The organism is Proteiniclasticum sp., from assembly GCF_003514505.1.
Lineage (GTDB): Bacteria > Bacillota > Clostridia > Clostridiales > Clostridiaceae > Proteiniclasticum.
Genome location: NZ_DOPX01000008.1, coordinates 57672 through 100022, shown reverse-complemented (window position 1 = coordinate 100022; position 42351 = coordinate 57672). Strand labels below are relative to the sequence as shown.

Below are 42351 nucleotides of genomic sequence, written 5' to 3'. Positions count from 1 at the left end.
CCAGCCACTATTTCTTCGTTTTTTCTACTGGCTCACCCGTAAACGGGTCAATATATTCTTTAATACTTATCTGATCAGCTACCATATCTTCTTGTAGCTGATTTTTTATATACTGCTCAATTTTCTTTGCATTTTTCCCAACTGTATCTACAAAGTACCCTCTGCACCAAAAGTGCCTGGATCCGTATTTATATTTCAAATTTGCATGCCTATCAAAGATAATCAGTGAACTTTTACCTTTCAAATACCCCATCACTTATGATACGCTATATTTAGGCGGGATACTTATCAGCATGTGGATGTGATCCGGACACGCTTCTGCCTCATGTATGATAATTCCTTTTCTGTTGCACAAATCTCTCAAAATTTGTCCTATTTCAACCTTGAGATTTCCATAAATTACTCTTCTTCGATACTTAGGTGCAAACACTACATGATACTTACAATTCCACGTAGTATGTGCTAAACTGTTTTTGTCCACTTGGACACCTCCTATGTTATTTTTTAGTTCGGTTTGCGGCCTTACTAAATTCTATCATAGGAGTTTTTGTTCTTAAAGCTTAAGCTTTCTTTGTCCACCTGCATAGCAGGTGGTTTATTTGTTTCAAATGTTCCATTTGAAACGCACTAAAGTGACACAAGTAAAAAGCTCAGGCACCCTGAGCTTTTTCTTATTTCTTTTTGCTTTTTCTTTTCGGCTTCCAGCCGCCAGAGAGCTGAAGCCACAGAACCATAATCAGCATGATAGCAAATATCAGGAACGTTTCATTTGTAAAAACAAAATAATAGAAAAGAACAACGGCAAGGAACAACAGTATTATCCCTAAAGTTCTCTGTTTCATTTTATACTCCATCCTTTCCTATTCTCCTTTTTCCAAGGTTTTCAGGTCCTCCTGAAACGCTTCGAAGTATGAGGCGCTGTATTCAACACTCCAAAAATCCATTGGCGTCCTCATAAATATTAGATGTTCTTCAAAAGCATAAAAGGAATAAACCAGCTCATGTGTCTTCAGAAAAAGTACCCTCATCCCATCTATATCTTCTGAGGATAAAGAACCCTTCTCAGTTTTTTGGATACCCTCAACCAGCTCTCTCTGAAAACTTTCTCGTATATCTTCTGTTACTCCACGATAATACTCCACTGAGAATTCGTTATATCTATAATACTCATAAGACAAATAGGATGAATACAACTGTTTATTCAAAAGCAAACTGCTTCTTGTCCAGACATAAGGACTTCTTCCATCATTTTCCTCAGAATGCTGCGCATGATAATAATCCTCTGTGAGCTGCAGCACCTGCATTGGATAACCCCGCTGCTGCTCTACTGTATATGCACCATCCTTGCTCAAATCTCCCCAAAGTGCCTCATAAGCAAAAATAAGCAGAAAGAGCATGATCAGAGCATCCCCAGCATACCCAAGGATTTTTATCACAGAAGAAGCTCCCCCATTCTCCTTCCTTTCTCCAGAGGGCTTTACGAACTCTTTCAGTCTTAGATACGCTAAAATCTTAAATGAACCAGATAATATGAATATCAATATAATCACTATATGATACCAGTTAAAATTTATATAAAACCATAATAAAGGTTGTTGGGAACTGAAGGCATTGATCATATCACTTAAAACGACTAGAAGAGATAACGGTATTTGAAGAAGCAGGGATTTCTTATCGCTTCTCAGCTTCTCTCTGAGTTTATGGGTGATATCCTCAGGCTGATGATTAAACTCACTTGTTCCCTTTTCTGCATAATAGACATGAAAAAAATCCGGTAGTGTCCCTGCATACTGCCACCCCCGCTGTTTTCGAGTCTCTATGATTTCTTCAGGAGGTTTGCTGCGATCCTTTACCGTCGGCTCCAGATGATACTTGATGGAGGATCCACGTTCTGCTTCCCGAAACACCGGGAAATTTGATTTCATCTTTTTTAGGATGTATCCGTCCTCCGCTTTCTCCTCCAGCCAGTTTTTAATATTTGCCATGTCATAGGATGCATAGGGCAGCCAGAATCTTTTAGTACTACTCATATCCCCTCTCCTCTATATATCTTATTTTCTAAATATATTTCTATATTTCTATCATAATTCAAAAACAATAGCAGGGTCAACAGGGGCATAAAAAAGAGATGCGTTTTCACACATCTCCCTTCATTACTCTTCTACTTCATAAATGGTGCCGCCACCTAGAACAAGATTGTCTTCATAGAACACAACCGCCTGTCCTTTGGTCATGGCTCTCTGCTTCTCCTGAAAAACTACTTTTACTCTGTTGCCTTCTAATGGATAGATGGTGCAAACAGCTGGTTTCGCAGAATATCGGATCTTCGCGGTAGCTGTATAAGGTTCTCTGATCTGTTCTATAGAAACCCAATTCACCTGGTCTGCCACAAGGGTGCTCTTAAAGAGTGCCGACTCATCCGTCAGAACGATTTCATGCGTATCCTTATTGATAGAAGAGATGAACACCGGTCTCCCGATAGAGAGGCCCAAGCCTTTTCTCTGACCGATGGTATAATAAGCGATTCCTTTATGCTGCCCAAGAACATTTCCTTCCGGATCCACAAAATTTCCTGGAACCCTAAGTTCAGGTTTCTTTTCATAAATATATCGCCCATGATTATTGTCATCAATGAAGCAGATTTCCTGAGAGTCTTTTTTATTATGAACGCCAAGATCCATTTCTTTTGCGATCTCACGGATTCTGGTCTTGCGGTATTCTCCGCATGGCATCAGTGTTTTCCTCAGCTGCTCCTGGGTCAGATTATAGAGGGCATAGGTTTGATCCTTTGTATCATCTTCTGCCTTTTCAATGACCATACGACCATCCTTTTCATAGATCTTCGCATAATGTCCCGTTGCCACATAATCTGCACCTAAGGTTTCAGCTCTATGGAGAAGCTCATCAAACTTGATATATTTGTTGCAGGCGATACACGGATTAGGTGTACGGCCATCAATATATTCTTCCATAAAGTAGTCAATAACTTTCTCACGGAACACTTCTTTGAAGTTCATCACATAGAAAGGAATTTCCAGCGTATCCGCTACCATTCTTGCATCGTCCACAGCAGAAAGGGAGCAGCAGCCTCCTTCCCTTTCCTTAAATCCGTTGTCATCCTGCCAAACCTGCATGGTGACACCAATGACCTCATAACCCTGTTCTCTTAAAAGATATGCCGCAACAGCAGAATCTACTCCGCCAGACATACCAAGTACTACTCTTTTTTTCATTTCTTCACCTTTTTTCTTACTTTAACACACACGAACAAGGATCATCTCCGACTTAGCTTTCGGAGTCTCATCACCGTTTCACGGATTTTCTCCACCGCGTCCTGAATTTCATCTTCTGTATTGTATTTTGATACCGAAAGTCTCAGACTTCCATGAATATATTCCTCTGGCACATTGATTGCCTGAAGTACATGAGATGCATCAATGGCTCCTGATGTGCAGGCACTGCCTGAGGATGCAAGAATTCCAGCTAAATCCAGATTAAGAAGCAAGCTCTCCCCATCCACACCTTTAAATGAAACATTCACATTATTGGGGAGTCTGCCGGATTTGTCCGGACCATTGAGTTTTGTATCCTCAATGAGAAGAAGCTCATTCAGAAGCAGATCCCGCAAGCTCTTCAGTTTCTCATTTTTCTCATCCATTTCGGCCATGAGAATTTCTAAGGCCTTCCCCATTCCAACAATCCCTGCCACGTTTTCCGTGCCTGAACGTCTTCCCCGTTCCTGATTGCCCCCATGAATCAGATTTTCAAAAACAATGCCGCTTCTGGCATAGAGAAACCCTATCCCTTTTGGCCCATGAAATTTATGAGCAGAAGCGGATAAAAAATCAATATGCATCTCTTCCACATCAATGTTCATAGCCCCAATGGCCTGTACCGCATCAGTATGAAAAATGATTCCCTTCTCTTTGCAAAGACAACCGATTTCTTTTAAGGGCATCATCGTTCCGATCTCATTGTTCGCCGCCATGATGCTTACAAGGATTGTTTCGCTCCCCATGGCTTCCTTGAGGCTCACTAGATCTATAGCACCTTCCTCATTGACATCGAGATAGGTAACACGTGCACCCATCTTTTCCAGAAAATCAAGGGCATGGAGGGTTGCATGATGTTCTGTTTTCACCGAAATAATATGATTTCCTTTATCTCTTTGTGAAAAATAGACACCTTTTAGAGCCCAGTTGATGGCTTCTGTACCACCGGATGTGAAATAGATGTCCTTCGCCTTTGCATGAATGATCTTTGCAGCAATATCCCTGGTCCTTTTCATGGCGGACTTGTTCTCTCTTGCGAAAGAGTACACCGAAGATGGATTCCCATAATGCTCTGAAAAGTATGGCGTCATGGCACGAAAGACATCCGTATCCATTTTTGTTGTTGCTGCATTGTCCAGATAGATTTGTCTACTGCTCATGAATGAAAATCCTTTCGTTGATTGGGGTTGCCTGCATGGACTTATAGTCGTTCAGCATATCCTGAAGTGTGATGCCTGCCATGACAGAATTGATGGAGTCTCTGATTTTTCTCCACAGTACTCTTGTTGCACAAATATCAAGATAATCACACTCATCATTGGTGAGACACTCAGAAATCTCCACCGGCCCTTCCAGCACATCCATGATTTCAAGAATCGTGATGTCTTTAGGCAGTTTATTCAAGATATATCCTCCTTGAGCACCTCGTACACTCTTCACAAGTTTTGCTCTTCTTAAAGGCGCGAAAAGCTGCTCCAGATAATACTCAGAAATTCCCTGACGTTCTGAGATGCTTTTAATTGAGATTGGTAGCTCACCATAATGAACCGCCAGATCCATCATCGCTTTTACTCCGTATCTTCCTTTTGTTGAAAGTTTCAATGTTACACCTCCAAGGCTTATCATCCATAAATTGTATCAATTCCGACTAAAAGTGTCAACTTTTTAAAAGATCACTTTTCTTCCTTGATCTGCTTCCAGTATGCCCTTGTAGCTTCTTCGTATTTATTGGCTCCAGGCTCATAAAACTGCTTATGACGCAATTCTTTTGGCAAATACTCCTGTTTCACATAATTATTCTTAAATGCATGAGGATACTTATATTTCTGCATTCTTCCCATGGCTTTGGCGCCTTCATAATGTCCATCCCTCAAATGAGCTGGAATCTCCAGGGAAGTTGCAGACTCCAGTGCTCCATTGGCAGCATCCACAGCAGTCACAACGGAATTGGACTTTGGTGAAGTGGCAAGGAGCAAGACTGCTTGCGCCAGCGGAATCCGCGCTTCAGGAAGCCCCAATACAAGAGCTGCGTCTGTACAGGCCTTCACTATGGCAATTGCCTGAGGATTCGCAAGACCAATATCTTCGGCTGCAATGACAAGAAGTCTCCGGTTTACAGAAATCAGATCTCCTCCTTTCAGAAGCATTGCAAGGTAAAGCAGCGCTGCATTTTCATCACTGCCCCTAATGGATTTCTGGAATGCACTGAGAAGATCATAATGCTCGTCTCCATCCAAATCAAAGTTGATCATCTTCCGCTGAAGAATTCTCTCGGCATCTTCTTCTGTTATCTGAAGCACTTTCTGGTTCAATCGCTCTTTGGCCAGGAAAAGAAGTTCAAGATTATTCAGCCCTTTCCTCATGTCTCCACCTGAAAGGCTTGCTAGAGCTCTTAAAACACCTTCAGAGACCTCTATCGATTCCACCTTATGGTTTTCCTTGTAAAACAAAATCCCCCTCTCAAGGCCTTCTATGATCTCCTGAAAGGACAGAGGTTTGAACTCCACAATAATTGACCTGCTCACAAGCGCTTTAAAAACAGCAAAATGGGGATTTTCTGTTGTCGAACCAATTAGAATCACTCTACCGCTTTCCATATAATCCAGAAGAATCTGCTGATTTCTTCTGTTGAAAAGATGAATCTCATCAATATACAGTAACAGGCCTTTTTGGCCCATAAACATATTCAGCTCTTCAAGAGCGTTCTTCACATCTTTCAGAGAATCCGTTGAAGCATTCAGCGCAATGAACTTCCTGTCTGTCAGATCCGCAAGGAGTCTTGCAACGGTCGTTTTTCCTATTCCAGGAGGACCATAAAAAATCATATTCATCAACGTATTGCTCTTCACCATACTGGTCAGAAGTTTTCCTTCTCCAATCAGGTGACTCTGGCCCAATACTTCCCCTAATGTTTTAGGTCTCAAAAGACTGGCTAAAGGTTCCATAAAAATACTCACCACCTTATCAGATTATACCATGTTTCTTCAATAATGGACTTCATCACCAGTGGAAAACAGTGCTATAATAAATCAAGAAAACTTTGCTGCAACGTAACATTCCTGCCATGAGGCAAGAACATGAAAGAAAGGATGAATGATCATGTTTTCACTATACGATCATTCTGAAAGGTGATCCCCATGGAGACGAAATTTTATATCGCACTGTTGGTAGGCCTACTAATCTACATAGGTGCTGTTTCTGGGTTGTATCTGGTCTACAAACCAAATTTTGATTATCAGAAGAAAAAGAGAAAAGAACTGAAGGAAAAACGCAAAAAAGCTCTTGAACTTGCGAAAGAAGCAAAGAAGTTTGAAGAAGAGCATTCAGAGCCAGGAAGTGATAGCAGTATACCTTCAGATCAGCCCAAAGAGTAAAAAACAGTCATCGTCCATGATCTGGCGATGACTGTTTTTTTTATGGATGATCGATTGTAGACTTTCTTTTTAAAGCCGACTGGAGCCCTTTTAGAAAGCGCCCATTGGCGACATGAACCAAAGTTTCTCCCAGATGCTTCGGCATTTTATCCGGTGCCACAAGAGATAACCTTTTGATTGGAGTCTGCATAAACATCGCATGCATTACACGGTACGCATCATCATTGTCACTGGTGGCCCCTGAAGCCTTCCGTAGCACTCCTTCCAGTTTTCTTATGAGATATTTCATCTGAGGGACATCTTTCATCTCTTCCAGTGTATGGTTGACGGTAAATGGCTTGCTAGGTCCCATCACAGGGAGTTTTCTCCCAATTAGCGTCTCAAACTGTTCAGGTTCTGGCGCACCTTTCACATCCATATAGAAAGCAGGTGCTTCAAAGGTGTCTAAAACAGAACTTTTAATTTCTAGAGAAGCACTTAATGGAAGTTCCTGAGAAGAGCTGCCGACATAAAGGATATACTCACCGCCATAAAGGACCTCTTTCTTCTGATTCAGGTCATATTCCTTGAACTCATCTTCATGGAGCACCATCAATATTTCTTTCTCTTCCCCAGGTTCCAGTTTGATCTTGCAGAAAGCTTTCAAGGCTTTATCGACCCTGTAGGATGGACTTCCTTTCCTCGCAAGATACAGCTGACAGACCTCTTTGCCAGCTCTTTCCCCTATGTTCTTCACATAAAAACGCACTTCAACTGCCTTGTCTTCGTTAAAATCAATGGTAGACCGGTTTATGGATAATCTGGAAAAACTGAATGTAGTATAAGATAAACCATGTCCAAATGGAAACTGAACTCTCCTATTGGCTTTATCAAAGTAACGGTACCCTACGTAAATACCTTCAAGATAAGGAGCAAGGTAAGGATCCTTCCCATAGTATGGTGAGGTGATGTGATCTTCATACTGGAGAGGATATGTTTCAGGAAGTTTCCCTGAAGGGTTATGGCGTCCCAATAAAAGATCAGTCACGGCTTCTCCCCCAGCTTGACCTGGTAGATAGGCATGCAGTAAAGAAGAAATATTATCCAGCCAAGGCAATTCCACAGGTGAACCTCCAAAAAGAACTACAACCACATGGTCTGACTTCGCTCCAATGGATCGGATCAGTGCGTTCTGGTTTTCAGGCAGCCTCATATGCTTTCGGTCAAATCCTTCTGATTCATAAGAGTCTGGCAGTCCTGCTGCAATAATCACCACATCATCTTTCTTGAGTGTCTGGATCAGTTCTTCCGTTTCATCAAGAATTTCATCTGAGCCAAGGGAGTACCCTTCAAAATACTGCATCTTGAGTGCTTCTTTCTCAAGACTTTCCAGAAGAGATGTGACCTTGTAGGGATTGATGTGGGAGCTACCAGCCCCTTGATACCTTGGATATTTAGCAAGTGCACCCACCAGATAGATCGCTCTGTCCGTATTTTCAGAAACCGGAAGGGTTTTTCTATCATTTTTAAGAAGAATCATAGACTCCATGGCGATTTTTTTTGCAAGACCATGATGTTTCTCTATATCAACAGATGATTTCACCAGTGGACCTACAGACGCCAGAGCTTTTTGTCGTTCTTCCGTTACTGTCGTAATGAGCTGAAGAATTCTGATGACCGCTTGATCAAGATACGCCTCTTTAAGCCTTCCGTCTTTGATGGCTTCTTCCAGTTCCTCATCAAAATATCCTGAACTACCAGGCATCTCCAGATCAAGTCCTGCCATCAATGAAGAGATCTTATCATTCATTGCTCCCCAGTCCGTCATAAGGAGACCTTGAAATCCAAATTTATTTCTCAGCACTTCTTCTATAAGCCACTTGTTCTCACTAGCATAGATGCCATCCACCAGGTTATAGGATCCCATTACAGTCATAGGACCCGCTGTTTTCAGCGGAATCTCAAAGGCTTTCAGATAGATGTCAAACTTCGCTTTCTCATCGGTGATACTGTCAGACTTCATCCGGTTCAGTTCTTGACTGTTCAAAGCGAAGTGTTTAAGACTTGTCCCTACACCCATAGACTGCACACCTTTGATCCACCCTGCTGCCATTTTCCCAGCCAGCACAGGGTCCTCAGAAAAATACTCAAAATTCCTTCCGCAAAGCGGATTCCTTTTTATATTCACGCCAGGACCAAGCACCACCTGCACATTCTGACTGAGCGCTTCAAATCCGATGGCCTGTCCCATTTCAAACAGAAGATCTTCATCGAAGGAAGCCGCAGATAGACAGGCAGGCGGAAAACAGGTGGAAGGGTTGCTTTCATTGATGCCCAGGTGGTCCTGTCCCTCCTCCTGGTGCCTCAGCCCATGAGGACCATCACACACTGTAATCTTCGGAATACCAAGCGATTCAAACCCCTTCAGTCTCCACGTGTCAAATCCGCTGGTGATACTGATTTTTTCCTTTAAAGTCATTTTCTGCAGAAGATCATGGATTGTACTCATTTTATTCTCCTTTGTTTATCTCTAAAAGATGTTTCAGATCTGTTATTGAAATCTGCCCTGGTGAAGATTTTTCTCCCACATAGGCATAGGTGAGCACACTGGAAAAATCTTTCTTGTTATATCGGGTTTCCACCCCCAACTCTCCCATGCCAATAAGAATATGTGGTACCCCAGGTTCTTCTCTAAGTCTTGCTGATACTTCTTTTAAGAGGTTCATATCCTCTTCTCCCATAACCATCACAGCAATCTTTGTAATGTCTGCATCTTCTTCCGTCATCTTTTGAACCATTTGGATCAGCGCATCCTGATCTGGTACTCCGGTAAAATCATGATACGAAAGAATGAGAAGCATTCTCCTTGACTTCAAGGACCGGATCAAAGACTCGTAGGAGAATACCTTCTCAGAATCTGTTAGCAGTGAAGACATCTCAATATCCATGAGATCCAAAAGCCCCGTCTCAGCGGCACAGAGGCGTAGCCGATAAAGTTCTTCTTCTGTAAGACCCCAAACGCCCCCTTCACTCTCTTTTCTTAAGGTGAAAATCAGTGGGGTTCTGGAGTGGGTTTTTCGGATCAGCATCAGCCCCTCAACAATATTCTCTTCTGTGAGGTTTTCCATTAAATAATCCGCTCGCCACTCTATAACAGCAGGCTCATTTATTGTAAGATCCTGAAGATCCTTCTTGAGACTATGAATCGTTCCAGAAGTCAACGTTGCACATATGTGAAAGCTTCCGTCTTCAAGCACGATGTTCCCGCATGATTTTCTCTTCATGGGTTTTCCACACCTCTTTGGACAAAGTCATCCACATTGTAAAGGGCATCAAAGATTAAGCCTTTTTCCCCTTTCCTGAATCTCATCAGTGAGCAGTTGTAGACTTCCAGCGTAAAGAAATGCTCTTCTTCATACTGAAAAATTTCCGAAAAAATTGTCTTCATGGTGCCACCATGACACACCGCCAGTATCTTCTCTCCGTCTTCATGGGAATCCAGAAGCTCCGTAAGAAATGAGCGTACTCTAGTCTGGAACTCCAGATGGCTTTCTCCACCTCCGGGCTTATAATGAAGCCAGTCTTCATTCCACTCTTTGAATAGATTCGGATACTCTTTATGGATGTGTCTGAACTCAAGTCCCTCCAAGTCTCCCAAATGTCTTTCGTCCAGACGGCTGTCCCTGAATGCTTCTCCTACAGAAAAGCCCATACTCTCTAGTGTTTCATGGGTTCTTTTCAGTGAAGAAACAATGATGCGATCCGGATGATATCCCATGGAGTTCAAAATCTCTCCCGCTTTTTTCGCCTGAGTTCTCCCTCTATCAGTGAGTCCATAATCACTGGAGCCATACATCAGTTCCAACAGATTTGCTTCGGACTCCCCATGCCTTACAAAAATAATTTCCAAAAAATAACCTCCCTATAACAATAGGGAAAAGCACGCTTTTCCCTACTACTCCTAAAAATAAATATTCTTATCAGTGATATTTTTCCTGAAAAAACTGTATCAGTTTCTTCAATGCTTCGGTGAGTATACTCTCTTCATCACCATCCAAGCTGTCGATGACACTGCGTATCATATCCTGGTGAAACTCATCGTGCATTTTCTTTGCTTCGATTCCTTTTTCCGTCAGCTCTACAAGTACCACTCTTTTATCTTCCTCAGTCCTCTTTCGGATCACATAACCTTTCTTGATCAGCTTATCGATCCCCGTTGTTAGTGTACCCATGGTAATATTGAGATCCTTTGCAACCTCTGACATGGTTCTAGGGCGGTCATCTCCCACCGCATGGATGGTATGCATTTCGGTCATGGTCAAATCACTCCCATTATCTCGGAGTGATTTTTCCTCAATCTCAAGAATATCATGAAAAAGATCCACTAATAACTCATTTAAGACAATTTTGCTTTGTTTGATGAGAATCACCTTCTTTTTCCGGTATTTGCAAATTCTAGTCTGTTATCCGCTTTCTTCTCTTATAATAACAAATCTTTAATCCAATATCATCTACGAGTTGCTGAGCTTCTTCAAAGTTTCTCCCGATATCTTCTGCTGAATGTGCATCAGAAGCCAAGGTGACAAAACGCCCGCCGCAATCATAATACCCTTTAAAAACACTTCTGAAGGAGTCAAGGACATCTCCTGTCAATGGACGCTTCAGATTCATCTCCAAAGTAACGTCCTGTTGGACCATGGTTTGGAAGAGTGCTTTAAACTCCTCTGGATAGTCCTCATACTTCAGCTCTTTATAAGGTGAATACCTTGTCGGATAATCAAAATGCGCAAAGGAGTTGATAAAGAAATTCTCCTTGATCATGTCTTTTGCATAAAGCAGGTATTCTTTGTAGAACACACGCTCCTCCACTGTTCTCAGATACTTTCGGGAAGAGAGATTGAACCCCTTCATGGTATGAAGGGACCCAATGATCATATCAAACTCGTAAGAGTCTGCAATCTTTTTGAGCTCACCCGTATAGCGTTGGTCCAAGCCCATTTCAATCCCCATAAGGTAGCGGTCGCTTCTATGTTTTTCATATGCTTCGAAATACTCATCCACATTGAAGTCAATGGGAAATCCGCCGACTTCCTCATAGTTCAGGTCCTTATGCTCAGTAGTAATAATGCCCAGATTTTTCTTTTCTGAAGCTTCCAGAAGTCTTTCGATTTTCTCATTGGAATCAAAAGAAAACTCAGTGTGCATATGTGTATCAAAAATCATTTATACTCATCCTTTGATTTATAGATCATCTTTTGTGTAGGAAGAAACAATTTCTCCATAAAATATCTCATGATAGTCCCCATCCATGTAGCTTGTGGTATCAACATCCCCACGAAGAAGCTTTGGATCCACCTTATGATTGTAAATAATTTTACACTCATAGAAGATATTCGCTTCCTTTACTACAGGGGTCTCCATTGTTTTTGCTTTGTACTGTGTAATGTTTGCGATGGACCATTTATCCGTATCTCTACCTGAAACTGTCCCAACTGCATTCAGTGCTTTCTTCATTGTGGAAGTGGTAGGTATCGATACTGTAAACTCAGTGTTGTCCTGGAGCAGTGTATGATTATGTCTTGAGCTTCTAACAAGAATCGTGAAAACAGGACGACCCCATTCAAAACCGATGTTGCCCCAGCTGATAGTGCTCACATTGATTTCATCTCCCTTTTTTACTGTCAGGAACGCGCCTTGTCTGTGCAGATACTTGATGCTTTTATCCAAATAACGGATGAATTCAACTGCCATAACTAAAAAACCTCCAAATATTTCAATTCTTCTTTCATTATACCTTATCCCCAAATCAATTGGGTAAAATATATAATTATTAATAAAAAATCTACAATTCTGGCTATTATCAGCCATTCTTCTGTCGCAGATACAAAAATGAACCAGCCAAAACCTCGACTGGTCCACAGATCAATTTTTCTGATCTATTGCTTCTTTCAGTGTATGCCATGCTAGAACTGCACATTTCACACGGGCAGGAAGATTAGATATCCCTTGCAGTATGGATGCCTCATCCAGCACATCTTCCAGGTAATCAATATCCTGAATTTCTCTTTTGATCATGGCAAGGAAAATTCGGATAAGCTCCATGGCCTCTTCCACCGTTTTGCCGGTGAGAAGATCTGTCATCATAGAAGCAGAAGCCTGACTGATGGAGCAGCCATGCCCATTATAGGCAAGGTCAACAATAATGCCATTTTCAATCTTTGCCTCTACAGTAATGTCATCACCACAGCTGGGATTGTGCCCCCGCTCTTTGTGCGTATATCCTTGGATTTCCCGTCTGTTTTTGGTTTCCTTATTGTGTTCTAGAATTACTTCTGTGTAGAGATTACTTAGGTCCATATCCCATCACCCTCCTTACTTCATCCAGTTTATCCACGAAAACATCTATTTCCTCTTTCGTATTATAAAAAGCAAAGCTGGCTCTGGAACAGGTAAACACCTTGAGATACCTTAGTAGTGGCTGAGCACAGTGATGTCCCGCTCGGACACCTACTCCATAATGGTCAAGAATCATGGATACATCATGAGGATGAACCCCATCTACCACAAAACTGACGACAGCACCTCGATCTTTCATATCTTTTGGCCCCACTATTTTGATGTAGTCGAGTTTCAAGAGTTTTTCTAAGGCATACTCTGTAAGTTCCATTTCTTTTTCATGAATCACTGAATACGTAACATCATTCAAATAGTCTATCGCAGCTCCTAATGAGACAATGCTTTCTACACCTTGGGTTCCTGCTTCAAACTTGAAAGGAAGTTCATTAAATGAAGTCTCTTCTTCATAGACATACTCAATCATGTCTCCTCCAAAAAGGAACGGTTCCATGTTTTCAAGAATCTCTTCTTTTCCATAAAGAACACCTACACCCATGAGGCTGTACATTTTATGACCGGAGAAGACATAAAAATCACAATCCAGGTCCTGTACATCCACAGCCATGTGCGGTACGGCTTGAGCACCATCTATCAGTATTTTTGCATTCACTTCATGTGCCTTCGCAATGACTTCTTTTACAGGGAATATGCTGCCTAGAACATTAGACATATGGGTGCATGCGACTAGTTTTGTATTCTGATCAATTTTATGAAGTTCTTCCAAGGGAAGTCTCCCCTGCTCATCCACGTACATAAAACGCAGCTCAGCACCATTTTTTTTTGCAATCTGCTGCCAGGTCACAAAATTTGCATGGTGCTCTGCAATGGAGATCACCATATTGTCTCCTTGGCTGATTTTATTTAGAGCATAGCTATAAGCCACCAAATTGATGGCTTCGGTAGCATTTTTCGTGAAGATGATTTCCTTGGTGGAGCGTGCATTTAAAAACATCTGAACCTTTTCACGTACGGACTCAAATGCTTCTGTCGCTCTCATACTCAAGGTATGGGAACCCCTGTGGGGATTCCCATTCTCCTCTTTGTCGTATTTCATGACTGCCTCTAAAACTTTAAGAGGTCTTTGAGATGTGGCAGCACTGTCTAAATAAATCAGCTTCTGACCACGGACTTCCTCATTAAGAATCGGAAAATCTTCTCTAAAATTTCTCAATTTACTCACCTGTTAATTCATGTTCCACAGCATTCAGAACGATATCTTTGATGGATTCTACAGGAATAAGATCAATGATCGGTCTGATATGGGACTCGATGATAATCTTCTTCGCTTCCGCTTCGCTCATACCTCTGGACATAATATAGAATAACTTTTCTTCATCAATTTGTCCATTGGATGCTGCGTGATTTCCGATGACATCATCTTCACGGCAGAGAAGCAGTGGAATTGCATAGGATTTTACCTTCGGGCTGAGAAGAATTGTAAACTCTTCCTCATTTCCTTCAGAATGGGTAGATCCATTCTTGAAATCCAATGTTCCTCTGAAGGCCTTCTTTGCACGGTCTTTTAAGGCACCTTTAAAAATCATGTCTGAGTTTGTTCTCTTGCCGAAATGATTCATATGATGGGAAAGATCTAATACTCTCTCACCAAAACCAAGGTAGACGCTCTTCACATGTCCTTCTGCCTCATCACCTTTAAGATCTGTCATATAGTTCACAACAGCTTCTTTTCCGCCAATCTCAACAGAAATATAATTGACTTTTCCAGATTCCGCAACTGTGGAGAATCTCGACTCCAGATGTCTTGAATGGGAATTCAGCCTCTGGATCTTGATGATGTTCAGTTCTGCACCCTCGGCAACGCTGACCTTATTCAGGATATTAGAGTACGTCACACTATCATCGGAAGAATAATCCATGACTAGATTCATTTTTGCACCCTTGTCCAGAATAATCACATTCTTTTCAATGAGTGTATTGTTTGTTTCTGTGAGGACATGCGAAATATGCATCTCTTTCTCTTCACCTGCAGGTATATGAATGAATACCCCTGCATTGTGACTGTTTTCAGCCATGGCCACCATATCAGGATTTACACCCTTGAAGTCCGGTGAAAGCGGCAGATCTTCATTAGTCAATGGAGAATAGGAATCCCCCAGTATGGACTTGTATTCGTACGCTTTTTCCCGTTCCACTTCTACTGGATTCAGAAGCAGCTCATTTGCTTTTACCCATCTGAAAGACAGTCTGGGCAGTACATTATATGTTTCTTTCATTACGCTCATCAATCCACCTCTATCCTATCGTTCCTTCTAGTTCCAGTGTAATCAGATTGTTCATTTCTACTGCATATTCCAAAGGAAGTTCCTTGGAAATAGGCTCCACAAATCCTCTTACAATCATGGCCTTTGCTTCTTCTTCAGAGATTCCTCTCGTCATCAGATAGAAAATGGCTTCTTCGGAAATTCTTCCGATCTTAGCTTCATGTCCCAGATCCACGTCATCATTCTGGATATCAATGACAGGAATGGTATCAGATCTTGAGATATTATCCAGCATCAGCGATTCACAAGTAACCGTAGACTTTGATCCATAAGCGTTAGGCGCAACTCTCAGAAGGCCTCTGTAGATCGCCTGTCCGCCTGATTTTGATATGGACTTGGAGTTTACTGTAGAAGTAGTATAAGGCGCCGCATGAACAACCTTGGAGCCTGTATCAAGAAGCTGGCCCTTTCCTGCGAAAGTAACTCCTGTGAACTCAGCTCTAGCACGTTCTCCTCTAAGGATACTCATAGGATAAAGCATGGATACTTTGGATCCGAAAGATCCAGACACCCACTCGATGGTTCCGTCCTTATCCACAACAGATCGCTTGGTATTGAGATTGTACATATTTTTAGACCAGTTCTCAATGGTGGAGTAACGAAGTGTCGCTCCTTCTTTAACATACAGTTCCACAGCACCAGCGTGCAGATTATTTACAGAATACTTTGGCGCTGAACATCCTTCAATAAAATGACAGTACGCATTCTTTTCTACAATGATCAGTGTGTGTTCAAACTGTCCTGCTCCTGGAGCGTTCAGTCTGAAATAGGATTGAAGAGGAATATCCAGCTTTACGCCTTCTGGAACATACACAAAAGAACCACCTGACCATACAGCACCATGCAGAGCTGCAAACTTGTGGTCTGTGTTTGGGATGAGCTTCATGAAGTACTCTTTTACAATGTCCTCATATTCTCTTAGAGCTGTTTCGATATCGGTATATACAACCCCCTGTTTCACCAGCTCTTCCTTGATGGAATGATATACCACTTCAGAGTCGTACTGAGCCCCTACACCTGCAAGTGATTTTCTTTCGGCTTCCGGGATGCCCAGACGCTCGAAGGTATCCTTGATTTCCTGTGGCACATCTTCCCAGGAACTGTTCAGGTTCGTTTTTGGCTTCACATAAGTGACGATATTTTCAATATCAAGATCCGATATATCTGGTGCCCAAGTCGGTACATCCAGCTTATGATAGATCTTCAAAGATTCCAGTCTATAGTTCAGCATCCATTCCGGCTCATTCTTTTTTGCGGAAATTTCACGGATGATGTCCTCTGTCAGACCTGACTGGGATTTATAATCATAATTGAACTCATTTTTTATGTCATAAACGCCTCTGTCCAGATCTTCTATATAAGTTTTATTTCTTTTTTCCATTCTGTCTCACCTTTCGCATCCCTGTACTTGACATACCCATTCTTTTCAATCTCTTTTGCAAGGGACATGTCACCAGTCTCGACGATTCTTCCATCCACCATGACATGGACTACATCTGGATTCAGATGTTCCAAAATACTGTTGTGGTGAGTAATGATAAGGATTGCGTTATTCTCACTCTTAAAGTCTATGACACCCTTGGATACAATTCGAACAGCATCCACATCGAGACCTGAATCTGTTTCATCGAGAATTGCCAGCTTAGGGTTTAGAATTCTCATCTGAAGAATTTCATTCTTTTTCTTTTCTCCACCAGAATATCCCATATTGAGATATCTTTGAGCATAGGAACGGTCAATATCCAGTTCAGACATTTTCTCCTTCAGTTCCTTCTTAAACTGAATTGCCTTGACATTTTCACCGGTAATCTGAGATTTTGCAGCTCTCAAGAAGTTTTCAACGGTAATTCCAGGTATTTCCTGAGGTGCCTGGAAAGACAAAAAGATTCCTTTCTTAGCTCTCTCATCTACAGCATCTTCGGTGATGTCTTCATTCTCAAATACGATACTGCCTTCGGTCACTTCATACTTAGGGCTGCCCATGATCACATTTGCCAATGTTGATTTTCCGGCACCATTGGGTCCCATTATGACATGAACTTCTCCTTTGTTGACTACAAGGTCAAGACCTTTTAAGATTTCTTTTTCATTCACTTGGCTTTTAAGACCAGTAATTCTTAACATTTCTGACATTCTAACTCTCCTTCAATTCTGAGCATTTTTATCTGATATTACCTGTTTTCCATTTTAACCTCTTCATTAAGGTTCGTCAACCATAGAAACCCATTTCTTCATAAAAATATCATTGACAAAAAAATGAAAAAGCCCAAAACACAAGGATTTCAGGCTTTTTGCGATTACACAATTAAATTTTACAATTAATTAGTACAGAGGATGCTTTTTGCACAAATCTGCTACTTTTTCCTTTATTGAACTCAGGTCCTCTTCTCGATGCATGATGGCATAATCCATATATTCCACCATCTGTCTGATTTCCGCTTCCTTGAATCCTCGAGTCGTCACCGCAGCGCAACCCATTCTTAATCCGGAGGTCACAAAGGGACTTCTTGTCTCAAAGGGAATGGTGTTTTTGTTTGTTGTGATGCCAATGGAGTCCAGAAGCTTCTCTGCATCCTTACCCGTGATGTCTTTATTGTTAAGATCCACTAGTACCAGATGGTTGTCTGTCCCCCCGGATACAAGTCTGTATCCTTTTGCAGTAAGACTTTCAGCAAGTGTTTGTGTATTTTTGAGAACCTGAGACATATAGGCTTTAAAACCTTCTCCCATGGCTTCTTTAAAACATACTGCTTTCGCTGCAATCACATGCTCCAGCGGTCCACCCTGCATTCCTGGAAAAACAGACTTATCTACAGCTTTTGCATATTTTTCTTTACATAATATTGCCCCACCTCTTGGGCCTCGCAGTGTTTTGTGTGTTGTAGTAGTCACAAAATCCGCGTATGGTACAGGACTCATATGATGGCCTGTTGCAATGAGACCTGCGATGTGTGCCATATCCACCATAAAATATGCTTCAACTTCTCTTGCAATCTTTTCGATTCTCTCAAAGTCAATTGCTCTTGGGTAAGCAGAAGCTCCCGCAACAATCATCTTTGGCTTTTCTCTCAAAGCAAGCTCTCTTAATGCATCATAGTCAATTCTCTCATCATTCTGATCCACACCATAGGAAACAAACTCATACAGTTTCCCTGAAAAATTCACAGGACTTCCATGGGTCAAATGCCCTCCGTGGGAAAGGTCCATTCCCAGTATTTTGTCTCCTGGTTCTAGAACCGCCATATATACTGCCATATTCGCCTGGCTTCCTGAATGAGGCTGCACATTCGCATGCTCTGCCTGAAACAGCTCTTTCATTCTCTCAATGGCCAAGGTTTCAATCTTATCCACCACATGGCATCCGCCGTAGTATCTCTTATTTGGATATCCCTCTGCATACTTGTTGGTCAGTGCTGTTCCCATAGCTTCCATCACAGCTTTTGATGTGAAATTCTCTGAAGCAATGAGTTCAATGTTGTACTCCTGTCTCTGTTCTTCCTCTTCGATGAGTTCGAAGATTTCTGCATCCTGTTCTTTTAAATACCTGCTGTTCATTTCTACCCCCTGGAATGATATTTATTTAAATTGAATGACTCATACGGTTTAATCATATCAATCCATGCTCTTTTTGTATATTGAAAATCCACTGAAAAACACGAATTACGAAGATGACAGCATTCGCCCCCTATATGTAATGGTTTTCTTACCAATTATTTCAAAAACAGATCATATTTTCACTTGAACTTGGCTTGTGTTCTGATTCCTGTAGAGAATTACCATCTTTTGTTTGAATTCGCAGGACGTTCCATTATAATAGAAGAAGACTAAAGAGGTGGATATGAATGGACAATCAACGATTAATCAAACTTGCCACAATGGCGGGGCAGATCATTTTGGAATCCGGCGGTGAAATCTACAGAGTAGAAGAAACAATCCGCATGATTCTAAAGTCTTATAACAAAGCAGATGCGGAGAGCTTTGTGACTCCTACAGGCATCATGGTATCACTTACAGAAGAAGATGGAACCATTGTATCTCTCATACGCCGCGTACAAAAAAGTAATATTGATTTAGAAAAAGTTGCGCTGGTGAACTCTCTGTCAAGAGAACTGATGGAGACACAGCTCCCTCTGGATTCCCTTGAAAAAAGACTCCAGGAAATCTCTGACAAGAAACCTTACAGCATTTTCTTCCAGCTGGTCATGGCCGCCATGTGCGGGTTCTCTTTTACCGTCCTATTTGGTGGAACATTCATCGATGCTCTTATAGCACTCGTCATCGGCATCTGTGTCAGGCTTCTGCAGCTGGGGACAAGAGAAATAAAACTGAACGGAATTTTCATCAATATCATCGGTGGAGCACTTGTGGCACTTCTTGTTCATTTGTTCACGAGAACCATACCTCTTTCTCCCAATGAAGACATCATTACCATCGGATCCATCATGCTTCTGGTCCCTGGAATTGCTTTCACAAATGCAATCCGAGATATCCTCATGGGAGATTATCTTTCTGGTGTCTCTAAAGGAATGGAAGCATTCCTCATCGCAGTAGGTATTGCCATAGGAGCCGGAACCGTCCTGGCCCTTCTGGGAGGTGTGTAGAATGATGATTGAAATCGTCATGGCTTATGTGGCGTCTCTCAGCTTCGCCTACATCTTCAATCTCAACAGAAAAACTGCTTTTCTTTCGGCTTTTGGAGGTTCACTCGGCTGGCTCTTTTACAGCATGTCGCTCAGCTACTTCAGTGATCCGAATGTAGCTTTCTTCTTCGGAGCGGTGGCCTTTACCTATTATGGTGAGCTCATGGCCCGAAAAATGAGAACACCTGTAACAAGTTATATCACACCAGGACTTATTCCCCTGGTTCCAGGAAGCGGACTTTACCATACGATGCTCAAATCCCTGGAAGGAGACTATAATGGTGCTCTCAGAGAGGGAATTACGACGCTCATGGCTTCCGGCGCGCTAGCGATTGGAATTCTAATGGTTTTCACACTGATGAAAATTTACTATCTGTTCAAGCGGAGGATCATAGATGAAAAGAACTAAACTGGTTTATGTCAACAAGAATGAAGACATAGAAAAAAAGGTTCAGGAAACCTTAAATAAGTATCACATCAAAAAAGAGCAGGTGATTGAAATCTGCTATTCAGAAAAAGACAGCAATAAAAATGCCCTGATTGTCTATAATGCTTAGGAGGATCCATATTGAAAAAAATAAACACAATATTATTTGATTTGGACGGTACACTGCTGTCCATAGATATGAAGGAATTTGAAGAAATCTATTATACCAGCCTATCTAACGCTTTCAAGTCCATCATCGCACCTGATAACTTCATGGCCATCCTTTACAGTTCAGTGAAAGCCATGGTGAAAAACAAGGAAAAGCGCACCAATGAAGAAGTATTTATGAGTGCCATGAAAGAACATGTCGGAGAGGAACTGCCGGCTTTCCAAAAGCACTTCATCCGTTATTACGAAAATGATTTTTCTGTGCTGAGAAATGCAGTAAACAAAAACACTGATATGCTGGAGGCGCTGGATATTCTGAAAGAAAAAGGATATGAGCTTGTCATTGCCACCAATCCTCTCTTTCCAAAGTTTGCGATAGATCAGAGAATCCAATGGGCGGACCTCGTTCATGAAGATTTTTCACATATCACTTACTTTGAAGATTGCCATTACTGCAAACCCAACGTCGAATACTACAGTGAGATTCTGGAAACCATTGGAAAGAATCCACAGGAATGTTTGATGGTTGGAAACGATGCTGAAGAAGACCTTGCGGCAAGCACTCTGGGCATAACGACATATCTTATCACAAACCATCTTCTCAACAGGAAAAACCTTAACTACACTGCTGACCATGAGGGCACTTATAAGGATTTTCTCCTGTTTGCAGAATCAATGCCTGTTGTTTCATAAACTTTTGAGCACATGAGAAAGGAGCGGAAATCCCGCTCCTTTTTTTTGTATAACTTTATCTTTTACTCACTATGCCAATGATCCAAAGCAGAATCAGTGCCCCCGCTATAGATACGATGAAGCTCCAGATATTAAGTCCCGTTGCAGGTCCAAGGCCTAGAAGACCTGCGACCCATCCGCCGATAAATGCACCGATGACACCCACAATGATGTTAGCGAAGATTCCCATCTTAGCGTCTTTTCCGGCAATCATGCTGGCAATCCATCCCGATACTCCACCTAATATAATCCATACGATGATATTTGATACTTCTGGCATAAATTTTACCTCCTTAATCTATCTCTTGTTCACTAGACCGATGATCCATAGTAGAATCAGAGCTCCAATGACAGATACAATAAAGCTCCAGATATTGAGTCCTGTTGCTGGTCCAAGACCTAAAAGCCCAGCGACCCATCCACCAATAAACGCTCCGATGATACCTACAATAATATTAGCGAGAATACCCATCTTGGCATCCTTCCCAGCAATCATGCTGGCAATCCAACCCGATACTCCACCAAGTATCAGCCATACTATAATATTTGTTACTTCTGGCATGTTATAATACCTCCTTAGATAAATGGTTTTGATCACTTCTTGTAATCTTGAGGTTATTATAGCTTTACCGAAAGTGCGGCGTCAACGATTCTAAACTAGTGTTTTCAACTGTTTTCACAATGTTCCATGTTCCAGTAATTCTATGCGGATCCATTCATAATTTTCAAAAAAACGACATGAAAACATTACATCTTTTTTACCGTATGGCTATAAGGTGTACATAAGTATTACTTCCTTTATTGAGTCCAAACTTGAAGCAACAAAAAAACGGCCACACTTCTGTGACCGTAAATCCACCTGTTACTTATTGGTGTCAATGTATGCCCATCCATTTTTAAAGTAATCCAACCCTGACATGATTGTGAAGAACACCGCTACATACATTGCCACTGGCGGGAAAATACTGAAGAATGACCCCAAGAAAGGTACCGACTTGAAAAGTTCAATCAGATACTCCTCGTGAGTAGAAATCAGCTGTATCAGCATGGATACAATCGCAATAATCTGAGTGGTAGTTTTGATCTTCCCCCAAATACTCGCTGCAATGACAACACCTTCATTCGCTGCGATGGTTCTTAATCCGGATACTGCAAACTCTCGTGAAATAACAACAACTGCGACCCAAGCACCGATCAGATTATACTCAACAAGCGCAATCAGTGCAGATGTGACAAGAAGTTTGTCCGCCAAAGGGTCCATGAATTTTCCAAAATTTGTGATGAGATTATCTCGTCTTGCAATCTTACCATCCAAATGGTCAGTGTAGGCAGCCACAACAAAAATTACAGTGGCTAAGGTAAAATTAAATGGAATTGCTTTCACGGATACTAAAACTAAAAAAACAGGTACTAAAATCATTCTAAATAATGTCAGCTTATTTGGTAAATTCATATTATCCACTCCAACTTTCGTATTGTCTCTATTCTTCTTTGTATTACTGATAAGTTTATACCAAAAACTTTAATTCTAGCTATATCATCTCATATTCTCATACATTTCACAAGAACTACTCATCCCGTAACTGATACTCTGACATGAGTACCTGTCTTGGTTTTGACCCGTCCCGCTGTGAGATCACACCTCGTTCCTCCAGCTGATCCATAATTCTTGCAGCTCTGTTATATCCAATTCTCATTTTTCGCTGTAAAAAGGATGTTGAAGCTTGCTGGTTCTCCACCACAACCTTAACCGCTTCCTGATAAAGCTCGTCTCCTTCTTCACTGTCCTCTTGGTCGCTTCTGCCTTTTTCTATATGTTCCATAATTTCCTGGTCATAGAGAAGCTGGTCTTTCTGAACCTTGATCCTGGATACGATTGCTTCAACTTCTTCTTCCGAGATGAATGCCCCTTGAATTCTCTTGGGTTTTTGTTCACCCACCGGATAATAGAGCATATCTCCTTTTCCTAAAAGCTTTTCCGCTCCTCCAGAGTCCAGGATCGTTCTGGAGTCAATGGCACTGGATACAGCAAAAGAAATCCTAGAGGGAATGTTCGCTTTGATCACACCTGTAATAACATCCACGGATGGCCTTTGTGTGGCAATCACCAGATGCATACCAGCAGCTCTAGCCATTTGAGCCAGTCTTGCAATATAGTCTTCCACTTCGTTGGCGGAAACCATCATAAGATCTGCGAGCTCATCTACGATCACGACAATGTAAGGGAGACTTTGAAGTTCTTTGTTCTTTTTTGCAAGCTCATTGAATCCCTCGATATTACGGACTCCATATTCAGCAAAGGACTGATATCTCCTCGTCATTTCATTTACTGCCCAGTTTAGAGCTCCAGCGGCTTTCTTCGGATCTGTTACAACAGGAATTAGAAGATGAGGAATGCCATTATAAACATTAAGCTCTACCACTTTTGGATCCACCATAAGGAGTCTTACATGTTCAGGATCATACTTGTATAGGATCGAGATGATAAGGGAATTGATGCAAACACTTTTACCTGATCCTGTGGCTCCCGCAATCAGCACATGGGGCATTTTAGATAAGTCACCGATAATGGCCTCCCCGGATATATCTTTCCCCAAAGCCACTGATATTTTACTTGTGCTTCGCTGAAACTTCGAGTCTTCAATAACTTCTCTCAGATAAACTGCCGTGGTCTCCTTATTCGGAATCTCAATGCCAACCGCAGCCTTTCCCGGAATGGGCGCTTCGATACGCACACCTCTTGCAGCAAGCGCTAAAGCAATATCGTCAGATAAGTTCACAATCCGAGAAACCTTTACCCCTGCTTTGGGTTGAAGTTCATATCTTGTAACGGATGGACCTTTTGAAACATGAATCACTCTTGCTTCTACACCAAAAGACATCAGGGTGTCTTCGAGTTTTTTCGCATTCTCCAGAATTTCATCCCGGTCTTCATTCGCCAGCATGCCTTTAATGTTCTGTTTCAAGAGCGCAATTTCAGGAAATTCATAAGCGGGCTTCTCAAATTCCTCAAGCCCCATCTGTTCCCCTTCTATTTCTTCAAGAGCAGGCGCACGCTTCCTTTTCTCCGTGGTGATCTTAGGCTCTTCCGGCTGCTCCTTCTGCTCCTCTCCTCCATTCAGGTGCTCCTGTGATTTCTCAGATGACATTTCAACAGTGATTTCTGATGAGGTGTCAGGCGTGTCAGATTTCTCTACCAGGAGTTCCTTTGACAGATCATCTTCCTTTAGAACCGTCTTGACCATGCCTTCAGAATCTTCCACATCCAGATGGACAAAGGGCGACTTGGTCTCCTGATCTACTGTGCTCATCCTGTATTCTTCATTGCCGTTCATCATTTCCAGTATCTTCAGCTTCTCTTCAACGATTTTCTCTTCATTTTTTAATTCCTGTTTCTGTTCTAGCTTTTGAGCTCTGTACCTCTTTTTTTCTTCTCTTCTGATTTCCATTTTTCCTTTGGCAGTCATTCTCTGCTCATTGGTTTTCCTTAGAAAATCATAAATGGTCGTATTGAAAACCAGCACCAGTGCAACAACATAAAAACACCCCGCTACAATATAGGTGCCGAAAGGTCCAATTAACCTATAAAGAGGAACTGCAAGAATCAGACCAAAAATTCCACCATGATTCACATCATCAATATTCATAAGATTCTTAAGGGTCACCAGGAACCCTTCCCGATGCACAGACTCCATTCTATTCAGTGAAAGGAGCATTGCAGTGACTACCGCGAAAAGGAGCACTCCGTATGTTTTCTTATTGGAGAACAATTGAGGCTTTCTAAGAATCAGTGATGATCCCATGAGCAGCACTAAAAGAGGAAACACGTAAGCCGTGGCCCCTAAAGTGGATACCAGCATATCCCTTATTGTTTCCCCCAATATCCCAACGCTAGTTGACAGCATAGAGATCAACGAAAAAATCCCCACTCCAAGGAGTGCAAGCCCTATGAGCTCATGGTAAAAATCTTTTCGCTTATCATCAGCCGTTTTACGGCTTCCTTTTCTCTGACTTGTTTTCTTCGTCTTGGATGCTGTAGGTTTTCTGACAGTTCCAGTTCTTTTAACAGTTCCATTTGTACTTTTCTTTCTGACAGAAGCAGTCTTCTGTTCTGTGGTTGTTTCTTTCAAAAAAACTACCTCCGTAATCCCTGTAAATTCGATATCATCTATATTCTATCACAATCGTCTCTTTATTTGAAATCAGGAAACGGTGAAAATCAAACAATTGTTTTTTTCTTCTGCAGCACTGTGATATACTTTCTAAAAAAGGACAGAATAAGGAGGAATATAGTGTGAAAGTAGGCGATCGGTTCATCAAGACCTTCAGCCAAGGTAAACTGAACGTGATGGAAATCTGGGTAGATAAGGAAACAGGTGTCAACTATCTTTATCATGCCGCAGGGTACGGTGCGGGTTTAACCGTTCTCCTGGACCAGAATGGAAAACCTGTGATCACTCCTGCCCATACTCTCCCGTACTAAAAGGGACAGGCTTCTCAGCCTGTCCCTTTTGCTTATGTTATTCTTCTTCTTTTGCTGCTTTTTCTTTCTTTTCCATTTCAATAAGAGCATCTCTTCTTGAAAGATTGATTCTACCTTGCTGGTCAATCTCTGTAACTTTAACCAGAATTTCGTCCCCAATCTCTACAACATCTTCCACTTTCTCCACTCTCTTCATATCAAGTTTTGAAATATGGCAAAGCCCTTCTTTGTTTGGAAGAATCTCGATAAATGCTCCGAATGGCATAATCTTGATTACTTTACCTAAGTATATCTCGCCAGGAACTACTTCCTTCACGATACCTTCAATGATTGCAACGGCCTTTTTCACCATTTCAATGTCTGGTCCGCCAACAAATACCTTTCCAGTATCATCGATATCAATTTTTACGCCAGTTTCAGCAATAATCTTATTGATCACCTTACCACCGCTTCCGATGACATCTCTGATCTTGTCCGGATTAATCTGAAGAGTTGTAATCTTTGGTGCATATTTTGAAACTTCTGGTCTTGGTTCAACAATGGCACTCTCCATCACTTCAAGAATCTCAAATCTTGCGGTTTTTGCATCCCTGATGGACTTTTCAATACATGCAGGAGAGAGACCAGCAATCTTTGTGTCAACTTGGATGGCAGTGATGCCCTTTGATGTTCCAGCAACCTTGAAATCCATATCTCCGAAGAAATCTTCTACACCTTGAATATCTGTCACGATTTCTTCCATGGAAAGATCATCTGTTGTAAACAAGCCCATAGCGATACCAGCAGCAGGTCTCTTTAGTGGAACACCAGCGTCAAGAAGCGCCAAGGTGGACGCACATACAGAAGCCTGTGATGTGGAACCATTGGATGAGAGAACTTCAGAAACAACGCGGATGGTGTATGGGAACTCTTCCTCACTTGGTATCAATGGCTCCAGTGCCTTTTCAGCAAGGGCACCATGTCCAATTTCTCTTCTTCCGGGACCTCTCATTGGTCTTGTTTCACCAACAGAGTAAGATGGGAAGTTATAGTGATGGATGTATCTCTTGCTTTCTTCTTCACTGACCCCATCAAGAATCTGAATATCGCCGATGGCACCTAAGGTGGTCACAGCCATAACCTGTGTTGAACCTCTTGAGAAAATTCCTGAACCATGAGTTCTTGGAAGGACTGCAACTTCTGCTGCCAGTGGACGGATCTCGTCAAATGCTCTTCCATCGATTCTCTTGTGTTCCAGTATTGCCATATCACGCACAGTTTCCTTCTGAAGAAGATACAGTGTTTCAGCAATATCGCTCTTTCCTTCTGGATATTTCTCATTGAATGCTTCCGCAACCTTTGTTTTGACTTCGTCAATTTTCTTGCTTCTTTCATCCTTATCTACCATGTGCATTGCTTCAGAGATCAGATCTTTCGCAAAAGCTCTCACTTCCTGTTCAATATCCTGGTTCAGTGTGTAAAGCACAGGAACTTTCTTTTCTTTTCCATATGCCGCAGTGATTTCCTTCTGCATTGCAATGATTGGCTGACATGCTTTGAATCCAAAGTCGATGGCTGCAATCATTGTATCTTCATCAATTTCCTTCGCTCCCGCTTCAATCATCATGACACGGTCTTCTGTGGCACAGACGGTTAAGTTCAGTAAGCTTTCTTCTCTTTCTTTGGATGTTGGATTCAAGATAAACTCTCCATCCACAAGTCCTACCATCACAGCTGCCAAAGGTGTTGTATAGGGAACTGAAGAAATCAGAAGGGCAAAAGCTGCACCATTAATTGCAAGGATTTCAGGCAGGTTGTCATTTTCGACGGATAGAACTGTACATACAACCTGTACGTCATTTCTGTATCCCTTTGGGAATAATGGACGAAGTGGTCTGTCAATGGCTCGGCCTGAAAGAATGGCTTTCTCCGTAGGTCTGCCTTCTCTCTTGATAAACCCGCCAGGAATTTTTCCAACGGCATACATTTTCTCTTCATAATCCACTGCCAGCGGGAAAAAATCGATACCGTCTCTTGGCTTCTCAGAAGCATTGGCGTTGACCATAACCACTGTTTCACCGTAGTTCATGAAGATTGCTGCATCAGACAGCATCCCTCTGTCTCCAAATTCAATACCGAAATTTCTTCCAGCAACTTGGATTTCTTTTTTAATTTGCATGAATTCATCTCCTTTTCTTTGCCCAAAGAGCTGAAGAAAAGCACTAAAGATTTCAATCCGATAGATTTTTTAAAAATCAAAAAATCAACCCTGTTGTATTCTTTGATTTTTAAAAAACATCAGATGTTCTTCTCTAATAAGCTTCTCCGGCTCATTGTAGCGTGTTCACTTAATGTAAAGCTTTAAGACCAGTATATACTAAAAGCCTGCTTTAGAAAAGCAGGCTCAGAGTACATTTTTTAATTATCTTCTGATTCCAAGCTTAGCAATGATATCTCTGTATCTTTCAATATCTTCAGCCATCAGATAGTTCAGAAGACCTCTTCTTTGACCTACCATCATCAGAAGACCTCTTCTGGAATGGTGATCCTTCTTGTGGAACTTCAGATGCTCTGTCAAAGAGTTGATTCTCTCTGTAAGCAGTGCGATCTGCACTTCTGGTGAACCAGTGTCCCCTTCATGTCTTGCGTGTGTCTGGATGATTTCAAGCTTTCTTGCCTTATCCATTTTGCTGTACCTCCTAAATATTATCCCCGATGACCACGTAAAAAGATAGCAACCCTAATCACGTAGTTCATGGTTCGTTAGGTATTATACCATATCAGAACCTATACTTCAATTACAATAATGTAGAAAGCTCCTGATTTCTTGCATAATCCTTATCTTTCTTAAGCTGTTCCACCAGTTCATCTAAACTTGCATACTTTTCTTCGTCCCGCATATATTCTACAAAATAGAGCTTCACTTCTTCTCCGTAAATCTCACGGTCAAAGTCGAGAATATAAGTTTCGATACTTAAGGTTTTTCCATCCACAGTAGGATTATATCCTACTGAGGTGATACTTTTATGCAAAGTCCCTTCCAGCATGAGGTTTGTATAATACACCCCTGTCTTGGGAATCACATATTTGGTGTCATAACTCATATTTGCTGTTGGGAAACCAATTTTCCGCCCCAGTTTTTTCCCGCCAATCACAGTACCTCTTAGCATAAACGGTTCAAAGAGAAGCTCATTTGCCTCTTTGATCTGTCCTTTCAAAATGAGGTTCCTGATTCTTGTGCTGCTGATGATGTCATCATTACTCAGAGCTGCATCCATGACAAAGAGCTTAAATCCGTATCTTTCAGACATTTCTCTTAATGTATCAACATTTCCTTTGTTCTGGTATCCATACTTATAGTTGAATCCTACAACGAATCCCTTTGCATTAAAATCATGAATGAGACTCAGAATAAACTCTTCTGCTTCTGTCTGCATATATTCCATGGTGAAGGATACAAAAATTGTCGCATCCACCCCCTTAGCCTTCAACAAGTGGATCTTCTGCTGGTTATCCATAAGAAGCTTTGGTGCAAGCTCCGGTTTTGCTACAGTCAAAGGATGGTTCTTGAAAGTATAGACTGCACTCTTAAGTCCATCTGCCATAGCCTCATCCACCACTTTATGGATCAGTGTCATATGACCTTTATGCAGTCCATCGAAACTGCCCAAAGCAATATACGTTCCTTCTTTGAACTCACCTTTGATATTTTCGTCTATCACAATCATTTTTAACCTCACATCAGATTCAGTTTCAAATAGAGGATATCTTCCATCCGTTCAAGGATACCAAGTAGCTTTCCTTGACCATCCAATCCCTTATAGAGTCCTGCCTTTACATCAGAAACCAATCTTTGATCTTTTACTTTTACACCATTGGCTATAAGATTCAAGAAGGCATCTGGAACGACAAATGCAGGAAAGTTCTTCAGAACCTCCTCCATCTCGATCAGATATTTCTCAACACCCTCCTGCTCAAGCTGGCTCAGGGTAACTGATGCTTCTTTCTGAAATCCTCCAGTAGCCTCACGGACAAGCCCCGTCATAATCGCGCCGGAACCGAGCATCCGCCCCAGATCATCAATGATGCTTCTTACGTACGTTCCTTTAGAGCAGACGAGCAGAAATGATCCTTCGCCAGAATGCTCCCTATACTCAATCAGGTGTATTTTTGATACATGGATCTCCCGTGCTTCTCGAGGAATCTCTTTTCCATCCCTTGCAAGTTCATATAATCTTTTGCCTTGAACTTTAAGCGCTGAGTACATGGGTGGAATCTGTTTTGTAGTGCCAAGAAAACTCTGCAGCATCTCAACAACATTTTCCCGCTTCGGAAGAGGTTCTCCTGTTTCCTGAACTTCTCCAAAAGCATCCAGTGTATCTGATATTTTGCCAAACTGAAACGAAGCGCGGTATATTTTTTCTCCGTCCATAATATAATCCACAAGCTTTGTCGCTCTCCCAATACAAACTGGAAGAACTCCTTCAGCCTCCGGATCAAGTGTTCCAGTATGGCCAACCTTTTTGATTCCCGTGATGCGCTTCACTGAAGCCACCACCTGGAAAGAGGTCATCCCTCTTTCTTTATATATATTGAGCACACCATTCAAGAGGTCATCATCCTTTCAATCTCATCAAGTATGCGGATTTTAGCATGCATGAGATCTTCTGCTTCTATGTTGCACCCCGCTGCACGGACGTGCCCACCGCCACCAAATACAGCACATAACGCGCTGGCATCCAGATACTCTTTTGTTCTCACACTGACTCGGAAAAACCCTTCGGCTTCTTTGAAAAGAATCGAAACTTCAGCTTCTTTTGGTTCCAGTCCATAATTGACAATGTCCCCAGTATCCCGGTCCGATATGGATAATACATTAAAGTCATTGGCTTCCAGATTCATCATGGATACTTTACCTTCAAAATGACTCTCAAGGGTCATCAGCGCACGCCCCAAAAGCTTTACCTGCTTAAAAGGTGAAGTGGCAAAGAGCATCCGTTGAATCTTCGAGAAATTGACACCGGTCTCCAATAACTTTGATGTGATGCGCAGTGTTTTGGATGTTGTGCTTGGAAACCTGAAGCTTCCTGTATCCATGACAATCCCAGTATACAGGCATTCCGCCATGGCTTCAGTCACAGGAACATTAAGTTCCTCCAGAAGCTCATATACTATTTCCGCTGTAGAGGCTGATTTGCTGTCCACATAATTGAGATCCCCATACATTTCATTGGAAACGTGGTGGTCCAGATTTATTTTGAATATGTCTGAAAACCCATCTCTTTCCATGGAAAGACGGTCTTTGTTGCCACAATCAAGACATATCAGCAATGTTCGGTCGTCTCTCAATGCATTCAGCTCTCCATACTCCTCATAAAGAGGAAGATAGGACAGGACTTCTGGTCCTGGTTCTTTTGAGAGCACATCCACTTCCTTGCCGATGCTTCTCAGCCCTAAGGTCAACCCCAAGGTACTGCCCACAGCATCTCCATCAGGAGATGCATGGGCAACCACAGCGATTTTATTGAATTCGAGAATTTTATTCGCAATATCCCGCAATATCATACTCAGTTTCCTTTTTGCTCATTGGCTTTCCGAATCAGCTCATCTATATGCATACCTTTATCAATGGTGTCATCCATCACAAAAATCAGTTCAGGCACATAGCGCAGCTGAATTCTCTTTCCAACTTCTCTTCGGATAAAACCTGCTGAGTTCTTAAGCCCCAGAAATGATTCTTCTTTTTGCTGCTCTGTCCCAAAAACACTTGCATATACTTTTGCATATCTCAGATCTGATGTGACTTCCACATCTGTAATGGTAATCATGGCGGTAATCCGGGGATCTTTCAGTCCATTCATGATGATGGCAGAAATCTCTTTCTTCATCTCTTCGTTGATTCTTCCCGTTCTGTATTTTGCCATACTTTCACCTCATTTCTCACTCTCTAAATGCTTCTTACAGTTCTTTACGTACAATAGACTCCATCACATACGCTTCGATGATATCGCCTTCTTTGATCTCATTGAATTTCTCAATAGAAAGCCCGCATTCAAATCCTGCCAGAACTTCCTTCGCATCATCCTTGAATCTCTTAAGTGAAGCAAGTTTTCCTTCATGGATAATCACACCATCTCTAAGAAGTCTGATTTCAGAATTTCTTGTGATTTTTCCATTCAGCACATAACATCCAGCGATGGTACCAATAGCAGATACTTTATAAGTCTGTCTGATTTCCACACGTCCCTGGACAACTTCTTTGATTTCTGGCGCAAGCATACCGATCATGGCAGCCTTGATGTCATCTACTGCATGGTAAATAACTCTGTAGGTCTTCACATAAACTTTTTCTTTTTCTGCAAGAACCTGTGCATTATTGTCAGGTCTGACATTGAACCCGATGACCACTGCATTGGATGCTGCCGCCAGGGATATATCTGTCTCTGTGACTGCACCAACACCACCATGAATCACACGTACTTTGATCTCATCCGTGGAAAGCTTCTCCAGTGTACCCTTCAATGCTTCAATGGAACCTTGCACATCTGCCTTGATGATGATTGGAAGTTCTTTAATCTTACCTTCCTTCACCTGGCTGTACAGATCTTCCAGAGATACTCTCATCGTACTCTGCTGAAGACTCTTTTCCTTGATCTTTCTCGCTTCCGCCATACCTCTGGCTGTCTTCTCGTCCTTGACTTCATGGAACTTGTCACCTGCCTGAGGCACTTCTGACAGCCCAAGAATTTCCACTGGTATAGATGGTCCAGCACTCTTGATCTTCTTGCCCTTGTCATCAAACATCGCACGGATTCTGCCATAAGTGCTTCCTACAAGAATAGAATCTCCCACATTAAGCGTACCTTTTTGCACAAGAAGTGTTGCCACAGGTCCGCGGCCCTTATCAAGCTCTGATTCAATAACGGTTCCTGCTGCTCTTCTGTTTGAATCTGCCTTCAGTTCTTCAACTTCAGCTGTCAAAAGAACCATTTCCAGAAGATCGTCGATTCCAATTCTCTGCTTAGCAGAAACAGGTACACAGATGGTGTCTCCACCCCACTCTTCTGCCACAAGACCATATTCAGTAAGTTCCTGCTTCACTCTGTCAATGTTTGCACCTTCAACATCAATCTTGTTGATGGCAACAATCATCGGAACGTTCGCTGCCTTACAGTGATTTATGGCTTCTGCGGTTTGAGGCATGATACCGTCATCCGCTGCCACAACGAGGATAACAATATCTGTTACCTGGGCTCCTCTTGCTCTCATGGCTGTAAAGGCTTCATGGCCTGGGGTATCCAGGAACGTGATCTTTTCGCCATTGATGGTAATGGTATACGCACCAATATGCTGAGTAATACCACCCGCTTCGCTTTCCGTTACTTTCGCCTTACGGATTGCATCAAGAAGGGATGTCTTACCATGGTCAACGTGTCCCATTACGGTAACAATCGGAGGTCTTTTTTCCAGATTCACATCCAGAAGATCTTCTTCTTTTTCATCTGATATTCCTGATGCATCGTCCTTAATCTTCACAATGTCGATTTCCAGACGTTTTGCAGCTTTCTCAGCTGTCTCAAAGTCGATTTCCTGATTGATACCAGCCATGATTCCAGTGAAAATCAGCGCCTTTATAACTTCTGCCACAGGTTTCCCGAGCTTGTCAGCAAACTCCTTGACCGTGATAAATTCACCGATTTCAACCTTCATATTCGCCAGAGCAGCTTCTTCTGCCTCCAGCTTTTCCTGTGCCAGTTCTCTTTTGGTTTTCTTCTTCTTCTTTGCGAGGTTTACAACTTCTTCTTCAAGAATCTCCTCATATTCATCCACGATACTCTTCGTAACTTTACCTTCAGTATCCATGGACTCTTCCTTAACCGCTTCCTTATTTCCCTCTGAATCCCCAAGAAGTTCCTTGATGAGTGCAGCATCTTCTTCTTCCACAACACTCATATGATTCTTAACCTCTATCCCAAATTCATCCTTTAATAACGCGATCAACTCTTTACTTGATATCTCCAGTTCCTTTGCAAGCTCATACACTCTGATTTTTGACAATAGGACCACCTCCGTTTTTATTCTTCAATTCCTTTGCTGTTGTACTGTTCTTTGAGTTTTCTTGCCATGTTCCGGTCAGAAACTCCTACAACTGCAATTCCTTCATAACCCAATGCATATCCTAATTCATCAGGAGTGAAATCCTCAATATAAGGCACTTTATACTTTTCACAGTAACCTTTGAACTTATCCTTCGTATTCTCAGAAGCACCTTTGGACAAGATCAGAAGATACAACTTTCTCATCTTGATGGCTTCTTCGTTCTTGTTGTATCCCAAGATCAAATTCCCGGACTTTCTTGTCAGTCCCAGGAAGGACAGCATTTTATCCAACTTCCACCGCCTTCCGAAGATCATCATAGATCTCCTGGCTGATCGAGGTTTCCAAGTTTCGAGACAGTCTTTTGGTCTTAAAGGCCTTTTCCAGACAATCTGTACTCTTGCAAACATATGCACCTCTGCCGGGCTTTTTCCCAACCAAATCCAGAGAAATCTCTCCTTCTTTGTTTTTCACCACACGAATCAGTTCCTTTTTAGGTTTCATCTCCATGCAGCCGGTGCACATTCTCATTGGTATTTTTTTCACCTTCACGTAAAACACCTCTCTTTCCAGTTTAATTAAGCTTCTGAATCTTCCTCTTGAATATCAGTATCCTCAATAAGTTCAGATGCTGTTTCAGCTTCTTCAGCTGTAGTATCAACTAGGGCTTCATCTGTCAGTGCCACAGTTTCTTCCAGTTCAGCTTTTTCTAGAAGCTCCTGTTCATACTGCTTCTTGCTCTTGATGTCAATTTTCCATCCAGTAAGTTTTGCAGCAAGTCTTACATTCTGCCCTTCTTTACCAATGGCCAGGGACAGCTGATTGTCATCCACCACTACCTTACAGGCACTTCCTTCGTTCATGATGATAACATCCAGAACTTTAGCAGGGCTTAAAGCATTGGCAATGAACTCTCTAGGATCCTTGGACCACTTGATGATGTCGATTTTTTCATTTCTCAGCTCGTTCACGATGTTCTGTACTCTAGTTCCTCTTGGACCAACGCAAGCACCCATGGGCTCCACTTCCGGATCATTGGAATGCACGGCAATCTTTGTTCTTGAACCAGCTTCTCTGGAGATGGCCTTGATTTCTACAATTCCTTCATAGATCTCAGGTACTTCTTTTTCAAAAAGTCTTTTGACCAGCCCTGGATGGGTTCTAGATACGGAAATCATCGGCCCCTTCGGATTTTGTTTCACTTCCACAATATAGAGCAGAATCTTGTCATTGAACTGATAGTTCTCTCCAGGAATCTGTTCCTGAGGAGTCAAAACTGTTTCTGTCTTTCCAAGGTCGATGTAGATATTCCCCTTGTCTTTTCTTTGAACAGTTCCCATGATCACATCAAATTCTTTTTCATGATACTGATTGTAAAGAATGCTTCTTTCTGCTTCCTTTATTCTCTGTGTCACAATCTGCTTGGCAGACTGAGCTGCCACACGGGCAAAATTTGCTGGAGTCACTTCGTTCTCCACCACATCCAGAAGTTCATATCTTGGATCGATTTCTTTTGCTTCTTCCAGCGTAATCTCATCTTGAGGATCCATAACCTCTTCAACAATCCTTCTCAAAGAGAACACCTTGATTTCTCCGGTCTCTCTGTCGATGTTGACTCTCACGTTTTGGGATCCGGAATTTACATAATTTTTCTTGTACGCTGCAATCATCGCATCTTCCAGTGTTTCAAAAAGCATCTCCTCACTGATTCCCTTTTCCTCTGCGATGGCTTTTAATGCCAGAATAACTTCATCTTTCTTTTTCACAGTTGCCTTTGCCATTTTATCCTCCTTAGAATTTTTACAAATCTACTTCAATATTGATACTGCGAAGATTTTCAAATGTAACTTCCAGTGGCTTTTTGTCTTTTTCAACAAGAAGCCCTCCACTCTGAACTTCCTTAAGGACCCCAATGAACTTCTTGGAACCGTCCACTGGTTTCTTCGTCTTAATCTGAACCTTTTCTCCCACTGCTGCTTCCATGTGAGCTTTGGTGAATAGAGTCCTGAAAATTCCTGGTGATGAAACTTCCAGATTGTAATCCTCAGAAATCGGATCCTTCTCATCTAGAATATCGCTGATCCTTCTGGATACGGTCTCGCAGTCCGCAAGTGCAATTCCATTCTCATGTTCAATATAGAATCGGAGAATGTTCATTCCATCCTCATGGACATATTCCATGTGATACATACCATAACCCAAATCTTCAATTTCTTTCTGGAATAGCGGTTCCAGTTCCTTCCATTTTTCCATGGTTTCACCCCATTATAATTATTTGACAGTTTTGTTTTGTGTTTATGTTTTTCCCTAATGAAAAACGCAACTAGATTACAGTTGCGCCACACAAAACGAAAGAGCGGGTTTTGCCCACTCTTCTAGTTCAAAGTTATTCTTCTTATAAAGAATAACATAGTATTTTGAAAAATTCAACCCCTATAGGTTGAAGAGAGAGAGCTGGTTTGTTTCATCCATCCCCTCAAGAGCCCCACAATTTGAAAGTGTTTCAATGACTGTTTTGGAAATCTTACAGCGTAATCGGAGATCTTCCTTCGAAATGAAAGGACTTCTTTGAGCTTCCTCATAAATGGATGTTGCCGCATTGACACCAACCCCCACAAGACAGCTCAGAGGCGGTCTGATTTCACCTTCTTCGATGAGAAACTTTGATCCATGAGAAAGGTATAGATCCACTGGTTTGAACTTCAACCCTCTCTTATACATCTCATACACAATCTCTAGGATTGTGATCATATTTTTTTCTTTTGCTGAAATGTTGTTTCCAAGCTCGTAGTACTCATCCAGCTGCTTTTTGACAGCCACTTCACCTTTCAGTATGAGCTCTCCATCAAAGTCCGATGCTCTTGTGGAATAATAGGCCGCATAATATGCCAAGGGATAGTACACTTTGAAATAGGCGATACGCATAGCCATCATAACATAAGCCACCGCATGGCCCTTTGGAAACATATATTTGATTTTTTTACAGGATTCGATGTACCATTCAGGCACGCTGTTCTCTCGCATGATGACTTCGTCCTCATCTTTGAGTCCTTTGCCTTTTCGCACACTCTCCATGATAGTGAAGGCACGTTTTGCAGGCAGCCCTTTATAAATCAGATACACCATAATATCATCACGGGTACTGATGCATTCGCTCAGGGTTGTGAATCCTTCTTTGATATAGTACTGAGCATTGTTCAGCCATACATCTGTACCATGTGAAAGTCCTGATATTCTCACAAGATCTGCAAAGGATTTTGGACTTGTATCCAGAAGCATCCCCCGGACAAACTTCGTTCCAAACTCCGGAAGACCTAATGAACCCACCGGAATCCCCAGCTCCTCTTCTGTTACCCCCAGTGCTTTTGTGGAGGTGAATAAGGAGATCACCTTCTCATCGTTGAGAGGCAGGGTCTTTGGGTCAATGCCAGTCAGATCCTGAAGCATTCTCAGCATAGTCGGATCGTCATGTCCTAGTATGTCAAGTTTCAGAAGTCTTCCAGAAATGGAGTGGTAATCAAAATGCGTGGTCGTTATGTCAGAAGACTGATCATCTGCTGGCCTCTGTACAGGAGTAAAGTTATGCACATCATTATCTCTAGGCACAACCATAATACCACCTGGATGCTGACCCGTGGTTCTTTTAACACCCACAAGCCCCAGAGAAAGCCGCTCAATCTCCGCTGTGGGAAGATGCATCTCACGCTCCTCCAGATACTTTTTGACATAGGCATACGCGGTCTTATCCGCTACTGTACCAATGGTGCCCGCCTTGAACACATATCCTTCACCAAAGAGCTCTTCTGTGTATTTATGAACCACTGCCTGATATTCTCCCGAGAAGTTCAAGTCAATATCAGGTTCTTTATCCCCTTCAAACCCCAGGAAGGTTTCAAAGGGAATGTCATGTCCATCCCGAACATAAGGAGATCCACATTCCGGACAGTCTTTGAGCGGTAAATCCGCACCACTTGAAACACTTCCATCCAAAAAGAACTCATTATGTCTGCAGGATGGGCATCGGTAATGGGGTGGAAGTCCGTTCACTTCCGTGATCCCTGTAAAAGTAGCAACCAGTGAAGACCCCACAGAACCTCTTGATCCTACAAGGTATCCATCAGAAAGCGACTTGGCAACCAGTTTGTGCGCTATAAGATAAAGCACGGCATACCCATTGCTGATGATGGAGTTCAGTTCCTTTGTCACACGTTTTTCCACCACCTCAGGGAGGATCTCTCCGTAGAGTTTATGAGCTTCCTTCATGGTCATTTCTCTGATTTCCTCATCCGCACCATCAATCTTAGGTGGGAATGTCCCCTTGGGGATGGGAAGAAAGTCCTCAATGCTGTCTGCGATGAGATTGGTATTTTTCACAACAATCTCATAGGCTTTATCACGCCCAAGATAGGAGAAAGCATCCAGCATCTCATCTGTGCTTCTGAAATACAGGTCTAGATCATCATTCTGATTGTTGTACCCTTGCGATGCCAGGAGGATTTTCCGATAGAACTTGTCTTCCTTATTCAAATAGTGGACATCTCCAGTGGCTACAACGATTTTTCCTTGAGATTCACCAAGTGAGATCAGTTTTCTGTTCAGGTCACGTAATCCCTCTATATCCTGAATACGGCCGTCCTTCAGAAGATCCAGGTTGTTTTCAACAGGCTGCACTTCAATATAGTCATAGTAGGAGGCCATGGTCAGAATCTCGTCTTCCGTTCGTCCTTCCATGATATACCGTACAAGTTCCGAATTGATACAGGCAGAACCCAATAAAAGTCCTTCCCTCTTTTGTTCCAGGACACTTTTTCTGATTCTGGGCTTCATGTGGAACGACTTCAGATGGGACTCCGTCACCATTTCATAAAGATGCTTGAGACCAGTGAGATTCTTCACAAGAATTGTTGTATGATACATTGGCAGTTTTTTATAATCCATCTCTTTTCTGCTTCGCTCATTCAGCTCTCTGAAGGAATGAATCCCCATGGTTTCCATTTTTTCCATGGACTTTAGAAGAATCCGATGAGTGGTCTTCGCATCATCCACTGCTCTATGATGTGATCCCATATCTATTCCCAGGTGTTTTGAAATGACATCCAGCCGGTGTCTTTTCAAATCAGGGTAGAGGAATCTCGCCATAGGCACAGTATCCATGATGGGATTATGAATGCTTCGTCCAAGATCTGCCAGATTCTTACGAATGAAGCCCACATCAAAGTAGGCATTATGGGCAACCAAGGTCGCATTTCTGATGAATTCCTCAAACTGAAGAATCACCTCTCCAATGAGTGGTGCATCTTTCACCATGGTGTCTGTGATTCCTGTCAATTCAGTGATTTTTGATGGAATGGAACGTTCTGGATTGATGAAAGCCGAGAATTCATCAATGACTTCACCATCTCTTACCTTCACCGCACCGATTTCGATGATCTTATCATTCACAGAAGAGAATCCTGTGGTTTCAATATCGAATATCACAAGATCCTTCAATGTCTCATCTATATTTTCAATGATATTCATTTCGTCATTGACTACATAGGCCTCCATGCCATATATTGGCTTGACTCCTGTAGCTTTCGCCTGATCCATAGCTTCGGGATACGCCTGAACAACTCCATGATCCGTTATGGCCACGGCGCGGTGTCCAAAGTCCTTGGCTAGAGAAAAAACAGATTTCGCTGAAGCCAGGGCATCCATACTGCTCATGTTGGTGTGCAGATGAAGTTCTACCCTTTTTTCTGCTGCGGTATCTTTTCTCTTTACTTTTTCCATTCTATAGATATCCCGGGCAATCATGGTCAGCTCTTTCGAGTACATATCCAGTGTGACGCTTCCTTTAAACCGGAACACCTGGCCCGCCTTAATTGGAAGTTCTTCCCCTTCTTTCAGGAATACTTTCACTGCAATAGAGCTGGACAAATCCGTGACATACAGCACAAGGAGTGTTTTCCCGTTTCTTAGTTTCTTTTCATCTGTTTTGAAAACCTCGCCATCTATGACACAGATTCCAGCATTGTCATCCAGTTCTTTGATTCTGACACTTGGCTCTTTAATTGCTTTTCCAAAGATGACATTCTCATCTTGAGATTTCTTTTGTCCTTTTACAGGTTCCTCCAAAGGTGCTTTTCTGGAAGGCATCACCATTTTGGGTGCCTCCACCCTATGCTCTGCGCTGACTTGAGAATCCTGTCTTGCTGCGTGAAGTTCTTTGCTTACATCTAGTTCTTTTCTTTCAGGAGTCAGTGCAACATTCAGCACTGTTTCCACATGGACGCTCTGTCCGTAGTATTGGGAAATTAGTGTTTCAATATGCTTCACTGCATCGTGACTTCTAAAATTCGTAATGAGGACGGGACTGTAATGTTGGATTTTCAGATGCCCTTCTGCCAGATGGACATCTGCATCTTTTAAAAAATTATACCGAAGCGGTTCTGACAGAAAAATCCCCATGAGAACATCCTGGATATTCTCGTGGGTGAGCTGATCCAGGATATTGACAATCAGTGTCTCACTTTCCTGTCCTGTCACATGCTTCAGGAAATTACCGATGGGTTCTTTCACTTTAGGGTCCAGAACACGGAACGATTTTAGAAAAACTCTGAACTGATTTTGTTTTTTGAGATACTCTACTTTCAGCACGTCTTGAATTTTATATGCAGAGAGTGAGGACTCTTTGCTGAGCAGGTGATTAATTTCCAATCAAAGCCCTCCTCCTTTCCTAATCATTACAGTTTGTCAATTTCCTCCAAAAGGGCTGCAACCAGCTCTTCTTCTTTCACTCTTCTTATAATGAGGCCTTTCTTGAATATCAGCCCCATGCCGTTTCCTCCAGCAATACCGATGTCCGCTTCCCGGGCTTCACCAGGTCCATTGACCACACATCCCATGACTGCGACCTTGATGTTCTTCTTGCTGTCTTTTAAAGCATCTTCCACCTGATTCGCAATACCAATCAGATCAATTTGAGTCCTTCCGCAAGTCGGACAAGACACAAACTCAATTCCATCTTTCAGATGCCCTACAGATTTCAGAATCTCTCTTCCAACTTTGATCTCCTCAATGCTGTCTCCGGTTAAGGATACTCTTATGGTATCCCCAATACCTTCGGACAAAAGGCCTCCGATACCCACAGAGCTTTTGATGGTTCCTCTCCAAGGTGTTCCAGCTTCCGTTACACCCAGGTGGAGAGGATAATCCACTTCTTTGGAAAGCAAACGGTAACTGTTCATCATGGTCATAACATCAGATGACTTAATCGAGATGATGGTGTCATAAAAGTTGGCATCCTCCAGAAGCTCCACATGACGCAGCGCACTTTCCACCAGGGCTTCAGGCGTCACATGACCATACTTCTCAAGTAGATCTTTCTCCAAGGACCCTGAGTTCACACCTACCCGGATGGGAATTCCCTTATCTTTACAGACTTCAGCCAGAAGACGCACTTTGTCCTTCCCGCCAATGTTCCCTGGATTGATTCTCAGTTTTGAGATTCCATTTTCAATGCTCTTCAGGGCTAAGCGGTAATCAAAGTGAATATCTGCCACAACAGGTATGGGCAGCTGTCTTGTAATCTCTTTTAGTGCTTCAGCCGCCTCCAGATCTGGTACAGCAACACGAATGATATCACATCCTGCAACCATCAACGCTCTAGACTGGTCTAATGTAGCTTCAATATTTCTTGTATCGGTGTTAGTCATGGACTGAACGCTGATCTTGCTGTCTCCACCTACATACATATTTTTAATTTTGATTTTTCTCGTTGGTCGACGTTCAATCATCAGAAGCCTCCTGGTAAAAAGATATCCTTAAATGTAATCAGCAGCATGAAACTCATAAGTATCGCAAAGCCGATGGTGTTCCATATCCCGACGAACTTATCCGGAATTTTCCTTCTGCTGACCAGTTCCACCAGAAGAATCAGGATCCATCCTCCATCGAGTGCTGGAAATGGAATGAGATTCAGAACCGCTAGGTTGATGCTGAGAAATGCAGCAAAGGATGCCAGATTCCAAAGAGAAACACTTGCGACTTCTGTGGATATTTTGAAGATTGTGACTGGTCCACCAAAATCATTGATGGAAGCTCGCCCTGTAAATAGCACTTTTAGTGAGAATAGCGTTTGAGCAATCAATGACCTTCCCTGATTAATCGCAGCACCAATGCTTTCAAAAACACCAGGATCAGTTTCTGATATCGGTACAACTCCTACCAAAGCTCTTCCTTCAGATTCCATTGGCGTAAGTTTCTTTACGACCCTTCCATTTGCTGTCTCAAGCTCTAAAGTGACTTCCTGTAAACCGTTATACGCAATATAGGTGGAAACATCCTGAAATGTGTAGGCTTTTTCTCCATTGACACCAATAATTTTGTCACCTGCCATGATTCCAGCTTCCTCAGCAGGCGAGTCAGGGATTACCTCTGAAATCACATTGCTGGAATAGCCGTTGAAAATCACGATGACAAAGAGAACCAACACAGCCATGATGATGTTCATGATGGGTCCTGCTGCAATGATACTGATT

At 42.2% G+C, this 42351-nt stretch carries 42 protein-coding genes and 1 pseudogene (1 of these 43 cut by a window edge); 6 read left to right on the top strand and 37 right to left on the bottom strand.

From position 1 onward, the window contains the following. Positions 1–7 precede the first annotated feature (7 nt). From tnpA to DEF30_RS01700, 7 genes and pseudogenes are all read right to left on the bottom strand, one after another. A pseudogene (gene tnpA, locus DEF30_RS01730) lies at positions 8–481 on the bottom strand (IS200/IS605 family transposase). Positions 482–671: 190 nt separating this feature from the next. Continuing rightward, positions 672–842: a hypothetical protein gene (locus tag DEF30_RS01725; RefSeq protein ID WP_294095826.1), complete on the bottom strand. Its 171-nt coding sequence runs from the start codon at positions 840–842 to the stop codon at positions 672–674. Positions 843–860: 18 nt separating this feature from the next. Further along, positions 861–2030, bottom strand: a complete 1170-nt coding sequence (locus DEF30_RS01720) for a DUF2812 domain-containing protein (RefSeq protein WP_294095824.1) — start codon at positions 2028–2030, stop codon at positions 861–863. Positions 2031–2153: 123 nt separating this feature from the next. Next, positions 2154–3233 carry a tRNA 2-thiouridine(34) synthase MnmA gene (gene mnmA, locus DEF30_RS01715; protein ID WP_294095822.1) on the bottom strand — a complete coding sequence of 360 codons (1080 nt, stop codon included), beginning with the start codon at positions 3231–3233 and terminating at the stop codon, positions 2154–2156. A gap of 41 nt (positions 3234–3274) precedes the next feature. Next, positions 3275–4432 carry a cysteine desulfurase family protein gene (locus DEF30_RS01710; protein ID WP_294095821.1) on the bottom strand — a complete coding sequence of 386 codons (1158 nt, stop codon included), beginning with the start codon at positions 4430–4432 and terminating at the stop codon, positions 3275–3277. Further along, positions 4422–4874 carry an Rrf2 family transcriptional regulator gene (locus DEF30_RS01705; protein WP_294095819.1) on the bottom strand — a complete coding sequence of 151 codons (453 nt, stop codon included), beginning with the start codon at positions 4872–4874 and terminating at the stop codon, positions 4422–4424. Before DEF30_RS01705 ends, DEF30_RS01710 begins: the two co-directional genes overlap by 11 nt. A 71-nt stretch (positions 4875–4945) precedes the next feature. Continuing rightward, entirely contained in the window at positions 4946–6217 is a 1272-nt protein-coding gene (locus DEF30_RS01700; protein ID WP_294095818.1) for a replication-associated recombination protein A, read from the bottom strand. A gap of 192 nt (positions 6218–6409) precedes the next feature. Here DEF30_RS01700 and DEF30_RS01695 point away from each other — a divergent pair, with 192 nt between their 5' ends. Further along, on the top strand, positions 6410–6646 hold the full coding sequence (locus DEF30_RS01695) for a hypothetical protein (RefSeq protein ID WP_294095816.1): 237 nt from the start codon (positions 6410–6412) through the stop codon (positions 6644–6646). A 40-nt stretch (positions 6647–6686) separates the two neighbouring features. Here the strand turns inward: DEF30_RS01695 and DEF30_RS01690 are convergent, their stop codons facing one another. The 12 genes from DEF30_RS01690 to glyA all read right to left on the bottom strand — a co-directional run bounded on the left by DEF30_RS01690 (position 6687) and on the right by glyA (position 18858). After that, on the bottom strand, positions 6687–9134 hold the full coding sequence (locus tag DEF30_RS01690) for a glycoside hydrolase family 3 C-terminal domain-containing protein (RefSeq protein WP_294095814.1): 2448 nt from the start codon (positions 9132–9134) through the stop codon (positions 6687–6689). 1 nt (position 9135) lies between these two features. After that, positions 9136–9909 carry a type I 3-dehydroquinate dehydratase gene (aroD, locus tag DEF30_RS01685; RefSeq protein ID WP_294095811.1) on the bottom strand — a complete coding sequence of 258 codons (774 nt, stop codon included), beginning with the start codon at positions 9907–9909 and terminating at the stop codon, positions 9136–9138. Then, positions 9906–10535, bottom strand: coding sequence for a histidine phosphatase family protein (locus DEF30_RS01680; protein WP_294095803.1), 630 nt, complete (start codon positions 10533–10535; stop codon positions 9906–9908). The genes aroD and DEF30_RS01680 overlap by 4 nt, the downstream gene beginning before the upstream one ends. Before the next feature lie 70 nt (positions 10536–10605). Further along, positions 10606–11046: a MarR family transcriptional regulator gene (locus tag DEF30_RS01675; protein WP_294095898.1), complete on the bottom strand. Its 441-nt coding sequence runs from the start codon at positions 11044–11046 to the stop codon at positions 10606–10608. A gap of 34 nt (positions 11047–11080) precedes the next feature. Continuing rightward, positions 11081–11848, bottom strand: a complete 768-nt coding sequence (locus tag DEF30_RS01670; protein ID WP_294095800.1) for a PHP domain-containing protein — start codon at positions 11846–11848, stop codon at positions 11081–11083. A gap of 18 nt (positions 11849–11866) precedes the next feature. Next, on the bottom strand, positions 11867–12376 hold the full coding sequence (locus tag DEF30_RS01665; RefSeq protein ID WP_031572655.1) for a flavin reductase: 510 nt from the start codon (positions 12374–12376) through the stop codon (positions 11867–11869). Between the two features lie 171 nt (positions 12377–12547). After that, a complete protein-coding gene (sufU, locus tag DEF30_RS01660; protein ID WP_294095786.1) occupies positions 12548–12982 on the bottom strand; it encodes a Fe-S cluster assembly sulfur transfer protein SufU in 435 nt (144 codons plus the stop codon). Continuing rightward, positions 12969–14192: a cysteine desulfurase gene (locus DEF30_RS01655; protein ID WP_294095780.1), complete on the bottom strand. Its 1224-nt coding sequence runs from the start codon at positions 14190–14192 to the stop codon at positions 12969–12971. Before DEF30_RS01655 ends, sufU begins: the two co-directional genes overlap by 14 nt. Before the next feature lies 1 nt (position 14193). Then, positions 14194–15264: a Fe-S cluster assembly protein SufD gene (gene sufD, locus DEF30_RS01650; RefSeq protein ID WP_294095777.1), complete on the bottom strand. Its 1071-nt coding sequence runs from the start codon at positions 15262–15264 to the stop codon at positions 14194–14196. Positions 15265–15274: 10 nt separating this feature from the next. Beyond that, positions 15275–16684, bottom strand: coding sequence for a Fe-S cluster assembly protein SufB (sufB, locus tag DEF30_RS01645; protein WP_294095775.1), 1410 nt, complete (start codon positions 16682–16684; stop codon positions 15275–15277). Continuing rightward, positions 16657–17436 carry a Fe-S cluster assembly ATPase SufC gene (gene sufC / locus DEF30_RS01640; RefSeq protein ID WP_294095772.1) on the bottom strand — a complete coding sequence of 260 codons (780 nt, stop codon included), beginning with the start codon at positions 17434–17436 and terminating at the stop codon, positions 16657–16659. The genes sufB and sufC overlap by 28 nt, the downstream gene beginning before the upstream one ends. 189 nt (positions 17437–17625) lie before the next feature. After that, complete coding sequence (glyA, locus tag DEF30_RS01635) at positions 17626–18858, bottom strand: serine hydroxymethyltransferase (RefSeq protein ID WP_294095771.1); 1233 nt, start codon at positions 18856–18858, stop codon at positions 17626–17628. Positions 18859–19145: 287 nt separating this feature from the next. Between glyA and DEF30_RS01630 the strand changes: the two genes are divergently transcribed. From DEF30_RS01630 to DEF30_RS01615, 4 genes are read left to right on the top strand one after another with little or no spacing between them, the layout of a single operon-like run. After that, positions 19146–19904, top strand: a complete 759-nt coding sequence (locus DEF30_RS01630) for a threonine/serine exporter family protein (RefSeq protein ID WP_074909902.1) — start codon at positions 19146–19148, stop codon at positions 19902–19904. A gap of 1 nt (position 19905) precedes the next feature. Next, entirely contained in the window at positions 19906–20352 is a 447-nt protein-coding gene (locus DEF30_RS01625; protein ID WP_294095765.1) for a threonine/serine exporter family protein, read from the top strand. Next, positions 20339–20500 (top strand): hypothetical protein, encoded by a 162-nt coding sequence (locus tag DEF30_RS01620; RefSeq protein WP_155953230.1) that lies wholly within the window; start codon positions 20339–20341, stop codon positions 20498–20500. The genes DEF30_RS01625 and DEF30_RS01620 overlap by 14 nt, the downstream gene beginning before the upstream one ends. A gap of 11 nt (positions 20501–20511) precedes the next feature. Next, the gene (locus tag DEF30_RS01615; RefSeq protein WP_294095764.1) at positions 20512–21231 is read left to right on the top strand and encodes an HAD family hydrolase; all 720 of its coding nucleotides are present in this window, start codon (positions 20512–20514) and stop codon (positions 21229–21231) included. A gap of 55 nt (positions 21232–21286) precedes the next feature. Here the strand turns inward: DEF30_RS01615 and DEF30_RS01610 are convergent, their stop codons facing one another. The 4 genes from DEF30_RS01610 to DEF30_RS01595 all read right to left on the bottom strand — a co-directional run bounded on the left by DEF30_RS01610 (position 21287) and on the right by DEF30_RS01595 (position 25400). Then, positions 21287–21550 (bottom strand): GlsB/YeaQ/YmgE family stress response membrane protein, encoded by a 264-nt coding sequence (locus tag DEF30_RS01610; protein ID WP_294095763.1) that lies wholly within the window; start codon positions 21548–21550, stop codon positions 21287–21289. Positions 21551–21568: 18 nt separating this feature from the next. Next, a complete protein-coding gene (locus DEF30_RS01605; protein ID WP_294095762.1) occupies positions 21569–21832 on the bottom strand; it encodes a GlsB/YeaQ/YmgE family stress response membrane protein in 264 nt (87 codons plus the stop codon). Positions 21833–22132: 300 nt separating this feature from the next. Beyond that, positions 22133–22723, bottom strand: a complete 591-nt coding sequence (gene pgsA, locus DEF30_RS01600; RefSeq protein WP_294095761.1) for a CDP-diacylglycerol--glycerol-3-phosphate 3-phosphatidyltransferase — start codon at positions 22721–22723, stop codon at positions 22133–22135. 115 nt (positions 22724–22838) lie between these two features. Next, positions 22839–25400 (bottom strand): DNA translocase FtsK, encoded by a 2562-nt coding sequence (locus DEF30_RS01595; RefSeq protein ID WP_294095759.1) that lies wholly within the window; start codon positions 25398–25400, stop codon positions 22839–22841. 164 nt (positions 25401–25564) lie between these two features. Between DEF30_RS01595 and DEF30_RS01590 the strand changes: the two genes are divergently transcribed. Next, positions 25565–25753 carry a DUF6440 family protein gene (locus DEF30_RS01590; RefSeq protein ID WP_294095758.1) on the top strand — a complete coding sequence of 63 codons (189 nt, stop codon included), beginning with the start codon at positions 25565–25567 and terminating at the stop codon, positions 25751–25753. 37 nt (positions 25754–25790) lie between these two features. Here the strand turns inward: DEF30_RS01590 and DEF30_RS01585 are convergent, their stop codons facing one another. The 14 genes from DEF30_RS01585 to rseP all read right to left on the bottom strand — a co-directional run. Then, positions 25791–27911: a polyribonucleotide nucleotidyltransferase gene (locus tag DEF30_RS01585; RefSeq protein WP_294095756.1), complete on the bottom strand. Its 2121-nt coding sequence runs from the start codon at positions 27909–27911 to the stop codon at positions 25791–25793. A gap of 243 nt (positions 27912–28154) precedes the next feature. Continuing rightward, the gene (rpsO, locus tag DEF30_RS01580; RefSeq protein WP_294095755.1) at positions 28155–28418 is read right to left on the bottom strand and encodes a 30S ribosomal protein S15; all 264 of its coding nucleotides are present in this window, start codon (positions 28416–28418) and stop codon (positions 28155–28157) included. A 112-nt stretch (positions 28419–28530) separates the two neighbouring features. Then, positions 28531–29460 carry a bifunctional riboflavin kinase/FAD synthetase gene (locus tag DEF30_RS01575; RefSeq protein WP_294095753.1) on the bottom strand — a complete coding sequence of 310 codons (930 nt, stop codon included), beginning with the start codon at positions 29458–29460 and terminating at the stop codon, positions 28531–28533. 8 nt (positions 29461–29468) lie between these two features. Then, positions 29469–30332 (bottom strand): tRNA pseudouridine(55) synthase TruB, encoded by an 864-nt coding sequence (truB, locus tag DEF30_RS01570; RefSeq protein WP_294095751.1) that lies wholly within the window; start codon positions 30330–30332, stop codon positions 29469–29471. A 5-nt stretch (positions 30333–30337) separates the two neighbouring features. Beyond that, the gene (locus tag DEF30_RS01565) at positions 30338–31297 is read right to left on the bottom strand and encodes a bifunctional oligoribonuclease/PAP phosphatase NrnA (RefSeq protein WP_294095747.1); all 960 of its coding nucleotides are present in this window, start codon (positions 31295–31297) and stop codon (positions 30338–30340) included. A 2-nt stretch (positions 31298–31299) separates the two neighbouring features. Further along, entirely contained in the window at positions 31300–31656 is a 357-nt protein-coding gene (rbfA, locus tag DEF30_RS01560) for a 30S ribosome-binding factor RbfA (protein WP_294095744.1), read from the bottom strand. A 34-nt stretch (positions 31657–31690) separates the two neighbouring features. After that, positions 31691–33790, bottom strand: a complete 2100-nt coding sequence (gene infB, locus DEF30_RS01555) for a translation initiation factor IF-2 (protein ID WP_294095742.1) — start codon at positions 33788–33790, stop codon at positions 31691–31693. A 17-nt stretch (positions 33791–33807) separates the two neighbouring features. After that, a complete protein-coding gene (locus DEF30_RS01550; protein ID WP_366409278.1) occupies positions 33808–34113 on the bottom strand; it encodes a ribosomal L7Ae/L30e/S12e/Gadd45 family protein in 306 nt (101 codons plus the stop codon). Between the two features lies 1 nt (position 34114). Beyond that, positions 34115–34381, bottom strand: a complete 267-nt coding sequence (locus tag DEF30_RS01545) for a YlxR family protein (RefSeq protein ID WP_294095735.1) — start codon at positions 34379–34381, stop codon at positions 34115–34117. Positions 34382–34407: 26 nt separating this feature from the next. After that, entirely contained in the window at positions 34408–35610 is a 1203-nt protein-coding gene (gene nusA / locus DEF30_RS01540) for a transcription termination factor NusA (RefSeq protein WP_294095733.1), read from the bottom strand. A 19-nt stretch (positions 35611–35629) separates the two neighbouring features. Beyond that, on the bottom strand, positions 35630–36082 hold the full coding sequence (gene rimP / locus DEF30_RS01535; RefSeq protein WP_294095731.1) for a ribosome maturation factor RimP: 453 nt from the start codon (positions 36080–36082) through the stop codon (positions 35630–35632). Positions 36083–36262: 180 nt separating this feature from the next. Then, complete coding sequence (locus DEF30_RS01530) at positions 36263–40528, bottom strand: PolC-type DNA polymerase III (protein WP_294095729.1); 4266 nt, start codon at positions 40526–40528, stop codon at positions 36263–36265. 26 nt (positions 40529–40554) lie between these two features. Continuing rightward, complete coding sequence (gene ispG, locus DEF30_RS01525; protein ID WP_294095895.1) at positions 40555–41604, bottom strand: flavodoxin-dependent (E)-4-hydroxy-3-methylbut-2-enyl-diphosphate synthase; 1050 nt, start codon at positions 41602–41604, stop codon at positions 40555–40557. A gap of 2 nt (positions 41605–41606) precedes the next feature. Next, positions 41607–42351, bottom strand: partial view of an RIP metalloprotease RseP gene (rseP, locus tag DEF30_RS01520; RefSeq protein ID WP_294095728.1) — the 3' portion only. It continues 260 nt past the right edge of the window; 745 of the gene's 1005 nt are visible here — the last part of the coding sequence; the start codon falls outside the window, past its right edge — the gene reads right to left on this strand; its stop codon occupies positions 41607–41609.

Coding starts and splice junctions, on each gene's coding strand:
- DEF30_RS01720 (WP_294095824.1), bottom strand. CDS start 2,030: ATGAGTAGTACTAAAAGATTCTGGCTGCCCTATGCATCCTATGACATG.
- sufB (WP_294095775.1), bottom strand. CDS start 16,684: ATGGAAAAAAGAAATAAAACTTATATAGAAGATCTGGACAGAGGCGTT.
- DEF30_RS01665 (WP_031572655.1), bottom strand. CDS start 12,376: ATGGCAGTTGAATTCATCCGTTATTTGGATAAAAGCATCAAGTATCTG.
- sufD (WP_294095777.1), bottom strand. CDS start 15,264: ATGAGCGTAATGAAAGAAACATATAATGTACTGCCCAGACTGTCTTTC.
- sufC (WP_294095772.1), bottom strand. CDS start 17,436: ATGTCAGAAATGTTAAGAATTACTGGTCTTAAAAGCCAAGTGAATGAA.
- DEF30_RS01725 (WP_294095826.1), bottom strand. CDS start 842: ATGAAACAGAGAACTTTAGGGATAATACTGTTGTTCCTTGCCGTTGTT.
- DEF30_RS01575 (WP_294095753.1), bottom strand. CDS start 29,460: ATGATTGTGATAGACGAAAATATCAAAGGTGAGTTCAAAGAAGGAACG.
- rbfA (WP_294095744.1), bottom strand. CDS start 31,656: ATGGCAAAATACAGAACGGGAAGAATCAACGAAGAGATGAAGAAAGAG.
- glyA (WP_294095771.1), bottom strand. CDS start 18,858: ATGAACAGCAGGTATTTAAAAGAACAGGATGCAGAAATCTTCGAACTC.
- pgsA (WP_294095761.1), bottom strand. CDS start 22,723: ATGAATTTACCAAATAAGCTGACATTATTTAGAATGATTTTAGTACCT.
- DEF30_RS01550 (WP_366409278.1), bottom strand. CDS start 34,113: ATGCTGTCCTTCCTGGGACTGACAAGAAAGTCCGGGAATTTGATCTTG.
- DEF30_RS01690 (WP_294095814.1), bottom strand. CDS start 9,134: ATGAGTACAATCCATGATCTTCTGCAGAAAATGACTTTAAAGGAAAAA.
- DEF30_RS01610 (WP_294095763.1), bottom strand. CDS start 21,550: ATGCCAGAAGTATCAAATATCATCGTATGGATTATATTAGGTGGAGTA.
- DEF30_RS01670 (WP_294095800.1), bottom strand. CDS start 11,848: ATGATTTTTGATACACATATGCACACTGAGTTTTCTTTTGATTCCAAT.
- DEF30_RS01565 (WP_294095747.1), bottom strand. CDS start 31,297: ATGATATTGCGGGATATTGCGAATAAAATTCTCGAATTCAATAAAATC.
- rimP (WP_294095731.1), bottom strand. CDS start 36,082: ATGGAAAAATGGAAGGAACTGGAACCGCTATTCCAGAAAGAAATTGAA.
- DEF30_RS01585 (WP_294095756.1), bottom strand. CDS start 27,911: ATGCAAATTAAAAAAGAAATCCAAGTTGCTGGAAGAAATTTCGGTATT.
- aroD (WP_294095811.1), bottom strand. CDS start 9,909: ATGAAGAGAAAATCATGCGGGAACATCGTGCTTGAAGACGGAAGCTTT.
- mnmA (WP_294095822.1), bottom strand. CDS start 3,233: ATGAAAAAAAGAGTAGTACTTGGTATGTCTGGCGGAGTAGATTCTGCT.
- DEF30_RS01630 (WP_074909902.1), top strand. CDS start 19,146: ATGGACAATCAACGATTAATCAAACTTGCCACAATGGCGGGGCAGATC.
- nusA (WP_294095733.1), bottom strand. CDS start 35,610: ATGGCAAAGGCAACTGTGAAAAAGAAAGATGAAGTTATTCTGGCATTA.
- DEF30_RS01605 (WP_294095762.1), bottom strand. CDS start 21,832: ATGCCAGAAGTAACAAATATTATAGTATGGCTGATACTTGGTGGAGTA.
- DEF30_RS01620 (WP_155953230.1), top strand. CDS start 20,339: ATGAAAAGAACTAAACTGGTTTATGTCAACAAGAATGAAGACATAGAA.
- rpsO (WP_294095755.1), bottom strand. CDS start 28,418: ATGGATAAGGCAAGAAAGCTTGAAATCATCCAGACACACGCAAGACAT.
- DEF30_RS01700 (WP_294095818.1), bottom strand. CDS start 6,217: ATGGAACCTTTAGCCAGTCTTTTGAGACCTAAAACATTAGGGGAAGTA.
- sufU (WP_294095786.1), bottom strand. CDS start 12,982: ATGGACCTAAGTAATCTCTACACAGAAGTAATTCTAGAACACAATAAG.
- DEF30_RS01695 (WP_294095816.1), top strand. CDS start 6,410: ATGGAGACGAAATTTTATATCGCACTGTTGGTAGGCCTACTAATCTAC.
- DEF30_RS01625 (WP_294095765.1), top strand. CDS start 19,906: ATGATGATTGAAATCGTCATGGCTTATGTGGCGTCTCTCAGCTTCGCC.
- DEF30_RS01710 (WP_294095821.1), bottom strand. CDS start 4,432: ATGAGCAGTAGACAAATCTATCTGGACAATGCAGCAACAACAAAAATG.